This window comes from Bacillus sp. GbtcB14, from assembly GCF_019091205.1.
Taxonomy (GTDB): domain Bacteria; phylum Bacillota; class Bacilli; order Bacillales; family Bacillaceae_G; genus Bacillus_A; species Bacillus_A cereus_AG.
In genome coordinates, this window is the sequence record NZ_JAGXJT010000001.1 from 230,687 (window position 1) to 288,357 (window position 57,671).

Sequence of the window (57,671 nt, forward strand, 5' to 3'; positions counted from 1 at the left end):
ATTTTCTTATTGATAGTTTGTTTCCCACTGAGACGATATTTAATGCGTCTTTCAAAAGCGATGGAAGAAAAAGAAAAAAGGATTTTCTAATTTTATGTCGAATTGAATCGGTGGGGTGAACTTTAGTGGAAGAAAAAAAGCAACAAAATGTAACAATAAAAGGGACAAAAGACGGAATAACGCTTCATTTAGATGATTGTTGTTCATTCTCTGAATTACTGGAGGAATTGGATGAAAAGCTTTCTACACATTACTATGATGGTGATGGGCGCTCTTTAATTGAAGTGCATGTGAAAGTGGGAAATCGTTATTTAACAGAAGTCCAACAAGAAGAGATTCGTACGTTAATTCGTAATAAAAAGAATCTTGTTGTGGATTCAATTGAAAGTGATGTTATAACTAAAGCAGAAGCAATAGCTTGGAAAGAAGAAACAGAAATTGTCCCTATTTCCAAAATTGTTCGCTCTGGACAAGTTTTACATGTAAAAGGAAATTTATTGTTAATTGGAGATGTTAATCCAGGCGGAACGGTTATCGCTGGGGGGAATATTTTTGTCGTAGGATCATTAAGAGGAATTGCGCATGCTGGGTATTATGGGGATTCGGATGCTGTAATAGCTGCATCTGATATGAACCCGATGCAACTTCGAATTAGTGATGTGGCAATGCGGGCTCCGGAAGAGAAAGAAGACGGAGCGGAGGCGGCAGAATGTGCGTATATTAATGAGAACAATCACATTGTTGTCGATCGACTGCAACTTCTCACTCATCTTAGACCTAATTTAACAAAGTTAGAAAGGGGAATTGTATAGCTGTGGGAGAGGCAATAGTAATTACATCTGGAAAAGGCGGAGTAGGTAAAACTACAACGTCTGCGAACATTGGTACAGCCCTAGCGTTATCTGGAAAGAAAGTGTGCTTAATTGACACAGATATCGGTCTTCGAAACTTAGACGTAGTAATGGGGCTGGAAAATCGTATTGTATTTGATCTTGTTGATGTCGTTGAAGGGCGTTGCCGTTTACCTCAGGCGCTTATTAAAGATAAGCGTTTTGATGATCTTTATTTATTACCTGCAGCACAAACGAGTGATAAATCAGCGGTAACACCTGAACAAATGGATGAATTAATACAAGTATTACGTCAAGATTATGATTACATATTAATTGATTGTCCTGCGGGGATTGAGCAGGGGTTTAAAAACGCGGTAGCTGGTGCGGATAAAGCAATCGTTGTTACGACGCCAGAAGTATCCTCAATGCGCGATGCGGATCGTATTATCGGGCTTTTAGAAAAAGAGGATATTGAACCACCAAAACTTGTTATTAATCGTGTGCGTAGTCATATGCTTCATGAGCAGGATATGTTAGATGTTGATGAAATCGTACGTACATTGTCAATCGAGCTTCTTGGTGTTGTCGAGGATGATGATGAAGTTATTCGTGCTACAAATACAGGTGAACCTGTAGCGTTGCAACCGAGCGGAAAAGCAGCGTTAGCTTATCGTAATATTGCAAGACGCTTGTTGGGTGAGAATGTACCATTGCAAGCATTTGAACAAGAAAAGGTATCGGTATTTACAAAGATGAAAAACTTCTTTGGAATCCGTTAAAAGCACTTCGCACATATGCGAAGTGCTTTCTTTTTTCTTCACACGAATATCTTTCTTTCTTAGCTCATACATATGTACAAACTGTATACAACTGTTTCTATTTTAATTAGCTTAACGAAAGAAAGGAGACAGTATGAAGAATAGACGTGTAGAAGAAATTAAAAAGCGGATTGCGAAAAGGAAGGCAGAGCAAGAAAGGATGGAGGAAGAGCAGTATTTTGCTGGAGGGAATTTTGATAGTGAAACAGTATTTATTGAAGGAGGAGAAAAGGAAATTCATCCTTTATTTCGAAAAGAAGTATTTTTCTTCAAAGTTTTGTTATCAGCAATATTAGTTCTTTCTGTCGCTATTTTATATAAGAATGCACCCTCTTCTTTCGACGGTGCTAAAGCTGTTACAGAAAAAGTGATGAAAGAAGAATTTCAGTTTGCTACTGTAGCGAAATGGTATGAAAAGCAGTTTGGAAAACCGCTCGTATTTTTTTCACCTACTGAGAAAAAAGAAGGAACTATTCAGCAAAAAGATTATGCCATTCCTGCTTCTGGAAAGGTGATGCAAGGGTTTCAAAAAAATGGCCAAGGTGTATTTGTTCAAACAGCTACAAATGCAACTGTTGAGTCAGTGAATGAAGGGCTAGTTGTTTTTGCAGGTAAGAAAGAGGAACTTGGTAATACGGTTCAAATTCAGCATGCAGATGGAACAGAATCGTGGTATGCGAATTTAAATGACATGTCAGTAAAATTATATGATTACGTTTCAAAGAAACAAAAAATTGGAACGGTGAATAATGATGCAAATAATAAAAATGGTAAGTTTTATTTCGCGATAAAAAAGAATGAAAAGTTTATTGACCCGATTCAGGTGATTTCATTTGATTAAATATAGAGAAGTTTTAACGAAGATTTCCGTGCATCCGTTGTTTTGGGTTATTATTGTCATTGGTATTTTTACGGCACGTTTTAAAGAATTACTACTGTTATTTTGTATCGTTCTTATCCATGAACTTGGGCATGCCTTTGCGGCGGCACACTATAATTGGCGTATTAAAAAGATTCAACTTTTACCGTTTGGTGGTGTGGCTGAGCTTGAGGAACATGGGAATAAGTCATTGAAAGAGGAACTTGTTGTTGTAATTGCAGGGCCTATACAACATATTTGGATGATGGTGGTAGGTTATATAGTGTTTGAAGCTGGTTGGCTGGGTACGGATTTATATTATTTCTTTATATGGAATAATATAATTATTTTAGCATTTAATTTACTACCTATTTGGCCGCTTGATGGTGGAAAAGTATTGTTTAACGTATTATCACATCGTTTTCCTTATTTACAAGCACATGAAAAGATGATGAAATTATCATGTGTTTTTTTTAGTGTAATACTAGTGTGGCAGTTACTTTGGAATAGTAATAATATTATGATGTGGGTACTACTCATATTTTTAGCGGTGTCGTTATATCAAGAGTGGAAACAAAGACAGTATGCCTTTATGCGTTTTTTATTAGAACGTTATTATGGGAACAAAAGAGGAATTGAAAAGATTGCACCTATTGAAGTGCAATCAGAAGATCATTTATATAAGATATTCACAAAATTTCGTAGAGGGTATAAGCACTCTATTATCGTCCATGGAAAATATAAAGAACATTACACATTGGATGAAAATGAATTACTCTATGCGTATTTTACTGAAAAACGAACAACTTCATCTGTTGAAGAATTAATCGGTTAGTGTTGACGATAGCACTAACCTTTTATTATTGTAAAAGCAAAGAAGATTATAAAGTGAGGAAAGAATTTTGAAAACGTTATATATGAACTATGCAGGATCGGAAAAACGCGTTGCAATTGAAGAGAAGAAAAAAATTGTTGAATTTTTATGGAAACGAAATGAAGAACAAGAGATTGTTGGGCATATTTATGTTGGACGTATCGTAAGAACGATTGCTGGAATGAACGCAGCTTTTGTAAACATCGGTTTAGAAAAACATGCGTACCTTTCATACGATGATGTACCATCTTCTTATCGTATACATGAAGGGCAAGCAGTACTCGTACAAGTTGTGAAAGAGGCAATTGATACGAAAGGGCCGAAATTGACAGCAAACATAGAATTTACCGGGAAATATGTCGTTTATATGCCATATGATGAAATGCGTGCGGTTTCTCGAAAAATAAAAAATAATAAAAGAAGGCAACAGCTACTCCAAATTGAGGTAGAAGGGACAGGAGGGTACATTTTTCGCTCTGCTTCTGAAAAAGGAGAAATTGAAGACATACAAGCTGAAATGCAAAGGTTACAGCAGTTATATGAAGAATTAAAAAGAAAAGAGGGCCAAGGAAAAGCGCCGCTACTACTTCATCGACCTGCGACCTTTTTAGATCGTGTATTTCAAGAGAATCCGATTGAAATGATTGAAAAAGTAGTTGTAGATACAAGAAGTATAGTAAAAGAATTAGAAGAAAAAGTCGGAAAAGAAAAAGTATCTTTTTATAATGAAAAATCTTCAATGTTTAACCATTTTGGAATAGAGCGTGAGATCGAGAAAGCACTTCAAAAAATTGTGTGGCTCCCGAATGGTGCGTATTTAATTGTGGAACAAATGGAGACGATGACTGTAATTGATGTGAATACGGGCAAGTTTACTGGGAAACAGAATTTACAAGATACAGTCCTTCGTACAAATGAGGCGGCAGCTGAAGAAATTGCACGTCAATTAAGACTGCGTGATATCGGTGGTATGATATTAATTGATTTTATTAATATGAAAAGAAGAGAAGATAAAGAAAAGGTAAGAGAATGTCTCATGGCTGCTATGCAAAATGATCGCACATATACAAGAGTGCTCGGTTTTACAGAGTTAGGGATTTTGGAGATGACACGTAAACGTAAGAAACATTCTTTACGCGACGTATTACTAGAAGAGTGTGTACCTTGCAAAGCAACGGGGTATGTGATGTCATATGAAACAATTGCGTATGAGTTAGAGAGAGAGCTAATTACATATGGCAATATAGAGGATGAGGTAGTATTAATCGCTGCACCTAAAGAATTACAAAAGCAATTTTTGCAAAAAGAATTACAAAAAAATATTCCATTTGAAATTTATTTCAAAGATGATATGATCGAAAAGTATGCCATTATCCGTTTTGGAAGTAAAAAAGAAATTGTAGAACGGGAAAAATAGTTAGCAGAACATTTATTGACAACCGTCTATGATTCATGATAACATCTTTATGTTATAGTTTATAGCACCTAAACGGCTATATGCTACAACCGCACAAGACAGGTTCCCTAAAGACATTTATGTCTACCTCGTTTTTGGCGAGTCTTAGTAATTAAGAGGAGGTGCAAGTATGTACGCAATTATCGAAACAGGTGGAAAACAAATTAAAGTTGAAGCTGGTCAAGCAATCTACATTGAAAAATTAGATGTTGAAGCTGGTGAAACTGTTACTTTTGACAAAGTTCTTTTCGTTGGTGGCGAAAACGTTAAAGTTGGTAGCCCAGTTGTAGAAGGTGCAACAGTTACTGCGAAAGTTGAAAAACAAGGTCGCGCTAAGAAAATCATCGTTTTCAAATACAAAGCGAAAAAGAACAATCGTAAGAAACAAGGTCATCGTCAACCTTACACTAAGCTAGTTGTTGAAGCTATCAACGCTTAATCCAGGTTAACATGATTAAAATTACGATAAGTCGCACGAAATTAGGAAGTATCCAATCATTTAAAATGACTGGACATGCCAATTATGCGCCACATGGACAAGATCTTGTCTGTGCTGGAACTACAGCGGTTGTGTTTGGTTCTATAAATGCAGTGGAAGAACTTTGTAATGTGCAGGCAACTATTGAACTCGGGAGTGACGGCGGATTCTTAACGTATGAATTGCCTAATGATTTAGACGTTCATACAGCAGAAAAAGCACAGATACTTTTAGAAGGATTGGTTGTTTCGCTTAAGACGATCGAACTTGATTACGGAAAGTATATCCGTTTAATAGAAAAAGTGCAGGAGGTGTAACGTATGTTAAGATTAGATCTTCAGTTTTTCGCATCTAAGAAAGGTGTAGGTAGTACAAAGAACGGTCGTGACTCTCAGTCAAAACGTCTTGGTGCTAAACGCGCAGATGGTCAAACGGTTTCAGGTGGTTCAATTCTTTACCGTCAACGCGGTACAAAAATTTATCCAGGTGTTAACGTTGGTCGTGGTGGCGATGACACTTTATACGCGAAAGTTGACGGCGTAGTACGCTTTGAGCGTCTTGGCCGTGACCGCAAACAAGTGAGCGTATATCCTGTTGCTCAAGAAGCATAAGAACTCACGGAAAACTCTAACCTGAGTGCAGGTTAGAGTTTTTCTATATTAAGGGGTATCTAAATGAATGAAAAATGGACAATTATAGATGCATTGCGTCATTCAAGACATGATTGGCTCAATCGTATGCAGATGGTGAAAGGAAACCTTTCACTTGGAAAAGTGGAAGAGATTCATAGTCTCATCGATCGTTTTGTCCAAGAAGCGAGACAAGAATCCAACCTGATAGGGCTATCAATGCCTTTATTTTCAGAGTGGATTTTAACATATAATTGGAAACAGCAGCCGTGCTTATTGGAGTACGAAGTATTAGGGAATTTACATAACTTATCTCATTTAGATGAGACTGTATGTATATGGACGAATCAATTTTTCTCAATACTTCAGCATAGTTTAGACGTATATGTTGAAAATTATGTTTGTATCACAATTGAATGTGACGCGGAGAATGCTCGTTTCTTTTTTGATTTTCGTGGTAAGCTAACGAGTGTAGAAGAACTACAGAATTGGCTTGCGAACCAAAACAATAAATGGTATTCCATTTCTTATACAGTACGAGACGAAGAAGTCTCAGTTATATTACAACCAATCGAAAAAAGTGTGGTGAAATAATGTTTGTAGATCAGGTCAAGATATATGTAAAAGGCGGCGACGGTGGTAACGGAATGGTTGCGTATCGTCGCGAGAAGTATGTACCTAAAGGTGGCCCAGCAGGTGGCGACGGTGGTAAAGGTGCAGATGTTGTTTTTGTTGTTGAGGAAGGCTTACGTACATTAATGGACTTCCGCTACCAACGTCATTTCAAAGCTGATCGCGGTCAGCACGGAATGAGTAAAGGTCAGCACGGTCGTAAATCTGAGGATTTAATCGTAAAGGTTCCACCGGGAACAATAGTAAAAGATGAAAAAACAGGTGAAATTCTTGCCGATTTAGTAACGCATGAACAAACAGCTGTAATCGCAAAAGGTGGCCGCGGTGGCCGTGGTAACTCACGTTTCGCAACACCGACGAACCCAGCGCCAGAAATCGCTGAGAACGGGGAACCAGGTCAAGAACGTGATGTCACGCTAGAACTTAAAGTGCTGGCAGATGTTGGACTTGTTGGATTCCCAAGTGTAGGTAAATCTACATTATTATCTGTTGTATCATCAGCGCGTCCGAAAATTGCAGAATATCACTTTACAACAATCGTTCCAAATCTTGGTGTTGTTGAAACTGGTGATAACCGCAGCTTCGTTATGGCTGACCTTCCTGGACTAATTGAGGGGGCACATTCCGGCGTTGGACTTGGACACCAATTCTTACGTCATATCGAACGTACACGTGTAATCGTGCACGTTATTGATATGTCTGGTTTAGAAGGACGTGAGCCATATGAAGATTATGTCACAATCAATAATGAATTAAAAGAATACAATATGCGTTTAACTGAGCGTCCACAAGTTGTTGTAGCAAACAAAATGGATATGCCAGATGCAGAAGAAAACTTACAAGCATTTAAAGAGAAAGTGGGAGATGAAGTAAAAATCTTCCCAATCTCAGCTGTAACGAAACAAGGTGTTCGTGATTTACTATTTGAAGTAGCGAACTTATTAGAAACAACACCAGAATTCCCAATGTACGATGATGTAGAAGAATCTGAAGCAAGTGTAATGTACAAATTTGAATCTGAATCTAATTTTGAAATTACACGCGAAAGTGATGGCACATTTGTTATTTCTGGTTATGATATTGAGAAAACATTCAAAATGACAGACTTCTCACGTGATGAATCTGTACGCCGATTTGCTCGTCAAATGCGTGGAATGGGTATTGATGAAGCCCTTCGTGCACGTGGTGCAGAAGACGGAGATATTGTAAAAATTCTTGAATATCAATTTGAATTTATCGATTAAGACTGCCGAAAGAGGGCAGTCTTTTTTTTATTGTAAATGTCTGATTCGTATAGGAAAAAATACCCACTAATTAAATTTTCAATTTATAATAGAACAAGGAGTGGTTTTGGAAGAATTTCTTATGGGGAGAAAATGAACATGTATAAAATATTAATTGTAGAAGACGATGAAAAAATAGCGGGAATATTAGAGGAGCATTTAGAAAGGTATGGCTATCAATCATTTAGAGCGAGTGATTTACGTCATATAAAAGATGAGTTCGTGAAAATAAATCCTCATCTCGTATTACTGGATATTAATTTACCATATTTTGATGGTTTTTATTGGTGTCGTCAAATTCGTACTGTATCGAATGCGCCGATTATTTTTGTTTCTGCAAGAACAGGGGAAATGGATCAAGTAATGGCGATCGAGAATGGCGGAGATGATTACATTACAAAGCCATTCCATTTAGATATTGTAATGGCAAAGGTGAAAAGTGCACTTCGCCGTGGGTATGGCGAGTATGCATCTGTTGCTGAGAGTGATTGCTTAGGTGTAAATGGACTGTTGTTATTTCCGTCCCAGCACATTGTTGAGTGGCAGGGGCAACAAACGGAGCTGACAAAAAATGAATTTTACTTATTAGAGTGTTTAATGAAACAGGCAAATCAGTATGTAACGCGTGAAGAACTGTTAGAAGCCCTGTGGGATGAGGTAGCTTTTGTTGATGATAATACATTAACCGTAAATGTAAAACGCGTAAGGAAGAAACTAGAGGAGCTAGGCATTCAAAATGCAATTGTAACGAAACGCGGATATGGTTATGCGCTTCTTACAGAGTGGGGCGAAGGGCATGAAGGTTAGAAATTACCTCATGGACCGTTTTTCTTTACTTCTTTCTTATATTATTAGCCTTTGTTTATTTGGGCTCGTCTTGCAGTTGCAAAGTCTTTTGGAAAAAAGATCCATTGATTGGAGTACGTGGTTATATGGGCTTTTATTAGGGACAGTTGTATTTACTGTATACCTCATTTACGATTATCGAAAACGAAGTGTATTTTTAAAAAGAATCGAAAAGTATGTTGCTAGCGGAAATACATTACACGACTCTTTACTTATTGATACTTCTTATACGTCAGAGCAAGAGATGGTTGTTGAATCGTTTACGCTATTAAGACAGCAATATATGAATGAAGTTCATAAACAACATGCGAAAGAACAACAGCAAATGATATTTATGAACCAATGGATTCATCAAATGAAAACACCAGTATCGGTTATAGAATTGCTATTACAGAAGTTTGGGAAAGAGCATCGTGAAGCAAGAGCAACAGTTGAAAGTATTCGTGAAGAAAATAACCGTATACTAAATGGTTTAGATTTGGCGTTACATATGGCAAGGTTAGAGCAATTTGCGAAAGATTATAAAGTAGAAGTAGTAAATGTGATAGATATCATCAGGGGTATTATTAATGAAAATCGAAAATCTTTCATTCAATCGTCGGTATTTCCGAAAGTAATGTTTGATGAAGATACTTGTATGGTTGCATCTGATAGAAAATGGCTAAGTATTGCTATAGGGCAAATTGTTGTAAATGCAATTAAGTATACGAAAATTTCAGAAGCAGAGAAAAAGGAAATTCAATTTCAAATTGAAGAGAAAGATCAAAAGGTGTTACTACATATTAAGGACAATGGAATTGGTATTCCAGAGCAAGATATAAAGCGTATATTTGATCCATTTTTTACGGGAATAAATGGCCGTAAAACGAGAGAAGCGACTGGAATGGGTTTATATATTACGAAGGAAATTTGCGATAATTTACATCACAGTATTTATGTGCAATCGGCTGAAGGCGAAGGGACAACATTCACGTTCCAATTTGCAAAAGATGAAGAATATCATACATTAATGAGAAAAATGACAAAACTGTAAGATAACAAAACGTTTTGTAAGGGAAATCACTCGTTTCTTTTTCTTATTTTTCTTATAGTAAATGTAAGAAGAAAACACATAGGGGGATTAGAAATGAGTGTTCTTGAAGTAAAAGGATTAACGAAGGTGTACCAATCAAAAGGTTCAGTAGCGACGACTGCTTTAAACGATATAAATTTTAAAATAGAAGAAGGCGAATTTGTAGGGATTATGGGGCCTTCAGGGAGCGGGAAAACAACGCTTTTAAATTTATTAGCAACAATTGATAAACAAACTTCAGGTCACGTGCTTGTAAATGGCGAAGAAATTAATCAAATGCGTGCTGCAAAATTAGCAGAGTTTCGCCGTACACATTTAGGATTCATTTTCCAAGATTTTAACTTACTTGATACGTTATCGATTAAAGAAAATATCATTTTACCACTTGTAATGGCGAAAAAATCTGTAAATGAAATCGATGCGAAAGTGCTTGAGATTGCAAAGTTTTTAAATATCGAAGAAATTTTAAATAAAAAAGTATATGAAGTGTCAGGCGGACAACAACAACGTGCAGCAGCAGCGAGAGCGATCATTCATGAACCTACGCTAATTTTAGCGGATGAGCCAACTGGAAACTTAGATTCGAAGTCAGCAAAATCATTAATGAGTGCATTGCAAGATTTACATGAACAAAAGAAAGTGACAATTGCAATGGTAACGCACGATCCAGTAGCTGCTAGTTATTGTGAACGCATTCTCTTCATACGTGATGGAGAAATTTTCTCAGAAATACATAAAGGGAGAACGAAACAAGCCTTTTTCCAAGAAATTCTGGACGTACTTGCGATGCTAGGAGGGGAATATCATGAACTTTCGCCAGCTCGCGCTTAATAACGTAAAAGGAAATTGGCGTAATTATAAAGCGTTTCTGATTAGTAGTTGTTTATCGATTGTCGTATTTTTTATGTATGTTTCCTTCATTTATCATCCAGATGTCGTAAGCGGTAATATTAGTATGAAGACAATGATTTCAAAAGGGTTAGAATCGATGAATTATATTGTAGTCATCTTCTCAGCGCTCTTTATTTTATATGCAAATTCAACATTTTTACGAGCAAGAAAAAAAGAGTTTGGTTTATTAACATTAATAGGCGGAACAAAATCTCAACTTGGCCGAATGATTATATTAGAACAACTTATGTTAGGTAGTATTGCAATTGTAGTAGGTATCGGGCTTGGCATGCTTTGTTCGAAATTATTTTTCCAAGCATTAAGCGTAATATTGAAAATAGATAAAACACTTCCACTCGTATGGAATAGTAAAGCAATTCTTATTACAGCGGGTGTATACTTTATCCTATTTTTAATCCTATCATTATTTAGCGTTTGGACAGTAGGGCGCTTGCAAATTATTGATTTATTAAGAGAAGCAAGAAAACAGAAAGTAGAACCTTTTGCATTTACATGGTTATGTGTAGCAGGGATAGGATGTATTATTGTTGCATATGTACTTAGCTTTCAAGTGACATTTATGAATTTTATCATTCTGTTTTTACCGATTGTAGGGCTGACGATAGGCGGAACTTATTTACTGTTTACACAAGGTAGTACAGTCGTATTAAAGGCGTTACAAAAACGAAAAAAATCTTTTTATACATATCCAAATATGTTCGTACTTAGCAATCTTATTTATAAAATGAAAGATAATGCTCGTTTTCTATTTGTAATTTCTATCATTACGGCAGTTGTATCTTCGGCAGTCGGTACACTGTACGTATTTTTTGAGGATATGAGTTATAAGGCAGTAACTAGTACCCCGCATGCTATTTCGTATGAGGAAAAAGGAATTAATACGCATAATGTTATAAAAGAAGGAAAAACAAAAGAATTAATAAAAAAACACGGATTTGAAGAAGCGCGAGAAGTAACGTACGTAAAACTTCCTGGAACTCAAAAAATCACGATGTTTAATGGTGAACATGAAGTGCCAATGGCGATTGTTTCAGAAAAAGAATATAACGCTGAAGTACGTAAACAAAAGAGAGAGCAAGTTAGAGAAGTTCATAATGCACCAGGTAGTGCAACGATGGTCATAATGGATATGGCGAAAGATATGATGAAGGTAGATCTTGCGAAACCGTATGAATTTAAAATGAACGGACAAACGCAGTCTGTTCAGTTAAATGAGCCAACTTCATTTTCTGTTTTTAATGATAGTGAATATCTCATTGTAAATGATCAAGATTTTGAGAAATACGCAAAGCTCGTACCAGATGAAGAAAAGACGAAATATTACGGTTATTATATAGAAGACTGGAAAAGTACAGAAGACCTTGTGTTAGATTTGAAAAAGGAAGTTGCACCAGATAAGCAAGAGGAATTAAATAACTCGGTGTTCGCTTATAAAAATATAAGGGAATCAGGAGCAATTACAATGTTTATCGGTTTTTTTGTAGCTGTACTATTCTTCTTCTTCGCTTGTAGTATGACGTACTTTAAATGGTTTAACGATAAAGAACAAGATCGTATTCAATTTAAATCGTTAAAGAGAATCGGTATGACAGATAAAGAAATTCGTAAAATTGCAATTCGACAAATGGGTGTTATCTTCTTTATCCCAATTTTAATTGGTGCAATTCATAGTGGATTTGCTCTTCATACGTTAGGGAAAATGCTTTATCTCGATTTATGGAAATCAGGTGCGATTGTAATTGGAGCATACATTGTAGCTTCTGCGATTTACTTTATAATCGCGCAAAGAGGATATTTGAAACACGTAAAAAGCTAGGGAAACCTCTAGCTTTTTACGCATGTAGTAAGTTATAGGAGGACGATAGATGAACATTTGGCAATTAGCGCTGCAAAATATAAAAGGAAATTGGCGTAATTATAAAGTGTTTTTCTTAAGTAGTTGTTTTGCGATATTTGCTTCTTATGCATATATGTCTGTTATCGTGCATCCGTATATGCAGGAGACGCTGTGGTATCAAAACGTACGCTGGGGACTTGTTCTATGTAATGTTATAATCATTTCTTTTTTCGTCATATTTATTTTGTACTCTACTTCTATTTTCATAGAGGCACGTAAGAAAGAATTGGGATTATATATGTTAATGGGAGCAACGAAATCTAACGTAATAGGAGTGATTATGACCGAGCAAATGTTGATCGGAGTATTTGCTAATATTTTGGGTATAGGGGTTGGCATGATCTTTTTGAAACTCTTTTTTATGGTGTTTAGCATGCTAATGCGTCTTCCGAAAGAACTCCCTGTCATATTTGACGTGAAAGCGATTGGGGTAACGTTTATTACATATATGGTTGTTTTTATTCTGTTATCTTTTATAAGTGCTTTACGTATATGGAACATAAAAATTATTCGGTTATTGAAAGAATTTCGAACGGATAAAAAAGAGAAGAAAACATCAATATGGCTTTGTATATTCGGCTTTATTTGTTTAGGGACAGGATATGCGTTAGCGCTACAAGTGACAATGGAAACGATAGGATTATATTTTTTCCCTGTGTCTATACTTGTCTTTTTCGGAACGTACTTTTCTTTTACACACGGTACAATCCAATTGTTAGAAATGATTAAACGAAATAAAAAGATTATGTATACATATCCGTATTTATTTATAGTAAATCAATTGTCACATCGAATGAAGGAAAATGGTCGCTTTTTCTTTATGCTTTCTATGGCAACGACATTTGTAGTTACGGCAACAGGTACGGTGTTCTTATATTTTTCTAGCATGCAAGATTTGTGGCGGGACGGGGGCGCACACTCATTTTCATATATAGAAAAAGGTGTTTCTACTCATGAAGTCTTTGAGGAAGGTACGGTTGAACAATTACTGCATCAATATGGATATGATGATTTTCAATCTATGAGTTTTGTTGGAGTGTATGCATCTTTTCAGTCCAACAAGGGAGAAACAGAAGTAGCGCCGCTCATTAAAGAAAGTGAATACAATCAGGAGGCAAGAAAACAAAAACAGAAAACGTATCATCCTAAAAAAGGAACTGTTACACTTGTTTATTATAATAAATACAATCATCCGAATATATATAATCAAAAAGAGATTCAATTACAAGTAATGAATCAAACGTATCCATTCGTATTTAACGGTCAAAAAGAAGGGGTGCGATTTAACTATCATCTTGCGCACATTAACGGTCTGTTTTTCGTCATGAATGATGAAGATTTTGACAGTATAGCAAATAAGGTTCCGGATGCTGAAAAAATGATGTATAGAGGATACACATTACCAAATATCGAAAATACGAAAAAATTAAATGAAGCTTTACGGAAACATATGAAACAAGATGATAATAACGCATTTCGAAGTAATATGGAGTTATATGTGAATATGAAAGAGTTCGGCGATATTACTCTATTTGTAGGCTCATTCATTAGTATATTATTCTTTCTTACTTCATGTAGTATCGTATATTTTAAATGGTTTCATAATATTGCATCGGATCGAAAGCAGTACGGTGCGCTCTCTAAGCTTGGAATGACGAAGGAAGAAGTGTGGAAGATTTCTCGCTGGCAATTGTGTATGCTATTTTTTGCACCTATTATAGTCGGGAGTATGCATAGTGCGGTTGCGTTATATACGTTTCATAATACGATCTTTATGGATGGTTCATTACGAAAAGTAGGTTTGTTTATTCTATTTTATATCGCTGCATGCATTATTTATTTCTTTTTCGCTCAAAGAGAATATAGGAAACATTTAGACTAGCGAATGCTAGTCTTTTTTTAATATTCGAAATTTACATAGAAGAATATAAAAAAGTATGGTATAACAGTAAGAAAACGAAAAAGAGAGGGAAAAGACGATGATTCGAGTAGGATATTTAGGACCAGAAGCAACATTTACAAATATGGCGGTGAGTCGTTTTTTTCCGGAAGCAGAGCATGTACCGTATCGAACGATTCCGGATTGTATAGATGCAGCCGCAAATAAAAGTGTAGATTTCGCAGTCGTACCGTTAGAAAACGCAATAGAAGGTTCAGTAAATATAACGGTCGATTATCTCGTGCATGAGCAACCACTTTCTATTGTAGGCGAAATTACAGTACCAATTCAGCAACATTTACTCGTACATCCGCAGTATGCAGAAGTGTGGGGAGAAGTATATGCAGTGCATTCTCATCCGCACGCTATCGCACAATGTCATAAGTTTTTAAATGAAGAATTAAAAGGGGTAACCGTTCGAGATATGACATCAACAAGTGCTGCTGCGCAATATGTGAAAGAACATCCTGAAGAAAAAATCGCTGCCATTGCAAATGAAGCAGCTGCAGAAAAATATGGATTGACGATCGTAAGACGTAGCATTCATACGCATAAAAACAATCATACACGCTTCCTTGTGCTCCATAAGAAAAAGAAAGCAATACTCTCAAATAATGGAGAAAATCGCGGAGAGAAAACGACGCTTATGATAACGTTACCTGCTGATTATGCAGGAGCGCTATATCAAGTGTTATCAGCTTTCGCATGGAGAAAATTAAATTTATCAAAAATCGAATCGCGCCCGATGAAAACAGGACTCGGAAATTACTTTTTCTTAATCGATGTCGATAAAGCATACGATGATGTATTATTGCCAGGCGTAACGATGGAACTTGAAGCACTCGGCTTTTCTGTGACTGTGCTGGGGAGTTATTCTTCTTATTGGTTGTAAGGGGGGAGTGTTTGTCATATTTTGTAGTTCAGTCGCTAGTATACCGTCTGATAGATAAATAAAATCCCACCTATAAATGGTGGGATTCTTTATTTTAACTTCGCAAGACGATCCTCTAACTGATCGCGCCAAACTTCGGCTAGTTCTGGAACAGCAAGAACCTTCTTAATGCCATTTTTATCTTTTCTATTATGAAAATAAATTTCATTAGAGAATAAAACAGATACATTGTTTGATGGACGCTCTAGTAATGTAATTTTAGAATCTTTACGTACAGTACCTTCCTGAAGAACGCGGCATAGGTAGCCAGTAAATCCAGTTGCTACAATGCGCGGCAGTATGCCAGGAATACCAAGGCGTTTTGAAATTGTGCTACAAGGTACTCTTGCTTGTGTGATTTGAATGATTGCTGCACCTAGTTGATATGTATCTCCGATGCAAACATCGCGCTCTAACATATTTGTTACGGTAATGTTTTCACCAAATGTGGAAGCGGGAAGCGTAGTTTGAAATTCCTCTTCCCATAGTGCGTAATGCTCGTGTGGGTACACGCAAACTGCGCGATCAGGTCCCCCATGGTGTTTTAAATCTGCTACGTCATCACCGAGGAATCCGTCTTTTGAGAGGAAAGCCTCTTCTGTAGGATCTTTACATATACCTGATATCATTTCTTTATCTTCGCCATATTTCATTTGTTTCGGTTTGCCAATGCTAAAGTGAACGAGTTCAATTCCCATATTTGATCTCCTTTACGATTGATTACAATATTATAGCATTAAAAAAGCACAGAGAATGCTAAAAAACTCTGTGCTTTACATGAATTAATAAACGAGAAATCCTGCTTTATCTAGTGCCTCACAAGCAGCGTCTAACTTTTCTTTTGAATCTGCCTCAATTGTATGTAAGTGAATACCATCTGTTAGTTGTGAAAGATAGGAGGCATTCGTGTTTTCGATTTTTTGTAAATATTGCTCTACATCAAAGCGATTACTTACCATGATGGATGCTGTTAAGTCACCGTATACAGGATGCTCAACTTTTACATCTTTAATCGTAACGCCGTGGTCAACAAGCATTGTAAGTTCTTGACGTACTTCCGCTGGTTTATGTTGGCATACAATTACGCGTTCGAAAGTTTGTTGTTTCTCTTGTGGTTTTAAATATAAATATCCTTGAGCAGTTGCAATAATTGGTTCGTTTCGTGCTTTAAGCAAAGAAATATCTTGCACGATAACTTGTCGACTTACGTTCGTCTTTTTAGATAGTTCATTCCCAGATAACGGTTCATTTGCAGCAAGAAGCCACTGAAGGATAAGTTGTCGTCTTTCTTCACCTAAAATCTTTTTTTGGTCATTTTGTTTCATTATGATTTAACACCTCTATAAAATTGATTTCCAATTGTGTGTAGTGCATGAATAGTAGTATCAATTTGATCTTTCGTTGTTTGTTGTCCGAAAGAGAAGCGGACATATTGTTTTGCCTCTTCATACGTTTTTCCAATTGCAAGCATTGTTTTCGAAGGTTCTTGTTTACCGACTTGGCAAGCACTTCCGGTGGAAATAGCAATACCATGGCGATTACATTCTAGCATTGTATATTGACCTTCTATTCCTTTTATTGTAACCCCAACAATATGTGGTAAACAAGAAGTAGAATGACCTTCTACTTGAATTTCTAGAGGAAGGGCTTGTAAATGTCTTAAAAAGTAGGATCGTAACTCTTTAAAACGTAAGCTCTCTTTTTGTTGGTTTTTTAATATATTCTCAGCAGCTGTTAAAAAAGCAGCGATGCCAGGAACGTTTACTGTACCTGGGCGAAACCCTTTTTCGTGAGAAGTTCCCGGAAATATTTGTTTCCAGCGAGCTTGCGGATTTATATAGCAAGCGCCAACGCCCTTTGGTCCGTATATTTTATGTGCTGAAACAGAAAGACTATCAATCCCCATCTCAAAAACATTGATAGGAAGTTTACCAAATGTTTGTACACAATCTGAATGAAATAAAACGTTATATTTTTTTAAAAGTGCTCCGATCTCTGCGATGTTTTGAACGGTTCCAATTTCAGAGTTTCCGTGCTGTATACTTGCTAGAACAGTATTTTCTGTAATAGCTGATTCTAAATCATCTAAATGGATTACCCCGCTTTTATCAACAGGAATTTCAGTAATTGTATACCCTTCTGATTGTAAGGATTGAAAATAACTTCGAATGGATGCATGCTCCATAGGTGTTGTAATGATATGTTTCTCGCTTCTAGCCTTTAAAAGGGATTGAATCGCAAGGTAGTTGGATTCCGAGCCACCGCTTGTGAAGAATACCCCTTGTTCCTTTCCACCAATCATGTCAGCAAATGTTTTTCGGCAAACTTGTAATAAAGAAGAGGCTGTTCCTCCAATATCATGTAAACTTTGTTCATTTCCAAAGTATTGCGATGCTGCTTTCATATATGTGTGTAATGCTTCTTCACTCATAGGTGTAGTAGCTGCATAGTCAAGATATATCATCATGTAAGTTCCTCTCCCTAGTAAGAGTTACATTTCTTATATTTTTTTAATGGTAGTGAAAATAAGAATTATAAAAAAACTCTTGTCATTATTTTAAAACTATGTAAATATAGGTGTCAAGACAGTTGAAAAGTGTAAAGTAGGAGGCAACAATTATGCCAAGTGCAGATGTCTTAATTATTGGAAGTGGCGTTGCGGCACTTCGTGTTGCGAAAGAGATTTGTCACGAAAAGAATGTGATTATTATCACAAAGGGAACAAATCGTAATAATAATACATATTTAGCGCAAGGTGGAATTGCCGCAGCAGTTGCTACATATGACAATCCAAATGATCATTTGGAAGATACGTTAGTAGCAGGATGTCATTATAACAATGAAGATGTGGTCCGTTATTTAGTCGAGGAAGGACCGAAAGAAATGAATAATCTCATTGAAAATGGAATGGAATTTGATGGAGATGAAAAGGGGCCTCATCTTGGAAAAGAAGGTGCACATCGAAAGCGTCGTATTTTACATGCAGGTGGCGATGCAACAGGAAAGAATTTATTAGAGCATTTCATTCAAGAAGTAGCTCCGCACGTTACGGTAGTGGAACGGGAAATGGTGCTCGATTTTATTATAGAAAATGGTAAATGTGTTGGAGTTTTAACACGAAATAGTGAAGGGAAGCTGAAGCGTTACGTTGCAGATTATACGGTGTTAGCAACAGGGGGGATTGGCGGTTTATACGCCTTTACTTCTAACGACAAGACAATTACGGGTGATGGACTTGCAATGGTATACCGCGCAGGCGGGGAGCTCGTAGATTTAGAGTTTGTACAATTTCATCCAACAATGTTATACGCGGGCGGGCGGTGCCCCGGCCTCGTTTCTGAAGCTGTTCGTGGTGAAGGAGCTGTCCTTATAAATGGAAAAGGGCAGCGTTTTATGATGGACATACATCCTGATCACGATCTTGCGCCGCGTGATGTAGTAGCAAGAGCGATTCATGAACAGCTTTTGGCGGGTGAAAAAGTGTATTTGAATATCGAGTCTATCCAAAATTTCGAAGAACGTTTTCCGACGGTATCATCATTGTGTAAAAAAAATGGTGTCGATATAAATGAAAAACGCATTCCAGTCGTACCCGGTGCTCATTTTCATATGGGCGGCGTGAAAACGAACTGTGATGGGGAGACATCCATTCCAGATTTATATGCGGTCGGTGAAGTAGCTTGTAATGGTGTTCATGGAGCAAATAGATTAGCAAGTAATTCATTATTAGAAGGTCTTGTGTTTGGAAAAAGAATAGGACAACATATTTTAACCAAAGCGACAAAAGAAAGCTGGAACAACGTGGCTGAGAAGGAAAAGAAGTTTATTGTTCTGAATCATTTGCCGGCGAAAGAAGAAATACAAGAATGTATGATGAAATACGTTGGGATTGTGCGAACAGAGCAAAGTTTATCTTATGCAAAGAGATGGCTTAGTAAGTACGGTGTTCGAAATATGATATTACAACATGATGCTCTTACAAATGAAGAGATAACGCTTATTAATATGTTAACAGCCTGTGAACTTATAGTCGTATCAGCTTTGCAAAGACAAGAAAGTATTGGTGGCCATTATCGAAGTGATTATCCAGATAGAAATAGCGTAAAAAAAGAGATCGTTCGAGTGAAAAGAAAACTACAACTTGTGTGATGAAGGGAAGAGGGGCTCTATGAACACGATAAAAGTGAAAGAAGCATTAAATCGATTTTTTCTAGAAGATATAGGAGAAAGAGATGTAACATCTCAGCTTATTTTTCCAGACAATTTACTTTCAAAAGGAACGTTTCTTGCGAAGGATACAGGTGTCTTTGCGGGGCGTTTAGTAATTGAAGAAGGATTTAAATTAATTGATGAAAGAATTGAAGTGGAGCTTCATAAAAAAGATGGAGATCTTGTAGAAAAGGGCGAAATAATAGCAACTGCGCAAGGACCAATTGCCTCGTTATTAACGGCAGAGCGCGTTATATTAAACGTTATCCAGCGTATGAGCGGGATAGCTACGATGACACATAAAGCTGTTCTTGCGTTAGAGAGCGGCCATACACGTATTTGTGATACGCGAAAAACGATGCCAGGGCTACGTATGTTTGATAAGTATGCAGTTGTGTGCGGAGGCGGATTTAATCACCGTTTCGGTTTATATGACGGTGTCATGATTAAAGACAATCATATTGCTTTTGCTGGTTCTATTACGAAAGCTGTTACATCGGTGAAAGAAAAATTAGGACATATGGTGAAAGTAGAAGTGGAAACAGAAACGGAGGAGCAAGTGAGAGAGGCTGTAGCTGCTGGTGCAGATATTATTATGTTTGATAACCGTACGCCAGATGAGATTCGGGAGTTTTCAAAGATTGTACCAAGTGCCATCGTTACGGAAGCATCAGGAGGCATTACAATTGAAGAGTTATCGGAATATGGAAAAACAGGGGTCGATTATATTTCACTTGGAGCGTTAACACATTCAGTGAAAGCACTTGATATTAGTTTCAATATTGAGGCGTAAGGAAAGTGGCTTAGAGGGGGAGAAAGGAATATGAGTATTTTAGAAAAAGTACAACCGATTGAAACGATGTTACCAGAGCGTTATTACACGATGACAACAGAAGACATGGAAAAGCGTGTTCGTGAAATTAAAGAAAAAATGGGGAAAACACTATTTATTCCAGGACATCATTACCAAAAAGATGAAGTGGTACAATTTTCTGATGCAGCAGGAGATTCACTTCAGCTTGCGCAAGTTGCAGCGAGCAATAAAGAAGCAAAATATATTGTATTTTGTGGTGTACACTTTATGGCAGAAACAGCAGATATGTTAACGACAGATGATCAAATCGTTATTTTGCCAGATATGCGTGCAGGTTGTTCGATGGCAGATATGGCAGATATTGAACAAACAGAAAGAGCATGGAAAGAGCTCGCAAAATTATTTGGAGATACGATGATTCCGTTAACATATGTTAACTCTACAGCTGCAATTAAAGCGTTTTGTGGTCGTAATGGCGGAGCAACAGTAACTTCTTCTAATGCAAAACAAATGGTGTCTTGGGCGTTTACACAAAAAGAGCGTCTTGTCTTTTTACCGGATCAACATTTAGGAAGAAATACAGCATACGATTTAGGTATCCCGTTAGATAAAATGGCAGTATGGGACCCACATACAGATTCATTAGAGTACGATGGAGATATAGAAGGAATTCAAGTGATTTTATGGAAAGGGCATTGTTCGGTTCATCAAAACTTTACAGTGAAAAACATTGAAAATGTACGGAAAAATCACCCGGATATGAATATTATTGTACATCCAGAATGTTGTTATGAGGTTGTTGATGCTTCGGATTACGCAGGATCAACGAAATATATTATTGATATGATTGAAGCGGCGCCACCTGGAAGTAAATGGGCAATTGGTACCGAGATGAATTTAGTGAACCGAATTATTCAGCAGCATCCAGATAAAGAGATTGTTTCACTTAATCCATTTATGTGTCCGTGCTTAACGATGAACCGAATTGATCTGCCGCACTTATTATGGGTGCTTGAAACGGTAGAAAGAGGAGAAGAAATTAACGTTATTAGCGTAGATAAACAAGTGACTGAAGAAGCGGTTCTTGCATTAAATCGTATGTTAGAGCGTGTGTAAAGCAACGGTATTTCTGTTGCTTTTTTTCATGCATATAATCATAACGAGAACGAAATGGGCATACATTGTTTTGAAGAAATCATTGCGATTTTCTTATGCTTATTCCACTTCTAATGATATTGAAAATCGAAGAAGTGATACAAGTGAAAAGAAGTTAGCTTTATTTAGAAAGGGTTACTTCATGAGATTTGTTACTTATAGATAAGTTATACAGGAGGGGGAAAATTTGAAAATTCATATCGTGCAAAAAGGGGATACCCTTTGGAAAATTGCGAAAAAGTACGGAGTGGATTTTGATACGTTGAAAAATACAAATACACAACTTAGTAATCCAGATTTAATTATGCCAGGTATGAAAATTAAAGTACCATCAAACAGCGTTCACGTAAAACAGCATGCTGGAGCAGGATCAGCACCTCCAAAACAATATGTTAAAGAAGTGCAACAAAAAGAATTTGCAGCAACGCCAACGCCGCTTGGAATAGAAGATGAGGAAGAAATTACGTATCAATCGGCACCAATTACACAACAACCTGCTATGCAACAAACACAAAAAGAAGTGCAAGTAAAACCACAAAAAGAAGTACAGGTAAAACCACAGAAGGAAATGCAAGTGAAACCGCAAAAGGAAGTACAGGTAAAGCAACAAAAAGAAGTGCAAAAAGAAAAGCCAATTCAAATAGAAAAACCAGTTGAAAAACCGTCTGTTATTCAAAAACCACCTGTTATAGAAAAACAAAAACCAGCAGAGAAAGAAAACACGAAATTCTCGGTAAATGTATTACCACAGCCGCCGCAACCACCAATAAAAGCGAAAAAAGAATATAAAATTTCGGATGTCATTAAAAAAGGAAGCGAGTTAATTGCTCCTCAAATTAATAAGATGAAACCTAATAACGTCATTTCTCCGCAAACGAAAAAAAATAACGTAGTATCACCACAAGTAAAGAAAGAAAATGTAGGGAATATAGTATCACCACAAGTAAAGAAAGAAAATGTAGGAAACATAGTATCACCACAAGTAAAGAAAGAAAATGTAGGAAACATAGTATCACCACAAGTAAAGAAAGAAAATGTAGGGAATATCGTGTCACCGCAAGTAAAGAAAGAAAATGTAGGGAATATCGTGTCACCGCAAGTGAAGAAAGAAAATGTAGGGAATATCGTGTCACCGCAAGTGAAGAAAGAAAATGTAGGGAATATCGTATCACCAAATGTAACGAAAGAGAATGTAGTTATTCCACAAGTAATACCGCCAAATATTCAAATGCCAAACATCATGCCAATGTTGGATAATAATCAACCACCAAATATAATGCCAATCATGGATAATAATCAACCGCCAAATATAATGCCAATCATGGATAATAACCCAATACCAAACATCATGCCAATCATGGATAACAATCAAATGCCAAATATGATGCCGATTATGGATAATAATCAAATGCCAAATATGATGCCGATCATGGATAATAATCAAATGCCAAATATGATGCCGATCATGGATAACAATCAAATGCCAAATATGATGCCGATCATGGATAACAATCAAATGCCAAATATGATGCCGAATATGATGCCGATTATGGATAACAATCAAATGCCGAATATGATGCCGATCATGGATAATAATCAAATGCCGAATATGATGCCGATCATGGATAATAATCAAATGCCGAATATGATGCCGATCATGGATAACAACCAACCGCCGAATATGATGCCATATCAAATGCCGTATCAACAGCCTATGATGCCACCGAATCCATATAATCAACCATCAAATCCATATCAAATGCCATATCAGCAAGGAGCACCGTTTGGACCGCAATATACGTCTATGCCAAACCCAAATATGATGCCAATGGATAATAATATGCCGCCGCTCGTGCAAGGAGAGGAAGATTGTGGGTGCGGAGGAGAGAGTAGGCTATATAGTCCGCAACCTGGAGGTCCGCAATATGCGAATCCGTTATATTATCAACCAACTCAATCGGCATATGCACCACAGCCAGGAACAATGTATTATCAACCAGATCCACCAAATGTATTTGGAGAGCCAGTTTCAGAAGAAGAGGACGAAGAGGAAGTTTAAAAAAAGGTGGGATTATTCCCACCTTTTTTGTGTGTAGAGTCTTTCATAAAACGGAAGATCTACATCAAATGTTAGAAAATTCCCAGTGAAATATTAACAGTGTAAAAACCTACTCTGTTACTCATCATAAGAGGGAGCTTTTCAGAAGAGAAGTTCATTCTAACAGAGGGGGTTTTTGTATTGAATACGAAAGTAAAAGTGATTGCTGCTTCTTTGTTAGTTACCAGTGCCTTAGCTGCATGTGGTACACCAAAAGATAACAATGCAATGGATGGACGTAACTACAATTATGAGCGTACATCTTATAATGATACACACCAGTATCGTGATAATGTAACGCGTAACGATCGTTATACAGATTATGTAACATATAGAAATGGTCGTAACGATACAGGATATAACAATTATTACCGCGATGTAAATTATAACGGGCAAATTGCTAATCCGCATCCAACACGTAATATCACAATGAACAATTCATACATTAACAATGATGGTAAAACAGCAGAAAGAATAACAAATCGTGTGAAACGTATGAATAACGTAGACCGCGTGTCTACAGTTGTATATGGAAACGATGTAGCAATTGCGGTAAAACCGCGTAATCCAGTATCGAATGAAACGGCACTTGCAAATGAAGTTCGTCAAGCTGTTGTAAATGAAGTTGGGAACAGAAACGTGTACGTCTCTGTAAGAAATGACATGTTTACTCGTGTCGATGCAATGAGTACACGCCTACGTAACGGTACAGTTACAAACGATTTTAATCGTGATATAGGGAATATGTTCCGAGACATTCGTTACGGTTTAACTGGTACTACTGGTACTATGCGATAGCAAAATAAAAGAGGAAGGGGGAGCCCTTCCTCTTTATTCATCATTGTCTTGTACACGACGTTTTTTAATAAAATAACTAACGGAATAAGGCGCTAAAAAGCATATGAAGAAAATACTACCTGTTAAAACTGCTTCAAAGAGAGGTCTTTCTGGACTGAAAATGATATAAATAATAGCTATAATAATTCCAACAATAAGAGAACGTAAAATAATTTTGTAATAAGGAGTTAACTTTATATCTTTTTCGCTCTCTTCTACATCGATTGAAACGCTTAACTGTAAATAAGCAATTAAAATACTCGTAAGCATAAATAATAACCATAATGGAGATTTCGTAATTTGATCCATTCCTTCAGTGAATCCGATATAGCCTAAAATGCCAATTATACCAAGTGATTGAAAAAGAAAGGCAATGCGTATGTTTTTTAATGTTTTCAGAATGAGACGTTCATCCTTTATTTTTTTCACAATATCCATCTCCTGTTTATTATGATTTCGCTGTTACACTAATGGTAACATATATATTGCATTTATCAATTTATAATTTACATAAATTTGTTTGGTTAAAAGAGGAAATAAAATATTTTTATAAACATGTTGCACTTATACTTTATTAATGTTATATTAGCAAAGCAATGAGCTAATTTACGTAAGACGAGAGATATGCTTAAGTGCTAAACACGCGAATGTGGTCGCCTGGTCTCTCGCCGTAAACGCATCAAGACGCCTGCTTTGCAGGCGTCTTTCATTTTATATAAAAACAAATGCTAATGCAGATAAAGCTAAAACTTTATCTGCATTTTTTATTTTCGAGTGAAATGTAATACGGTCATTTATATGGATAAAACCCCCATTTTCGGAAAAACTACTAATGAAAGTTTGATCTTGCCTAAAAGAGGTGAACGGAAATGAAATGGATACTGATTGCGATGCAAGCTTTCGTTATGATGTTTTGCTTCGTTTATGAAACAAATGTGAAGGCGGAAGGGCTAGTACCAGAAGTAACAGTAAAAGAGCCTGAAGTTACAATTTTATTAGAGCGAATGTATGTTGATGGAGAAGTAAGTGAGGAAATATTTACAGAAAAAGTGGCGGACTTAGAAAAGTTTTTACAGGAATATAAAGAATGGCAGCTCGTTGATCGTGATGATGTACAAATCGTATTACAAAAGAAAGTTGATGATATTTCTCCATTATTGAAAACGAGCGGATATTTTGGTGTTTCAGAGGAAGGGATATTACAAATTTTTAAAGGTGTACCGAAAAGTGATAATGCGATTCATTCCTTCTTTCAAATTGATATGAAAAAGCTGGAGAGTTATGAGCGTGCGAAATTGAAGCGTGGTATTCGTATTAAATCAAAAGAAGGTTTTGTGAAGACGATTGAAAAAATGAAGCAATACGCAGTGCAAAATAAGTAAAAAAAGCAGCTCATGGTGAGCTGCTTTTTTTATTTATTTTTATCTAAAATTTGTTTTGCGATTTCATCGATTAGCATATCTTTTCCGATTGGGTTGAATGCTTTTGTATTGAAGACCTCATTTGATACTTCATATACGTGATTGTTTTTAACTGCTTTATTGTCTTTCCAAACGGCACTATTTTTATAGTCTTCGTAAACTTTATCAGCTTCGCCACCAAAGTTTACAATAAACATTTGATCAGGTTGGAATGCAACAAGACCTTCTAGTGATACTTGCGCCATCGTTTGTTTTAAATCTGTACCTTTTGTTGCCGGAAGTTTTAAGTCGTTAAAGATGATGTCACCGTACCCGAAGCTACCGTATACACGGAAGTTTTGTGGTGTAACTGCGACGAACATAAAGTTCTCATCTTTTGTTTTCTCTTTAATTTTTTTAGATAAAGAGTCTGCTTTTTTATCGTAGTCTGCAATCCATTTGTCTGCTTTCTTTTCTTCGTCAAATAGTTTACCTACTTCTTTAAACTTACCGCGCCAGTCTTCTAAGTTTGTTTCTAAAACAACTGTCGGTGCAACCTTTTCTAATTGATCATAGATCTTCAATTGACGATTATTTAAAATAATTAAGTCTGGTTTTAAAGCAGTAACAGCTTCTAAATCAACTTTAGGTGCCCAATACCAACCTACTGCTTTTACGCCATCTAGCTTGTCTGTTAAATGCTTTTGGATTTTATCTTTATATGTGTTTGCTGTACCAACAGGTTTGTGTCCAAGAAGTAATAATTCTTCTGTTGATCCAGATAAGTCAACAATTCTCTTTGGATTTACTGGAATTGTAGCTTCCCCTTTAGCGTGTTTTACAACTTTTGTTTTCGGTTGTTCTTTCGCTTTTGATTCTTCTTTTTGAGAAGAACAGCCAACGATAGAAAGAACAACTAGCATAATAGTAAATAAAATAAATAGCTTCTGTTTCATCCTGATGTAACCCCTTTAATTAGTATTGATAATCATTATCGACTTCTGTATATTAAGTTGCTTCATGCTTTCTGTCAATGGAAAATAACAGAAGTTTCAAATGGAGAACATTTGTTGGGGTAGTCTCGCTTTTCTATCATTAAATATGTTAAAATGGAATACATGATTTAAGAGGGAGAGATCGTATTTTGTTTGAATATGTTACAGGTTACGTGGAGTATGTAGGACCGGAATATGTCGTAATTGACCATAATGGAATTGGTTATCAAATTTTCACACCAAATCCGTATGTATTTCAAAGAAGTAAGCAAGAAATCCGTGTCTATACATATCATTATGTGAGAGAAGATATTATGGCACTTTACGGGTTTAAAACACGTGAAGAGCGTTTATTATTTACAAAGTTGTTAGGTGTGTCTGGCATTGGACCAAAAGGCGCTCTTGCAATTTTAGCTTCTGGTCAAACAGGACAGGTCGTTCAAGCAATTGAACATGAAGACGAGAAGTTTTTAGTGAAATTCCCGGGCGTCGGAAAGAAAACAGCACGCCAAATGATTTTAGATTTAAAAGGAAAACTAGCTGACGTCGTACCAGATGCATTTGTTGATTTATTCTCAGATACAGAACGTTTTGATGAGAAGAAAGGTTCATCAGCTGAGCTTGATGAGGCGCTGGAAGCTCTGCGCGCACTTGGATACGCAGAACGAGAAGTTTCTCGCGTTGTACCAGAGTTATTAAAAGAATCATTAACGACGGATCAGTATATTAAAAAGGCACTTAGTCTTTTACTAAATGGTAAGAGGTGAGTATAATGGACGAACGTCTCCTTTCAGGGGAATCTGCATATGAAGATTCGGATTTAGAATATTCATTACGGCCACAGACGCTCCGTCAGTATATTGGCCAAGATAAAGCGAAACATAATTTAGAGGTGTTTATTGAAGCAGCGAAAATGCGTGAAGAAACGTTAGATCATGTGCTTCTATATGGACCACCAGGACTTGGTAAAACGACGCTTGCCAATATTATTGCCAATGAAATGGGCGTAAATGTTAGAACAACTTCAGGTCCAGCAATTGAAAGACCAGGAGATTTAGCAGCTGTATTAACAGCGCTTCAGCCGGGGGATGTATTATTTATAGATGAAATTCATCGTTTGCATAGATCGATTGAAGAAGTGCTATATCCTGCGATGGAAGATTTTTGCCTTGATATTGTAATTGGGAAAGGACCGTCAGCACGATCTGTACGTTTAGATTTACCTCCATTTACATTAGTTGGAGCAACGACACGTGCAGGGGCATTATCAGCACCACTTCGTGACCGTTTCGGTGTACTTTCAAGATTAGAGTACTATACAGTAGATCAGTTGTCTGAGATTGTAGAACGTACAGCAGAAGTATTTGAAGTTGAAATTGATTCGTTAGCTGCACTAGAAATTGCAAGACGTGCTCGTGGTACACCTCGTATTGCGAATCGTTTATTACGACGTGTACGAGATTTCGCACAAGTTCGTGGTAACGGAACAGTTACAATGGAAATTACACAAATGGCGTTAGAACTACTGCAAGTAGATAAATTAGGTCTAGATCATATCGATCATAAATTATTGCTTGGTATTATTGAGAAATTCCGCGGTGGCCCAGTCGGATTAGAAACGGTTTCGGCAACGATTGGAGAAGAATCTCATACGATTGAAGATGTGTATGAGCCGTATTTATTACAAATTGGCTTTTTACAAAGAACGCCAAGAGGTCGAATTGTAACGCCGCTTGCATATGAGCATTTCGGAATGGAGATGCCAAAAGTATGACGGAGATGCCAAAATTGCTTATTACAGCAGGTATCTTACTCATTGTTGTCGGATTAGCTTGGAAGTTTATTGGAAGACTTCCAGGCGATATTTTTATGAAAAAAGGAAACGTTACCTTTTATTTTCCTGTCATTACATGTATTGTGTTAAGTATTGTATTATCTTTTATTATGTATATAATAAATCGATTCAAATAAGAAATAGGTGGATATAGTTATGGATATAAATCTGTTTGATTTTCATTTACCAGAAGAACTTATTGCACAAGTCCCGTTAGAAGATCGTGAAACATCAAGATTAATGGTGTTAGACCGTGAAACAGGCGATATTGAGCATAAACATTTTACGGATATTCTTTCTTACTTACATGAGGGGGATTGCTTAGTTTTAAATGAAACGAAAGTAATGCCTGCTCGTTTGCACGGTGTGAAAGAAGATACAGGCGCGCACATTGAAGTACTTCTTTTAAAACAAGAAGAAGGCGATACGTGGGAAACGCTTGTTAAGCCAGCGAAACGTGTAAAAGAAGGAACTATTATCTCTTTTGGCGAAGGGAAATTAAAAGCAACTTGCACAGGAACTGCAGATCAAGGTGGACGTCAGCTTGAATTTTCATATGACGGCATCTTCTATGAAATTTTAGATGAACTTGGGGAAATGCCACTTCCTCCGTATATTAAAGAGACGCTAGAAGATCGCGATCGCTATCAAACAGTATATGCGAAAGAGATCGGCTCAGCAGCAGCGCCAACTGCAGGACTTCACTTTACAGAAGAGTTATTGGAGAAGTTAAAACAAAAAGGCGTCGGGTTAGCTTTCATTACACTTCACGTAGGGCTTGGAACATTTAGACCAGTTTCTGCCGATACGATTGAAGAACACCATATGCACGCAGAATATTACCATATGTCTGAAGAGACAGCGGCATTATTAAATCGTGTGAAAGAGAGTGGTGGACGTATTATTACGGTAGGTACGACTTCAACTCGTACGTTAGAAACAATTGCGACAGATCATGACGGCAAGCTTTGTGCTGCTTCTGGTTGGACAGACATTTTTATGTATCCAGGTTATGAATTTAAAGCAATTGATGGTTTAATTACAAACTTCCATTTACCGAAATCAACATTAATTATGCTTGTAAGTGCATTTGCGAACAGAGATAATGTACTTCATGCTTATAATGAAGCAGTAAAAGAAAAATATCGTTTCTTTAGCTTTGGTGATGCAATGTTCGTTGCATCTCACGCTAAGATGGGAAACAAATAAAAGGAGTAAATTATGACAGCAATTCGTTATGAATTTATTAAAACTTGTAAACAAACAGGTGCCCGTTTAGGACGCGTACATACACCGCACGGTTCATTTGATACACCAACATTTATGCCAGTTGGTACACTTGCAACAGTTAAAACAATGTCACCAGAAGAATTAAAAGCAATGGATTCTGGCATTATTTTAAGTAATACGTATCACTTATGGCTACGCCCAGGTCACGAAATTATTCGTGAAGCAGGTGGTTTGCATAAATTTATGAACTGGGATCGTGCAATCTTAACGGACTCTGGTGGTTTCCAAGTATTCAGTTTAAGTGACTTCCGTCGTATTGAAGAGGAAGGTGTTCACTTCCGTAATCACTTAAATGGAGATAAATTATTCTTATCACCAGAAAAAGCGATGGAAATTCAGAATGCATTAGGATCAGATATTATGATGGCATTTGATGAGTGTCCACCATTCCCAGCTACTTTTGAATATATGAAGAAGTCTGTAGAGCGTACAAGCCGCTGGGCAGAACGTTGTTTAAAAGCGCATGAACGTCCACAAGATCAAGGTTTATTCGGTATCGTACAAGGCGGAGAGTTCGAAGAGCTTCGTCGTCAAAGTGCAAAAGACCTTGTTTCAATGGACTTCCCTGGTTACGCTGTAGGTGGTTTATCTGTTGGAGAACCAAAAGATATTATGAACCGTGTACTTGAGTTTACAACGCCACTTCTTCCAGATAATAAGCCACGTTACTTAATGGGAGTAGGTTCTCCTGACTCGTTAATCGATGGTGCAATTCGTGGTATTGATATGTTTGACTGCGTACTTCCAACTCGTATCGCTCGAAATGGTACATGTATGACAAGTGAAGGCCGTCTAGTTGTAAAAAATGCGAAATTTGCAAGAGACTTCGGTCCGCTTGATCCAAATTGTGACTGCTATACATGTAAAAATTACTCTCGTGCGTACATTCGTCACTTAATGAAGTGTGATGAAACGTTCGGAATTCGTTTAACGTCTTATCACAACCTTCATTTTCTGTTAAACTTAATGGAGCAGGTGAGACAAGCTATTCGTGAAGACCGTCTTGGCGATTTCCGCGAAGAATTCTTTGAACAGTATGGCTTTAATAAACCGAATGCTAAAAACTTCTAATACATAATTTAAAAGGAGGAACAAAAGATGAATCCAGGTATGATGAATATCGTTATGATTGTTGCGATGTTTGCGATTTTCTATTTCTTATTAATTCGCCCGCAACAAAAGCGTCAAAAAGCAGTTGCTCAAATGCAAAATGAATTAGCAAAAGGTGATGCTATCGTAACAATCGGTGGTTTACACGGTACAATCGAATCAGTAGATGATACGAAAATCGTTATTAAATCTGGTGGTTCACACTTAACTTTCGATCGCAATGCGATTCGTGAAGTTGTGAAAAACTAATGAGGAAGGCCCTGCATGAAATGTGCAGGGCCTTTTTTTAGTTGTTTTGTTTTGACATATTTACACCGAAAATACCGCCGAGTGTACTCGCACCCATTAATGCTAATTGATAAAGTAACTGGGAGTTCGATAAAGTTTGAGAGAAGCCTAAATAGTTAACTAGAAAAACAAGTATGGCGAATGTAAGTCCTGTTGTGAAGCCTACTAACCAGCCTTTCCCTTGTGCCTTTTTGCCGGCAGTAAATCCAGATATAAGCATAGATAACAGAGCTAGTATAAAAATAGTAACAGCTAATGTCCCTTCATTCATATCTGTAAATTTTAATAAAAGAGCCATAACCATGCTAATAAGTGATGCGAGAATTAATAGTGTAACGATACCAAAGCCAATTGCGGTTGATAATTTTTTCGTTCCATCCATGTATACATTCCCCCTTTTTAATACAAGCATATTTTCATTTTGATTAAGTTAGACTAGTTTCTTTTTTATAGGGGAGTCTATACGTAAAAAAGGAGATGTAGAAATGGAATGGGTATCAATCATTGGCCGGACGATGCTTTTGTATATCATCATATTAATTATTTTTCGTCTTATGGGTAAACGTGAAATTGGAGAGCTAAGTGTATTAGATTTAGTCGTATTCATTATGCTTGGTGAAATGGCTGTAGTGGCAATTGAAAATACCGATAAATCACTTTGGCACCAATTAGTTCCGATGACTTTTCTTATGTGTATACAGATCATTTTGTCAGTTGTTTCGTTAAAGTATCAACGCTTTCGGCATTTAATAGAAGGCGAGCCGGCTATTCTTGTAAATGCCGGAAAAATTGATGAAAAGAAGATGAGAAAGCAACGTTATAATATAGATGATTTAATGATGCAATTAAGAGAGCAGGGAGTTGGGGATGTACGGGATGTAGAATACGCTATTTTAGAACCATCTGGGAAGTTATCTGTCTTTCAAAAACAAAAAGGTAAACAGGGTGCATTGCAGTTTACTCTTCCTCTTATTATTGATGGAGAAATTCAATTGAATCATTTACAAATGATTGAACATACAGATGAATGGCTCATTGGCAAATTAAAAAACTTAGGTTATAACGATATTAAACAAATTTTATACTGCAGCTTTCAAAATGGACAATTTTTTGTTGATTTGAAAGAAAACTAGAGGCTTACTATAGGAAATAGTAAGCCCGTTTACTTCAAAAATGAAAGTTTTCGAATGATTGGAAGTCGACTTAACTCTTCTTTTCGAATGAGTTTGAAAGTGAAGAGGAGGATAATATAAACGATTGTTGTTAAAGTGATTTCCCATAATGTTTGTACGCCGAGTGAATGAGAGAAAATCATATATTTATGAAGGTAAAAACCGAAAGCGCCTGCAATACCGATAGCAAGTCCACCGAAAATATAGTCTTTTGCGTAAATGGTAAATGTAATTTTCTTTAAAACAGTAGCGTAATGAAGGAATGTTACCGTTACTATATTTGCAGCGATAGCGAGTGCAACCCCCATCATTTGAAAATCTGGCCTTGAAGCTAGTACAAAAATAACGATTAATTTCACGATGGCGCCAATAAATGTATTCATCATTGCAGCTCTTGCTAAGTTTAAAGCTTGTAAAACAGAGGTAAGTGGACTTTGAAAGTAATGAAATAAAAAGCAAGGTGCAAGGAGCTGGATGAATGCTGTGGCACTATCCGATCCATACATAAGAGTTAAAACAGGAGAAGCGAATACGTATAATATAACGACTGACCAGCCACCAGTAATTAATGAGATCCGAAGAGCTTGTTGTAGGCGGTGTTCTACTAATTTATGCTGTCTTTTAGCCATCGCTTCACTAATAGATGGAACAAGTGCTGTAGAAAGAGCGTATGTAATAAAGGCTGGCAGTGATAGAAGTGGGAATGCATAACCGTTTAATATACCGTATTGCTGGGCTGCGACAGAGGCAGCAACTCCTGCAATCGCTAAGCTTTGCATAACGACGATAGGCTCAAAGAAATATGAAACGGAACCGATTAAACGACTTCCTGTAGTCGGAAGAGCGATATCCATCAGAGAATAAAATGTCCCTTTGCTTTCCTTTACAGTAGTGAAAAAACCAGAGCGTATAGATAAATGCTTTTCGCGCTGGAATAAAGTAAGTAAAAATAATAACGATGCAACTTCACCGAGAACGGCTGATAACATAGCGCCAGCTGCAGCATATTCTACGCCGTAAGGTAAAAATAACTGAATGCATATAGCGATAATTGTAATGCGGACAACTTGTTCTATAACTTGGGCGTAAGCACTAGGTTTCATATTTTGTTTCCCTTGGAAATAGCCGCGTAAAACAGAAGAAACAGCAATAACAGGAACGACAGGCAAAATGGCCATTAATGGATAGTACGTCCGTTCATCAGTTAATAATGTTTTTGCTAAAATAGGTGTGAGGAGCATAATTCCAATTGTTAAAATGATACTAATAACGGATGTAACAGCTAATGATACTGTTAATATTTTTTTTACTCTTTGTTTATCGTTCACCGCTTCCGCTTCTGCTACAAATTTTGCGATTGCGACAGGAAGACCGATTTGTGTTAATGTAATTGCTAGAATGAATGTAGGAACGGCCATCATATAAAGGCCAACGCCTTCTTCCCCTAAAATACGTGCCATTACAATACGATTAATAAATCCTAGGATTTTGGTAATAAAGCCGGCTATCATTAAAATAAATGCGCCTTTTAAAAAGCTTTGTCTCGTCATGGTCTTCTCCTACCTTCTCAAAATCAGTGGAATGATTTACAATAATTTATATGCACGTATGAGACAAGAATGACAAGCATTTAAGAGAGTGAAGTATGAGAGTGCTCTTGAAAGTAGTTATTGCTGTCCATTAGAGCGGGATTAAAAGCGACTTTTCGTGCTGAAATAAGAAGGAGATGTTTATGTATGTTAGAAAAAGAGGCTTTGGTAGAATCATACCGCGGACAGTTACAAGTCGTTTTAGAAAGCAAAGTAGAAGAGTTCCACATGTTCGGTTATGACCGAGTAACAGATGATGATATTTGGAAGTTTCTTAAAGTGAAAAAGTGGAAGAAGATAGACAGTGATGTTAGATTGTATGAATTAGTTAATGACGTATTAAGAGTAAGTGCTAATGAATATATGACTTATTTAACTGTTGAAGCATATCAAGCGCCACTTTGGTCATTTGATGAATATGAAAATAAATAACCGACTGCAATTGGTTTGTTCTTCCTTTTGCAGTATAATGATAGGTATTGATAATGAGGAAATAATTATGTCTAAGATTATATATAAAGGGGGTAGTGAAGAGAGAAAATAAATAATGAAAGTGAAGGTATTGTGGAAAACTTACCGACACAGCTAGTGAGGAACTAGCAAAATTATAGAAAGGAAGTCTACTAACTAGACGTATGCACACGTGTAAAAGTGAATCGTAAGAGATTTATTTAAAGTGTTAGTAGCAGAAAGAGGGTACATATGGCAAAGCGTGGTACGAGAATTGCCGCCTTTTTCCTCATCGTTTTATTAATCGGTGGAGTAATTGGTGCGGCAGGAAAAGACATAGCAAAAGGAATTAGTCTAGGACTAGACCTTCGCGGTGGTTTTGAAATTCTGTATGAAGTAAAACCAGCCAAAAAAGGTGATAAAATCGATCGAGACGTACTTGTAAGTACAGTAGGGGCTCTTGAAAATCGTGTCAATGTTCTCGGTGTAAGTGAGCCGAACATTCAAATTGAAGGACAAGATCGAATTCGCGTACAGCTTGCTGGTGTACAAGATCAGCAAAAAGCACGTGAAATGTTATCAACACAAGCGAAATTAACATTCCGTGATGTAGATGACAACCTTCTTATGGACGGAACGGATTTAAAAGGCGGCGGAGCGAAGCAAACATTTGATGAGCAAGGCCGTGCGAGCGTAGGTCTTACACTAAAGAGCGCTGAAAAATTCCGTGAAGTAACTGAAAAAATTTCAAAAATGCCACCACCAACGAATTTAATGGTAATTTGGCTTGATTTTGAAGAAGGAAAAGATTCGTATAAAGCAGAATCTGCAAAACCGAATCCGAAGTTCTTATCAGCAGCAACAGTAAGTCAAGTGTTTAATCAAGCTGAAGTATCTATCGTAGGTGGAAACTTCACAGTTGAAAGTGCGAAACAACTTTCATCTTTATTAAATGCAGGTGCACTTCCTGTTGATTTAAAAGAAATGTATTCAACATCTGTTGGAGCGAAATTTGGTCAACAAGCGTTAGAGCAAACGATTTTCGCTAGTGCGATTGGTATCGCTCTTATTTTCTTATTTATGCTTGTATTCTACCGTTTACCAGGAATTGTAGCGGTTATTATGTTAGGTCTATACATTTTCGTTACGTTACTTGTCTTTAACTGGATGCATGCAGTTCTTACGTTGCCAGGTATTGCGGCGTTAGTGCTCGGGGTAGGTATCGCAGTTGATGCGAATATTATTACGTACGAGAGACTGAAAGAAGAGCTGAAAATTGGCAAGTCAATGATGTCAGCATTTCGTGCTGGTAACCATCGTTCATTAGCAACAATTTTAGATGCAAACGTTACGACTCTTGCAGCAGCTGGTGTGTTATTCGTTTATGGTAATAGCTCTGTAAAAGGATTCGCAACAAGTTTAATCGTAAGTATTTTAGTTGGTTTCGTTACGAACGTATTCGGTACTCGTTTCTTACTAAGTTTACTTGTAAAGAGCCGTTACTTCGATAAAAAACCAGGATACTTTGGTGTGAAACAAAAGGATATTATTCCATTAACAAAAGGTGTAGTACATCCACCGACAAGATTTGATCGTATTAACTTCGTAAATATCGGTCATAAATTCCTTGTTTTCTCGATTGTAGTTATAATTGCAGGTGCAATTATTTTACCAATTTTCAAATTGAATCTTGGTATTGACTTTGCGAGTGGTACACGTATCGACTTGCAATCAAAACAATCAGTTACTGTATCAGATGTTCATAAAGATTTTAAAGAATTGAACATTGATGTGAAGGAAGAAAATATTGTACCGACTGGAGATGACAATAAAGGTTTCGCCGTTCGTACTTTAGGTGTTCTATCAAAAGATGAAATTGCGAAAACAAAAACATTCTTCCATGATAAATACGGTACAGATCCAAACGTAAGTACAGTTTCACCGACAATCGGTAAAGAGATTGCACGAAATGCATTTATCGCAGTATTAATCGCTTCTGCGGTTATCATTTTATACGTAAGTATTCGATTCCGATTTACGTACGCATTATCTGCAGTACTTGCATTATTACATGATGCATTTGTTATGATTGTTATATTTAGTATTTTCCAGTTAGAGGTAGACTTAACGTTTATCGCTGCGGTATTAACAATCATCGGTTATTCTATTAATGACTCAATTGTTACATTTGATAGAAACCGTGAATTATACAAACAGAAAAAACGAGTTCGCGATATAAAAGACTTAGAAGAAATCGTAAATGCAAGTATTCGCCAAACGCTTGGTCGTTCGATTAACACCGTATTAACAGTGTTATTCCCAGTAATTGCGTTACTTATCTTCGGTAGTGAGTCACTACGTAACTTCTCGTTTGCGTTACTTGTTGGATTAGTTGTAGGTACGTACTCTTCTGTTTTCGTTGCTTCTCAAATTTGGTTAATGCTTGAAAACCGTCGTTTGAAAAAGGGTAAAAACAAGAAAAAGGTTGAGAAAGTAGAATCTGAACCGCAAGTATAAAAAAGATGATGTCTCTTTATGAGGCATCTCTTTTTTCGTTTGTGGATACAATAAGATAGCAACTTTTTAACAGAAGTAAGATGGAAGAAAGTGGTGATGTTATCGCTATTTTTGCTACAATAAAGTGAAACTTTAATCAGTGGGGGTTTTCTTCATCCCCCACTGATTATTAGTTGAACCAATCGGACTTTAATGGGCAGTTGATCCCCCACTTTACTTCTTTGCTTTCGCTGAATTTTGAGGTGGGGGTCTTACTGCCCATTAAAGTGGGATAAAAAGATAGGTTAAGAAAAGAAGGGATTTTAATTATGGAAAAAGATGAACGTTTTAAACAGGCCGAGTTTGGTGCTATTGTCGGGATCGTTGGTAATATTATATTAGCGATTGTAAAGGCGGTAATTGGTTATATTGGGAACAGTAAAGCACTATTAGCGGATGCCGTGCATTCTGCATCAGATGTAATTGGTTCGCTCGCTGTACTTTTTGGATTGCGAGCAGCAAAGCAACCGCCTGATGAAGATCATCCGTATGGTCATGGTAAAGCGGAATCGATTTCAGCAATTATTGTAGCGGTATTATTATTTATTGTGGGAATCGAGATAGCAATTTCGTCTATAAAAGCTTTTTCGCAAGAACTAGAACCACCTAAAGGAATTACGATTTTTGCTGTTGTTCTTTCGATTATCGTGAAAGAAGGAATGTTTCAATATAAATTCCGATTAGGGAAGAGGGTAAATAGTGATGCAATTATTGCAAATGCATATGAGCACCGTTCGGATGTGTTTTCTTCAATTGCAGCTTTAATTGGTATTTGTGCAGCGATTATTGGTGGTAAGTTCGGGGTAGACTGGCTTGTATATGCCGATCCAATTGCAGGATTATTTGTTTCACTTCTTGTTGCAAAGATGGCGTGGAGTATTGGGGCCGAAGCGATTCATGCAACGCTTGATCATGTTCTTCATGAGGAAGATGTTGTGCCGCTTAGAGAGGCTGTACTTCAAATAGACGGTGTGAAAAAAATCGGCTCTTTATATGCAAGGGAGCATGGTCATTACGTTATTGTTGATATTAAAGTTTCTGTAGATCCATACATTACTGTAGAAGAAGGGCACCGCATTGGAAAGCATGTGAAAGAAACGCTTATGGAACAAGATAACGTACAAAATGTGTTTGTACATATAAATCCGTATTCTCCAAATTAAATATCATTAACATTTTAGTATATAGATATTGCATCGTATTTTGCATTATATTGTCACCCCTTAATCTGTCTTGTATAATGAACAGGTTAAGGGGTGATTTCGTGTTACAACCGAAGACGCGTTGGAAAGAAAAAGAATATAATAATGAGCGAGTGAGTGAATTAGCAAGTAAATTACAATTATCACCACTTGTCGTTTCGTTATTCCTCGGTAGAGGACTAGATACAGAAGATAAGATTTTAGATTTTTTAAATACAGAAAATCAAGAATTTCATGATCCATTTTTATTAGAAGGAATGGATAGAACGGTAGAACGTGTAAATAAGGCGATTCAAAATGGAGAGCAAATATTAATATTTGGTGACTACGATGCGGACGGAGTAAGTAGTACGACTGTGTTATATCTTGCCTTGCAAGAATTAGGTGCAGACGTAGAATTTTATATTCCAAACCGTTTTACAGAAGGATATGGACCAAACGAAGAAGCATTTCGTTGGGCACATAGCGCAGGATTCTCACTAATTATTACTGTCGATACTGGTATCGCAGCAGTACATGAAGCGAATGTAGCGAAGGAACTTGGAATAGATCTTATTATTACAGATCACCATGAGCCACCACCAGAATTGCCAGAAGCACTTGCAATTATTCATCCGAAATTAGATGGCGGTGTATATCCGTTTCACTATTTAGCTGGTGTAGGTGTTGCGTTTAAAGTTGCACATGCACTACTAGGCCGTGTACCAGAGCATTTATTAGAAATTGCAGTAATTGGTACAGTAGCCGATTTAGTGTCACTTCATGGTGAGAATAGATTGCTAGTGAAGCGCGGTTTAAAGCATATGCGCATGACAAAAAATATCGGACTAAAGGCGCTATTTAAAGTTGCTAACGTTTCGCAAAGTGAAATTACAGAAGAGAGCATTGGTTTCTCGATCGCGCCGCGTATTAATGCAGTTGGACGTTTAGAAGATGCTACGCCGGCTGTACATCTTTTATTATCAGATGATCCAGAAGAAGCGAAAGAGCTAGCTGAAGAAATTGATGAGCTGAACAAACTGCGAAAAGATATTGTAAAGCAAATTACAGAAGAAGCTATCGCTGAAGTGGAAAATAATTTCTCGCCAGAAGACAATAAAGTACTAGTACTGGCAAAAGAAGGCTGGAATCCAGGTGTAATTGGAATTGTCGCATCTAAATTAGTTGAACGTTTTTATCGTCCAACGATTGTATTATGCATTGATCCTGTAAAAGAAACAGCAAAAGGTTCAGCACGTAGTATTGCAGGATTTGATTTGTTTGCAAATTTGTCAGATTGTAGAGAGTTATTGCCACACTTTGGAGGGCATCCGATGGCAGCGGGAATGACGCTACATATGAATGATGTAGATGAATTACGCCGCCGCTTAAATGAACAAGCAGAGGTAATTTTAACAGAAGAAGATTTTATTCCAATTACAGCTGTTGATGTCTTTTGTAAAGTGGAGGATGTAACACTGGCAGCAATTGAAGACATGCAAAAGTTAGCGCCATTTGGCGTTGGAAATCCAAAACCACGTATTGCAGTGAAGGATGCAGAGTTAGAAAGTATTCGTGCAATCGGATCAGATGGCTCTCATTTGAAAATGGCTCTTCGCGATGGACAAGCGACACTAGATACAATCGGATTTGGTTTTGGTGCCTATGCGAAAGAAATTTCTCCAGTTGCAAAGGTATCTGTAATAGGGGAAGCATCTATCAATGAATGGAATAATTTTAAGAAGCCGCAATTAATGGTGCAAGATATTGCTGTAGAGGCGTGGCAATTATTTGATTGGCGTAGTATGCGTAACGTAGAAGCGAATGTAGCAGAACTTCCGAAAGAAAAAATAACGATGGTGTATTTTTCTGAAGAGGTATTGAATAAATTTTCTTTAGAAGACTATAAAGAGCATATGATGCATGCATCAGAAGTAACTCATTTAGACGATCAATACATCGTGTTACTTGATTTACCAAAAGGAACAGATGAATTAAGAGATCTATTTAAAGTTGGGTTCCCGTCGCGAATTTATACGCTATTTTATCAAGAGAATAATCATTTATTTAGTACTGTTCCAACGAGGGAACATTTTAAATGGTACTATTCGTTCTTGAGCCAAAAAGCACCATTTTCTTTAAGACAATATGGAGAACAACTATGCCGACATAAAGGTTGGTCAAAAGATACAGTAAATTTCATGACACAGGTGTTTTTTGAGTTAGAATTTGTTACAATAAAAGATGGCGTCATTTTTATGGCAGACAAAAAACAAAAGCGTGATTTAATTGAATCGAACACATATCGTGAGAAAATGAACCACTTACAATTAGAAAAAGAATTGGTTTATAGCACATATCAGCAACTATATACATGGTTTGAAACGATTCGTAATCATAAAGAAGTAGAACAGTTAGGGTAAAGGATTTGTATTTACAAAACCTTTTATATCTGAGGAGGATTCAGAAATATGGATTTCAAGCAACATATCGCAATTGTACCGGATTATCCAAAAGAAGGTATTGTATTTAAAGACATTACACCGTTAATGAACGACGGTAAAGCATACAAAGCAGCAACAGATGCAATCGTTGAGTATGCAAAAGACAGAGATATCGATGTTGTAGTAGGACCAGAAGCTCGTGGCTTTATTATCGGTTGCCCAGTTTCTTATGCATTAGAAGTAGGTTTTGCACCAGTTCGTAAATTAGGAAAATTACCACGTGAAGTAATTACAGTTGACTACGGTAAAGAATATGGTAAAGATGTTTTAACAATCCATAAAGATGCAATTAAGCCAGGTCAACGCGTATTAATTACAGATGATCTATTAGCTACAGGTGGAACAATTGAAGCGACAATTAAGCTAGTTGAAGAACTTGGCGGAGTTGTAGCAGGAATTGCATTCTTAGTAGAGCTTACTTACTTAGATGGTCGTAAAATGTTAGATGGTTACGATGTATTAGTATTAGAAAAATACTAATCACTATATAGGTAAAACTACGGTGATAAAAAGTACCCGTGAATCTCTTGGAGAGGAGCGGGTACTTTTGTATAATTGCACAAAAAAATAAGGTGAAATGTCAGTAAAATCTTTTCCTTTTCACAATTCACAATCATTAGGTTATAATGATAGAATATAATTTATTCTACTTAATTAAGATAAAGTCAATTTTCAATAAAAGGTGATTCGATGGCAAATGAGCAGGTACTAACAGCTGAACAGGTACTCGAGAAAGCAAGTCAATATTTAGCGGATGAAGATATTGAGCTAGTGGCGCGTGCCTATGAATATGCACGTGATGCGCATAGCGAACAATACAGAAAATCGGGTGAACCGTACATTATTCATCCAATTCAAGTTGCAGGTATTTTAGTTGATTTACACATGGATCCAGCTACAGTATCAGCAGGTTTCTTACATGATGTAGTGGAAGATACAGAGATTACATTAGAAGATATTGAACGGGAATTTAATAAAGAAATTGCTATGCTTGTCGATGGTGTAACAAAGCTCGGAAAGATTAAGTATAAATCTCATGAGCAACAACAAGCAGAAAACCATCGCAAAATGTTTATTGCAATGGCTCAAGATATTCGAGTTATTTTAATTAAACTAGCTGATCGTCTTCATAACATGCGTACATTGAAACATTTGCCTCAAGAGAAGCAGCGTCGCATTGCGAATGAAACGTTAGAAATCTTTGCACCTTTAGCACATAGACTCGGAATTAGTACTATTAAATGGGAGTTAGAGGATACGTCACTTCGCTATTTAAATCCACAGCAATACTATCGTATTGTAAATTTAATGAAGCGTAAACGTGCAGAGCGTGAAGAATATTTAGATGAAGTAATGACTGGTATTCGTGAGAAATTAAAAGAGGTTTCAATTCAACCTGAGATTTCTGGAAGACCAAAACATATTTACAGTATTTATCGTAAAATGGCACTGCAAAATAAACAGTTCAATGAAATTTACGATTTATTAGCTGTACGTGTCGTTGTCAATAGTATTAAAGATTGTTATGCAGTGCTTGGAATTATTCATACGTGCTGGAAGCCGATGCCAGGTCGTTTTAAAGATTATATTGCGATGCCGAAAGCAAATCTATATCAATCTCTTCATACGACTGTAATTGGGCCGAAAGGTGATCCGCTTGAAGTGCAAATTCGTACGAAAGAAATGCATGAGATTGCAGAATTCGGGATCGCGGCGCACTGGGCGTATAAAGAAGGAAAAACAGCAGAAACAACAGGTACATTAGAGAAGAAACTTACATGGTTCCGTCAAATATTAGAATGGCAAAATGAAGCTTCTAATGCAGAAGAGTTTATGGAGTCATTAAAAATTGATTTATTCTCTGACATGGTATTCGTCTTTACACCGAAAGGCGACGTAATGGAATTGCCACTTGGATCTGTTCCAATTGACTTTTCGTATCGCGTGCATTCAGAGATTGGAAATAAAACAATTGGTGCAAAAGTAAACGGCAAAATGGTGACACTTGATTATAAATTAAAAACTGGTGACATCATTGAAATTTTAACATCGAAACATTCGTATGGACCAAGTCAAGATTGGGTGAAACTTGCTCAAACATCTCATGCAAAAAACAAAATACGTCAATTCTTTAAGAAGCAACGTAGAGATGAAAATATTGAAAAAGGCCGTGAACTTGTTGAGAAAGAAGTGCGTAGCCTAGAGTATGAGATGAAAGAAGTGTTAGCTCCGGACAATTTAAAACGTGTTGCTGAAAAATTCAACTTTGCAAATGAAGAAGATATGTTTGCAGCAGTTGGATATAATGGCATCACTGCATCACAAATTGTTACACGACTAACGGACAAGTTCCGTAAGCAACGTGAAGAAGAAGAGATTGTTGAAGTTAAAGAAGTTCGTAAACCGATGAAAATTCGAAAATGGGATTCTGGCGTTAAAGTAAGTGGTGCGGATAATTTATTAATTCGCTTATCAAAATGCTGTAACCCAGTACCGGGTGATGATATCGTTGGATATATTACGAAAGGCCGAGGCGTATCGATTCACCGCCGTGATTGTGTAAATGTTCATACAGAAGAAGCTGTAGAACGTTTATTAGAAGTAGAGTGGGAAGGTAGCCCTGAAAAAGAAATTGAGTATAACGTTGATATTGAAATTTCAGGTTACGATCGCCGTGGTTTATTAAATGAAGTATTGCAAGCTGTTACAGAGACGAAAACGTACATTTCGGCAGTTTCTGGTAGAAGTGACCGTAATAAGATGGCGACAATTAATATGTCAATCTCTATTCGTAACTTACAGCACTTGAAAAAAGTAGTAGAACGCATTAAACGTGTTCCAGAAATTTATGCAGTACGACGCATGATGCATTAATAGGGAGTGTAGGAAAAATGAGAGTTGTTTTACAACGATCAAAAGAAGCATCTGTCACAGTAGACGGTGAGATCGTAGGACAAATTCCGTTCGGTTTAACATTACTAGTTGGTATTACGCATGAAGATACAGAAAAAGATGCAACGTACATTGCAGAAAAAATTGCGAACTTACGTATTTTTGAAGATGAGAGCGGAAAGATGAACCATTCTGTACTTGATGTTGAAGGACAAGTTCTATCAATTTCGCAATTCACATTATACGGAGATTGCCGCAAGGGAAGACGTCCAAACTTTATGGATGCTGCCAAACCTGACTATGCAGAGCGTTTATATGATTTCTTTAATGAGGAAGTTCGTAAGCAAGGATTGCATGTAGCAACAGGGAAGTTCGGAGCAATGATGGATGTTTCTTTAATCAATGATGGTCCGGTGACTTTAATTGTGGATAGTAAATAGTGTTGGTTAAGAAGAGGGGATTATATAATCCCCTCTTTTTTATACATTGTTGTATGTTTTGTTCATTTATCCCGCTATTTGTGGGCAGTGACCCCCACAGATGAAAGGTTCACTTTATTTGGAATCAATAGCTGTTTCAGTTATGTATAACTCTCTCATCAATATGGAACAATAAAAAGTAAAACATCCATATTGAATGTGAGGGATATACGTATGCGTATGAATGAAAAAGGGCATTCTGTTACAAATGGTGCAAATCAACTGTTTAACGTGAATTTTCATGAGTTTATTTCAAAGGAACAAAACAATACTTCAATGGAGCTTGCTTCTGAGTTTGGAATTTCTCTTCAAGATGTAAAGCGTCTAAAGAAGCAGATTGAACGCTCTTAGAGCACTTGACAATCCTACTGAACAAACGTATAGTAATTTTATATTTACATATGAATATAACCGTTGATAGAGAAGAGTAAATGAGACACACATGGAAAGAGAAGAAATGTCTTAGGCTGAAAACATTTCTGCATGATGACTGATTGAATGACACTCTAGAGGTTTCAACTTGAACGGCATATATGCTTAGTAGAGATGAACGCACATTTAAGCGTTATTAAAAAAGTGGAAGCATACGTGCTTCAATTAGGGTGGCACCACGGGTATAATACTCTCGTCCCTACTGTTCAAACAGTAGAGGCGGGAGTTTTTTTATTTTTATTAAGATTAAAACAATTTGAGGAGGAACTGAATATGTCTATTCAAATCCCACGCGGAACGCAAGATATTCTTCCAGGCACTGTTGAGTTATGGCAGTATATCGAAGGGCAAGCACGCGAAATTTGCCGTCGTTACAATTATAAAGAAATTCGTACACCAATTTTTGAACACACTGAGCTATTTTTACGTGGTGTTGGTGATACGACAGATATCGTACAAAAAGAAATGTACTCATTCCAAGATCGTGGAGAGCGTAGTTTAACATTACGTCCAGAAGGTACTGCACCTGTTGTACGTTCTTACGTTGAAAACAAAATGTTCGGTGACGCAACACAGCCAACGAAATTATACTATATCGGTCAAATGTTCCGTTATGAAAGACCACAAGCAGGTCGTTATCGTCAATTCGTACAATTCGGTATTGAAGCAATCGGTAGTAACGATCCTGCAATTGATGCCGAAGTAATTGCACTTGCTGTAGAGTTTTACCGCGGCATGGGCTTAAAAAATATTAAAGTTGTATTAAACAGCTTAGGTGATGCGGCGAGCCGTCAAGCGCACCGTGATGCGTTAATCGCACACTTCCAGCCACGTATCGGTGAGTTCTGTTCTGACTGTCAATCTCGTTTAGAAAAGAACCCTCTTCGTATTTTAGATTGTAAGAAGGACCGTAACCATGAATTAATGGGAACAGCACCATCTATTACAGAATACTTAAACGAAGATTCAGCAGTATACTACGAGAAAGTTCAAGAACTATTAACGATGATGGATGTTCCATTTGAAAAAGATCCGAACTTAGTACGTGGTTTAGACTACTATCAACACACTGTTTTTGAAATTATGAGTGAGGCAGAAGGTTTCGGTGCTATCACTACATTAAGCGGTGGTGGTCGTTATAACGGGCTTGTACAAGAAATCGGTGGACCAGAAATGCCAGGTATCGGTTTTGCGATGAGTATCGAACGTTTAATTATGGCGCTAAAAGCTGAAAACATTGAATTACCAATTGAACATAGTATTGATTGTTATGTTGTAGCGCTTGGTGAAAAAGCGAAAGACCATGCTGCGAAAGTTGCGTTTGATCTTCGTAAAGCTGGATTATCAGTTGAAAAAGATTATTTAGACCGCAAAATGAAAGCACAATTTAAATCCGCAGATCGTCTAAAGGCGAAATTTGTAGCTGTATTAGGGGAAGATGAACTAGATAAAGGCATCATTAACTTAAAAGATATGGCAACTGGTGAGCAAGAAGAAGTAGCATTAGATGTATTTGCTTCATACGTAGCAGAGAAATTAATATAGGGGGAACTTACAGTGGCTGAAAGAACACATGCATGTGGAAAAGTAACAGTAGAAGCAGTTGGACAAACAGTTCAATTAAAAGGTTGGGTACAAAAACGCCGTGATTTAGGTGGATTAATCTTTATCGACTTACGCGACCGTACAGGTATCGTGCAAGTTGTATTTAACCCAGAAACATCAAAAGAAGCGTTAGAAATAGCAGAAACGATTCGTAGCGAATACGTATTACACGTAGAAGGTACAGTTGTTGAGCGTGGTGAAGGTGCAATTAATGACAATATGGCAACTGGTCGTATTGAAGTACAAGCAACGAAAGTAAACGTATTAAATGCAGCAAAAACAACGCCAATCATTATTGCTGATGATACAGATGCATCAGAAGATGTGCGTTTAAAATATCGTTATTTAGACTTACGTCGTCCTGCAATGTTTAACACATTCAAAATGCGTCACGATGTAACGAAAACAATTCGTAACTTCTTAGACACAGAAGAGTTCTTAGAAGTGGAAACACCAATTTTAACGAAGAGCACACCAGAAGGAGCTCGTGACTATTTAGTACCAAGTCGTGTACATGATGGTGAATTCTATGCATTACCACAGTCTCCGCAATTATTTAAACAGCTTCTTATGGTCGGCGGATTTGAGCGTTACTATCAAGTAGCACGTTGTTTCCGTGACGAAGATTTACGTGCAGACCGTCAACCAGAATTCACGCAAATCGATATCGAAGCTTCATTCTTAACACAAGATGAAATTTTAGATATGATGGAGCGCATGATGACGAAAGTTATGAAGGATGCAAAAGGTGTAGAAGTGCGTGCACCATTCCCTCGTATGAAATATGCTGATGCAATGGCTCGCTACGGTTCTGATAAGCCAGATACACGCTTTGAAATGGAACTAACAGACCTATCTGAATTTGCAGTAGGGTGTGGTTTTAAAGTATTTACAAGTGCTGTAGAAAGCGGCGGACAAGTAAAAGCAATTAATGCAAAAGGTGCTGCGAGCAAATACTCTCGTAAAGATATCGATGCATTAACTGAATTCGTAAAAGTATACGGTGCAAAAGGTCTAGCTTGGCTTAAAGTGGAAGAGGACGGCTTAAAAGGACCGATTGCGAAATTCTTCGGTGAAGAAGAAGCAAACGCGTTAATGACTACATTAGAAGCTACTGCTGGCGACTTATTACTATTCGTAGCAGATAAGAAGAGCGTTGTTGCAGATAGCTTAGGTGCACTTCGTTTACGTCTAGGTAAAGAGCTTGAGTTAATCGATGAAAGTAAATTTAACTTCCTATGGGTAACAGATTGGCCACTTCTTGAGTACGATGAAGATGCAGATCGTTACTTTGCAGCTCATCACCCATTCACAATGCCATTCCGTGAAGATGTTGAGTTATTAGAAACGGCACCAGAAAAAGCACGTGCACAAGCATATGACCTTGTATTAAATGGTTATGAGCTTGGCGGTGGATCACTTCGTATTTACGAGCGTGACGTACAAGAAAAAATGTTCAAAGCACTTGGATTCTCACAAGAAGAAGCACAAGAGCAATTCGGATTCTTATTAGAAGCATTCGAATACGGTACTCCACCACACGGTGGTATCGCATTAGGTTTAGACCGTCTTGTTATGTTACTTGCAGGCCGTACGAACCTTCGTGATACAATTGCATTCCCGAAAACAGCAAGCGCAAGCTGCTTATTAACAGAAGCTCCAAGCCCAGTTGCAGAAGCTCAGCTTGAAGAGCTAAGCTTAAAATTGAGCGTGAAAGAAGAGAAGTAAGAGAAGTAAAGAAAAGGTCTAGATGGTTATACTAATACCATCTAGACTTTTTTTATGGATAATTGAGAGAAGAGGTAAAAGTGCGGTTTACACTATGCTTTCCTTCTCGAAATATGTATTTTTAGGAATTCTATAACTTTTTCTATACAAATAGTCGGAAAAACGCTAGAATACATGGTAGACCATTTTTGTAATAGGAGTGTAGAGCTGAATGTTACATCAATTTTCACGTAATGAATTAGCCTTCGGTAAAGAAGGACTTGAAATATTAAAAAATAGTACAGTCGGTATTTTAGGAATTGGCGGCGTAGGGTCATTTTCGGCAGAGGCGTTAGCACGTTCTGGCGTAGGACGTCTCGTATTAGTCGATAAAGACGTTGTAGATATTACAAACGTAAACCGTCAAATTCACGCGTTAGTATCTACTGTAGGACGTTCAAAAGTAGAATTAATGAAAGAGCGTATCGCAGACATTAATCCAGAGTGTGAAGTAATTGGACTAGAAATGTTTTATACTGATGAAACATATGAAGAGTTCTTCAAACATGGATTGGATTTCGTAGTAGATGCATCTGATACGATTACGTTCAAAATTCATTTAATTAAACAGTGCTTACGTCGCAAAATTAAAATTATCTCATGTATGGGTGCGGCAAATAAAATGGACCCAACTCGTTTCCGTATTGCGGATATCTCTAAAACACATACAGATCCAATTGCGAAAGTAATTCGTACGAAGCTTCGTAAAGATGGTATTAAAAAAGGTGTAAAAGTTGTCTTCTCTGACGAAAACCCAATCGTAATTCGTGAAGAAGTACGTAAAGAAATCGTACCAGACGAAAATGCAAAAATTCGTAAAGTGAAATTACCACCTTCATCAAATGCATTCGTACCATCTGTGGCAGGCTTAATTATGGCAAGTCACGTTGTGCGTGAACGTATTAAAAACGTAGAAGTGAAACGTGTAGGGCAAGAATAAAGTAAAAGCATATATCCATTTCGGATATATGCTTTTTTATATGTATTAAAGAAATATGGATATTTGCATCACCACTAGTTCAAATGTAAGCAAGGCTAGTAAGTAATGATCATATTTATCTGATTTATAGGCGGACGTCTTTTTTAAGCTGTTAATGGTGAAAAGAGCTAAAGTTAGGACGAGAACACCGAGTGTTATTTTGAAGACTATCAATGAAATAGTAACCATCTCCCTTCAAATGTATATGTTTATAGTAACATTTAAGTAAAAAATATCCAATTCGTTTCAGGAGTTTCCTTGTATGAAAGGGAGGGATATTTCTTCAATTTTTGTCGGTAAATCGATATTGTGTGTCGAATCATCGATATAATTTGAGTTACGATAGATATATTTGAAAAATTGTTGATATAATTTGATTTACTGGCACATACACACATATATATGCTGTTCATCAAATAAACAAAAAGGGATGTCACTTAGTCAAAAAAGTGGCATCCCTGTTTTTAATTCTCTGCAGAATATATAATATCTAAATTTCCATTTTGATCTGTTTTGAAAATGGGAGCGATCTGTTCTTCTTGTTCTTCAACTGAAACGAGTTTTCGAGCACGGTCCATAATTCTAACAAGCATGGCATAATCTTCTTCAATTGCTTGTTGTTTTTTTGAGAGTATTGCTAATTTTGCTTCGAGTTCATGATTTGTTTTTTGCAGGGACGTGAGCTGAGCCTGTAATACGTCATTTTCAGTTTGTAACTTTGCGAGTGAAGGGTCATTGTGCTCTAAGTTTTGCAAAAATGAAATAACACTGTGTATTGTAAGTTCTTGTTTATTTGACGTAATATCTTCTGAAAACTCTGCATCAATTACGAGTTGTTTCGTTTGCGTGAAATGCTCTTTTTCTATTTTAGCTTCAGAGCGTTTTAATTCTTTACGTTGTTTTTTTGCAAGTTGAACCGCATCTTCGTAATTCGGTCGTACTTCAGCATTCCATCTAAAGCCGCAAGCTGCTGAAGTGCGGTTCAATGTATCGCCGACTTCATCGAATGCTTTTATTTGTGTACTGCCGCTGCGAATATGTCGTAAAACAGTTTCTGCTAAAAGGAGATCGTCTTCTTTTGTCCATGCATCTTGACGTGTTTTCATAAGCGAAGCCTCCATAATGGTGACGTTTTCGCTTAGGTTACCCTTTATTTTTCGTTTTATTCGAACTTTGTAATCTTTCATATACAGTAGAAAGTGCTTGCTCAAATTTCCCTGTCGCTTTCGGTTTATAATATTGTTTGTTTTTTATTTTATCAGGTAAGTATTGTTGTTGTACCCAGCCATTTGGATGGTCGTGTGGATATAAGTATCCAATGCCTCTTCCAAGTGATTCTGCGCCTTTGTAATGACTATCTTTTAAATGACTTGGGATGTCACCGGTTTGACCGTTACGTAAATCGTGTAGTGCAGCATCAAGTGCTTTATAAGCTGAGTTTGATTTTGGTGATAGGCAAAGCTCGATAACAGCATTTGCAAGTGGTATACGTGCTTCTGGGAATCCAACTCGTTCAGCTGATTCTATAGCTGCTAGTGTACGTGGTCCAGCTTGCGGGCTAGCAAGTCCGATATCTTCATATGCCATAATAAGAAGGCGTCTACCAATGCTTTGTAAATCACCAGCTTCAATAAGACGTGCTAAATAATGAAGTGCTGCATTTACATCACTTCCGCGCACTGATTTTTGAAATGCCGATAATACGTCATAATGAGCATCTCCACCTTTGTCATGAACGAAGCTCTTTTTTTGCAAACATTCTTCAGCGATTTCTAGCGTAATTTCCGCAGCGTTGTCATTCGTTGTAAAGCTAGATAAAACAGCTAGTTCAAGTGCATTATAAGCGGAACGCATATCTCCGCCTGATGCATTTGCAAAATGATGTAATGCTTCAGGCGTAACAGTTACATCATATTCCCCAAGACCTTTTTCTTTATCTTCAAGTGCTCGTTTTAAGCCAATTAAAAGATCATCTTCTGTTAATGCGTGTAATTCGAAGATTTGACAACGACTTCGAATAGCAGAATTAATAGCATGGAACGGATTACTCGTCGTTGCACCAATTAAGGTAAGGAGTCCGCTTTCTAAATGAGGTAATAGAAAATCCTGTTTTGCTTTATCTAGACGGTGTACTTCATCTAAAATTAAAACGAGGTGTCGATGCATCTTTGCCTCTTGTATGACAACTTCCATATCTTTTTTATTATGAGTAACAGCGTTTAATAGGCGAAAAGGGGTTCCAGTACTTCCTGCAATTGCGCTTGCAATAGATGTTTTTCCAGTACCTGGAGGGCCGTATAAAATCATAGATTGAAAATGATTTGCTTGGACCATTCGCCATAAAATCTTTCCTTCACCAACTAAATGTTGTTGTCCGATAATTTCTTGAATATTTGTAGGGCGCATTCGATGTGCGAGTGGTTGTTTCATTTTTACCGTCTCCCTTAATGTATAATCTCTTTCTATCGTATCATTTTTTTTAGTGGAATTTGAAACAGGATGCTGTTTTGTGGGAAAAATGAATATGAATATTTCCATTTTTCTTTCAATTGTAATAATTTCCGAGTTTTTCAATGTGATTTTATGTTATCATTTTGATACACAAGTTGAAATTTCTTATAATACTATATTATGCTATAATTTCATAGGATTTTAAATTGTGTTCTTTTATAAATAAGATATAACTAATAGAAGTGAAAATTTGAAAAGAGGTGCAAAATAGATGAAGATTTCAACGAAAGGCCGCTACGGCTTAACAATTATGATCGATCTTGCAAAAAAGTTTGGTGAAGGTCCGATTTCCTTAAAATCAATTGCGCAGGCACATGACTTATCGGAACATTATTTAGAGCAATTAATTTCACCACTTCGTAACGCTCGTCTAGTAAAGAGTACGCGCGGTGCATATGGCGGATATGTATTGTCAGATCAGCCAGCTAACATTACAGCTGGAGATGTAATCCGTGTATTAGAGGGTCCAATTAGTGTTGTAGAAATGATAGAAGAAGAAGAACCAGCACAACGCCAATTATGGATGCGTGTTCGTGATGCGGTGCAAGAAGTGTTAGATAGTACAACGTTAGAAGATTTAGTACGTTATGAGGAAGAAAATCACGGGGGCTATATGTTTTACATTTAATTCCTTGTGAAACGATTTGGAAAGAAGGAGATTTAATGGAACGCATTTACTTAGATCATGCTGCGACATCTCCGACTCACCCAGAAGTGGTCGAAAAGATGATTCCATATATGACAGAAACATTCGGGAATCCGTCTAGTATTCACTTTTATGGACGTCAAACGCGCCATACAGTAGATGAGGCAAGACGCGCGTGTGCACGTAGCATTCATGCGAATCCGAATGAAATTATATTTACGAGCGGTGGTACAGAAGCTGATAATTTAGCACTTATCGGTGTAGCACGTGCGAACCGCCATAAAGGTAACCATATTATAACGACGCAAATTGAACATCATGCAATTTTGCATACGTGTGAATTGTTAGAGCGCGAAGGGTTTGAAGTGACGTATTTACCTGTTGATGAAACAGGACGCGTTCAAGTTTCTGACATACAAAATGCATTAACAGAAGAGACAATTCTCGTATCCGTTATGTTTGGGAATAATGAAGTTGGGACGATGCAACCAATCGCGGAAATAGGGAAGTTGCTAAAAGAGCATCAAGCCTATTTCCATACAGATGCGGTACAAGCTTACGGATTAGTAGAAATAGATGTGAAAGAGTTTGGCATTGATTTATTATCGATTTCAGCTCACAAAATTAACGGGCCAAAAGGTGTAGGGTTCCTATACGCTGGTGCAAATGTGAAATTTGAACCGTTATTAATAGGCGGGGAGCAAGAAAGAAAACGCCGTGCTGGTACTGAGAATGTACCGAGTATCGTTGGTTTGCAACATGCAATTTTGCTAGCTGAAAAAACTCGTGAGCAAAAAAATGCCCAATATGAAGAGTTTAAAGATATAATGGTATCTGTCTTCAAAAATGAAGACATTACTTTCGAGGTAAACGGAAACTTAGAATATCGCTTACCGCATGTGCTTAATATTAGTTTTACAGGAATGAACATTGAACCGTTCCTTGTGAATTTAGACTTAGCTGGCATTGCAGTGTCTAGTGGTTCGGCATGTACAGCTGGTTCGATTGATCCATCACATGTATTAGTAGCGATGTTCGGAAAAGACTCCGATCAAATACGTTCATCCGTACGCTTTAGTTTCGGGCTTGGAAATACGAAAGAGCAAATTGAGAAAGCGGCGTACGAAACAGTGAAAATCGTGAAGCGATTAACACAAAATTAGCATGGGAGGTGACATGATGAACAAACTACCTCACGAAACACGCGTTGTCATCGGGATGTCCGGTGGCGTTGATTCATCTGTAGCAGCTCTTTTATTAAAAGAGCAAGGTTATGATGTAATCGGAATCTTTATGAAAAACTGGGATGATACAGATGAGAATGGTGTCTGCACAGCAACAGAAGATTACAATGATGTAATTGAAGTGTGTAACCAAATTGGCATTCCGTATTATGCAGTAAACTTTGAAAAACAATATTGGGATAAAGTATTTACGTACTTCTTAGATGAGTACCGAGCTGGTCGTACACCAAACCCAGATGTAATGTGTAACAAAGAAATTAAATTTAAAGCATTTTTAGAGCATGCAATTGCGCTTGGTGCTGATTATGTAGCGACAGGTCATTATGCACGCGTTGCTTATATGGACGGCGAATATAAAATGCTTCGTGGCGTTGATGATAATAAAGACCAAACGTATTTCTTAAATCAATTAAGCCAAGAACAATTATCAAAAACATTGTTCCCGTTAGGTGAATTAAAGAAACCACAAATTCGTGAAATGGCGAAAGAAGCTGGTTTAGCGACAGCGGCGAAGAAAGATAGTACTGGTATTTGCTTCATTGGTGAGCGTAACTTTAAAGATTTCTTAAGTAACTATTTACCAGCACAACCAGGTGTGATGCAAACATTATCTGGTGAAGTGAAAGGAAAGCATGACGGTTTAATGTACTATACAATTGGACAACGTCATGGCCTTGGTATTGGTGGTAACGGTGATCCATGGTTTGCTGTTGGGAAAAACTTGAAAGAAAACATTTTATATGTTGATCAAGGGTTCCATAACGAACTTCTATATGGTGATGAAGTTATTGCTACGAATATCGGTTGGGTAAGTAATGAAGCGAAAGAAAAAGAATTTAAGTGCACAGCGAAATTCCGTTATCGTCAAGAAGACAATAAAGTAACGGTTCAAATCGTTGATGAAAATACAGTTCGTATTCTTTGTGACGAGCCAATTCGTGCAATTACACCAGGACAAGCAGTTGTTTTCTATGATGGAGATGAGTGCTTAGGCGGTGCTACAATTGATGAAGTGTACCGTAGCGGTAAGAAATTGGATTATTTAGGATAAAACGAGAAGCCTCTGCCGATTCGCGGTTAGAGGTTTCTTTTACATAAAGCGAATTTTCGTTCGCTTGGAAAATACATTCTTTGTTATAATTTGTTGTAGAGGTGAAGGATATGTCAAACAAACTTGAAACAGGTATTCAATATATGCAAGAAGGAAACTGGGAAGAAGCTGCTAAAAATTTCACAGAAGCGATCGAAGAAAATCCGAAAGATGCGCTTGGATACATTAATTTTGCGAACTTATTAGATGTACTAGGTGACAGTGAAAGAGCAGTTTTATTTTATAAACGTGCATTAGAGTTAGATGATAAATCTGCGGCTGCTTATTACGGATTAGGAAACGTGTATTACGGTCAAGAGCAATTTGCAGAGGCGAAAGCTGTATTTGAACAGGCGATGCACGCTGGATTACAATCAGCTGATGTAACATTTATGCTAGGTATTACACATGTGCAGCTTGGAAATGATCGTCTTGCGCTGCCGTTTTTACAAAGAGCGACAGAATTAGATGAAAACGATGTAGAAGCTGTGTTCCAGTGCGGACTTTGCTTTGCACGTTTAGAACATATTCAAGAGGCGAAACCTTATTTTGAAAAGGTATTAGAAATGGATGAAGAGCATGCAGATGCGTATTATAATTTAGGTGTTGCGTACGTATTTGAAGAAAATAACGAGAAGGCTCTTGCTTTATTTAAGAAAGCAACTGAAATTCAACCAGATCACTTTTTAGCTGGTAATGGTGTTCGTTTATTAGAGCAAGAAGCTGAATAAGATGAAAATATAGTTTAATGGGTAGTTATCCCTCATCTAAAAAGGTGGGGGATGTACTGCTCATTAAAGTGAAATGAAACCGGAAAGGAGAGGAAAAATGGGAAATCAACATGCAATGGATTTGTTTGAGGAAGAAAAAAAGTTTATAAAAGCGCAAGTTCTTCATACCATTTTCCACAACGAAGAAAACCTCTATTCCGTTGTCAGTATGAAAGTCATTGAAACGAATGAAACGTACGACGAAAAAAAAGTGATGATAAACGGTCATTTTCCCCGCATGCATGAAGATGAAGTGTTTACATTGACAGGGCATTTTAAAGATCATCCGAAGTATGGGAAACAATATTTAGTTGAAACGTTTAAGAAAGAATTGCCGCAAACAAAAGCTGGTATGGTGCAATATTTAGCGAGTGATTTATTTAAAGGGATAGGAAAGCGTACAGCTGAAAAAATTGTGGACCATCTCGGGGAACATGCTATTTCTAAAATTATGGATGACCCTGAGGCATTAAATGGTGTTGTCAACAAACAAAAAGCTCAGGAAATATATGAGACAATTGTTGAACATCAAGGATTAGAGAAAGTAATGAGCTTTTTAAATGGCTACGGTTTTGGAACGAAACTTTCTATTAAGATTTACCAACAATATAAAGAGATGACATTAGAAGTGATTCGTAATAACCCGTACCAACTTATCGAAGAAGTGGACGGGATTGGTTTTGGAAGAGCGGATGACATAGGGCGTGCGTTAGGGATATCGGGTAATCACGACGACCGTGTACGCGCAGGATGTTTTTACACATTAGAGAATGTCTCATTACAACTTGGTCACGTTTATATGAGGAAAGATCAACTTGTAAGAGAAACGATGTCACTTTTAAACAATCAAGAAGGAAGAGTGACTGAGGAAGATATTGTAGGTTGTATTGAAACGATGCAAAGTGAAGGGAAAGTTATCATAGAAGAAGAGCGAGTGTATTTAGCGACGTTGTTCTACTCTGAAAAAGGTGTTGTAAAGTCTATTCGCAGGCTTATGAATCAAGAAGAAACACCTTCATTTCCTGAAGCAGAAGTGTTAAAAACATTAGGTGAAATTGAAGAACAACTGAACGTACAGTATGCACCGTTTCAGCAAGAAGCGATTCAAACAGCACTTCATAAACCGATGATGTTATTAACAGGTGGACCAGGAACAGGGAAAACAACAGTTATTAAAGGAATTGTTGAAATGTATGCGTCACTTCACGGATTATCGTTAAATCCGAATGAATACAGTGATGATAATCCATTTCCAATATTATTAACGGCCCCAACAGGAAGAGCAGCGAAGCGAATGAGTGAATCCACAGGGCTTCCAGCTTGTACAATTCACCGTTTACTTGGCTGGACGCCAGAAGGGTCTTTCCAGCGTAATGAAACGGATCCGGTACAAGGGAAATTGCTCATTATTGATGAATTTTCAATGGTTGATATTTGGCTTGCAAATCAGCTATTTAAGTCATTGCCAACTAACATTCAAGTTATCGTTGTAGGTGATGAAGATCAATTGCCATCTGTAGGGCCTGGGCAAGTGTTGAAAGATTTATTGAATGCAGGTGCAGTTCCAACAGTAAAGCTTACTGAAATTTATCGTCAAGCGGAAGGCTCATCTGTTATTCAACTCGCCCATGCGATAAAAAATGGAACGCTCCCGCCAGATTTAGCGCAAAACCAAAAAGATCGTTCATTTATCGGCTGTACAGGAGCTCAAATTGTTGAGGTTGTTAAGAAGGTTTGTGACAATGCTAAGACAAAAGGGTTTAGCGCAAGAGATGTACAAGTATTGGCGCCGATGTACCGTGGGCCTGCTGGTATTAATGTACTAAACGAAGCGTTGCAAGAAGTGTTTAATCCGAAAAGGGAAAAGAGCAAAGAAATTGCTTACGGTGATGTTGTATACCGAAGAGGCGATAAAGTATTGCAGCTCGTTAATCAGCCGGAGAGCCAAGTGTTTAATGGTGATATCGGAGAAATTGTTTCGGTGTTTTATGCGAAAGAAAACGTTGAGCAACAAGATATGATTATCGTTTCATTTGATGGAATTGAAGTAACGTATACAAAGCCAGACTTAAATCAAATTACACATGCCTATTGCTGTTCGATTCATAAGTCGCAAGGTAGTGAGTTCCCGATCGTAATCATGCCGATAGTAAAAAGTTACAATCGTATGTTACGTCGTAATTTAATTTATACTGGTATTACAAGAAGTAAGAAGTTCCTTATTATTTGCGGGGAGGAAGCCGCCTTCCAGTCTGGTGTAAATCGCCTTGATGATGCAATGCGTCAAACGACTTTAGCGAGTCGCTTGCAAGAA

54 protein-coding genes, 1 pseudogene and 2 other annotated features (2 of these 57 running past the window's edge) are annotated in these 57,671 nt (G+C 37.2%); of the genes and pseudogenes, 46 read left to right on the plus strand and 9 right to left on the minus strand.

Features of this window, described 5'->3' with window-relative positions; all coding sequences use genetic code 11:
* The 17 genes from mreD to pheA all read left to right on the plus strand — a co-directional run.
* On the plus strand, nucleotides 1–90 hold the final stretch of the coding sequence (gene mreD, locus KVT31_RS01230) for a rod shape-determining protein MreD (protein WP_088097877.1). The gene continues 456 nt to the left of window position 1, outside the view; the window shows 90 of its 546 coding nt (coding positions 457–546); the start codon falls outside the window, past its left edge; the stop codon is at nucleotides 88–90.
* A 35-nt stretch (nucleotides 91–125) separates the two neighbouring features.
* A complete protein-coding gene (gene minC / locus KVT31_RS01235) occupies nucleotides 126–812 on the plus strand; it encodes a septum site-determining protein MinC (RefSeq protein ID WP_000391511.1) in 687 nt (228 codons plus the stop codon).
* A 2-nt stretch (nucleotides 813–814) separates the two neighbouring features.
* Nucleotides 815–1,612, plus strand: coding sequence for a septum site-determining protein MinD (gene minD, locus KVT31_RS01240; RefSeq protein ID WP_000503310.1), 798 nt, complete (start codon nucleotides 815–817; stop codon nucleotides 1,610–1,612).
* 133 nt (nucleotides 1,613–1,745) lie between these two features.
* Nucleotides 1,746–2,492, plus strand: coding sequence for a stage IV sporulation protein SpoIVFA (gene spoIVFA / locus KVT31_RS01245; RefSeq protein WP_088097876.1), 747 nt, complete (start codon nucleotides 1,746–1,748; stop codon nucleotides 2,490–2,492).
* Entirely contained in the window at nucleotides 2,485–3,345 is an 861-nt protein-coding gene (gene spoIVFB / locus KVT31_RS01250; protein WP_088097875.1) for a stage IV sporulation intramembrane metalloprotease SpoIVFB, read from the plus strand. The genes spoIVFA and spoIVFB overlap by 8 nt, the downstream gene beginning before the upstream one ends.
* Nucleotides 3,346–3,412: 67 nt before the next feature.
* Nucleotides 3,413–4,801, plus strand: a complete 1,389-nt coding sequence (locus tag KVT31_RS01255) for an Rne/Rng family ribonuclease (protein WP_088097874.1) — start codon at nucleotides 3,413–3,415, stop codon at nucleotides 4,799–4,801.
* A 77-nt stretch (nucleotides 4,802–4,878) separates the two neighbouring features.
* Nucleotides 4,879–4,956 (plus strand) — a sequence feature (ribosomal protein L21 leader region).
* A 14-nt stretch (nucleotides 4,957–4,970) separates the two neighbouring features.
* The gene (gene rplU, locus KVT31_RS01260) at nucleotides 4,971–5,279 is read left to right on the plus strand and encodes a 50S ribosomal protein L21 (RefSeq protein ID WP_000270907.1); all 309 of its coding nucleotides are present in this window, start codon (nucleotides 4,971–4,973) and stop codon (nucleotides 5,277–5,279) included.
* An 11-nt stretch (nucleotides 5,280–5,290) separates the two neighbouring features.
* Nucleotides 5,291–5,635 carry a ribosomal-processing cysteine protease Prp gene (locus KVT31_RS01265; RefSeq protein ID WP_002008596.1) on the plus strand — a complete coding sequence of 115 codons (345 nt, stop codon included), beginning with the start codon at nucleotides 5,291–5,293 and terminating at the stop codon, nucleotides 5,633–5,635.
* A 3-nt stretch (nucleotides 5,636–5,638) separates the two neighbouring features.
* Nucleotides 5,639–5,929: a 50S ribosomal protein L27 gene (gene rpmA, locus KVT31_RS01270; RefSeq protein WP_000944957.1), complete on the plus strand. Its 291-nt coding sequence runs from the start codon at nucleotides 5,639–5,641 to the stop codon at nucleotides 5,927–5,929.
* 63 nt (nucleotides 5,930–5,992) lie between these two features.
* A complete protein-coding gene (locus KVT31_RS01275; protein WP_088097873.1) occupies nucleotides 5,993–6,541 on the plus strand; it encodes a sporulation initiation phosphotransferase B in 549 nt (182 codons plus the stop codon).
* The gene (gene obgE, locus KVT31_RS01280) at nucleotides 6,541–7,824 is read left to right on the plus strand and encodes a GTPase ObgE (protein WP_088097872.1); all 1,284 of its coding nucleotides are present in this window, start codon (nucleotides 6,541–6,543) and stop codon (nucleotides 7,822–7,824) included. The genes KVT31_RS01275 and obgE overlap by 1 nt, the downstream gene beginning before the upstream one ends.
* Before the next feature lie 138 nt (nucleotides 7,825–7,962).
* Nucleotides 7,963–8,670, plus strand: coding sequence for a response regulator transcription factor (locus KVT31_RS01285; protein WP_000276710.1), 708 nt, complete (start codon nucleotides 7,963–7,965; stop codon nucleotides 8,668–8,670).
* Nucleotides 8,660–9,742: a HAMP domain-containing histidine kinase gene (locus tag KVT31_RS01290; protein ID WP_088097871.1), complete on the plus strand. Its 1,083-nt coding sequence runs from the start codon at nucleotides 8,660–8,662 to the stop codon at nucleotides 9,740–9,742. Before KVT31_RS01285 ends, KVT31_RS01290 begins: the two co-directional genes overlap by 11 nt.
* Before the next feature lie 93 nt (nucleotides 9,743–9,835).
* Nucleotides 9,836–10,612, plus strand: coding sequence for an ABC transporter ATP-binding protein (locus tag KVT31_RS01295; RefSeq protein ID WP_000114530.1), 777 nt, complete (start codon nucleotides 9,836–9,838; stop codon nucleotides 10,610–10,612).
* A complete protein-coding gene (locus KVT31_RS01300; RefSeq protein WP_088097870.1) occupies nucleotides 10,587–12,509 on the plus strand; it encodes an ABC transporter permease in 1,923 nt (640 codons plus the stop codon). The genes KVT31_RS01295 and KVT31_RS01300 overlap by 26 nt, the downstream gene beginning before the upstream one ends.
* 49 nt (nucleotides 12,510–12,558) lie before the next feature.
* Nucleotides 12,559–14,472, plus strand: coding sequence for an ABC transporter permease (locus tag KVT31_RS01305; RefSeq protein WP_088097869.1), 1,914 nt, complete (start codon nucleotides 12,559–12,561; stop codon nucleotides 14,470–14,472).
* A gap of 97 nt (nucleotides 14,473–14,569) precedes the next feature.
* Nucleotides 14,570–15,421, plus strand: coding sequence for a prephenate dehydratase (gene pheA / locus KVT31_RS01310; RefSeq protein WP_088097868.1), 852 nt, complete (start codon nucleotides 14,570–14,572; stop codon nucleotides 15,419–15,421).
* Nucleotides 15,422–15,510: 89 nt separating this feature from the next.
* On the opposite strand, the gene KVT31_RS01315 is transcribed toward pheA, so the two are convergent.
* From KVT31_RS01315 to KVT31_RS01325, 3 genes are all read right to left on the minus strand, one after another.
* Nucleotides 15,511–16,158 carry an MOSC domain-containing protein gene (locus KVT31_RS01315; protein WP_088097867.1) on the minus strand — a complete coding sequence of 216 codons (648 nt, stop codon included), beginning with the start codon at nucleotides 16,156–16,158 and terminating at the stop codon, nucleotides 15,511–15,513.
* 84 nt (nucleotides 16,159–16,242) lie between these two features.
* A complete protein-coding gene (locus KVT31_RS01320; RefSeq protein WP_060632390.1) occupies nucleotides 16,243–16,785 on the minus strand; it encodes a transcription repressor NadR in 543 nt (180 codons plus the stop codon).
* Nucleotides 16,785–17,927 carry an IscS subfamily cysteine desulfurase gene (locus KVT31_RS01325; protein WP_088097866.1) on the minus strand — a complete coding sequence of 381 codons (1,143 nt, stop codon included), beginning with the start codon at nucleotides 17,925–17,927 and terminating at the stop codon, nucleotides 16,785–16,787. Before KVT31_RS01325 ends, KVT31_RS01320 begins: the two co-directional genes overlap by 1 nt.
* 152 nt (nucleotides 17,928–18,079) lie before the next feature.
* Between KVT31_RS01325 and nadB the strand changes: the two genes are divergently transcribed.
* The 5 genes and pseudogenes from nadB (at nucleotide 18,080) to KVT31_RS01350 (ending at nucleotide 24,534) form a co-directional block, all read left to right on the plus strand.
* The gene (gene nadB / locus KVT31_RS01330; RefSeq protein WP_088097865.1) at nucleotides 18,080–19,609 is read left to right on the plus strand and encodes an L-aspartate oxidase; all 1,530 of its coding nucleotides are present in this window, start codon (nucleotides 18,080–18,082) and stop codon (nucleotides 19,607–19,609) included.
* A 19-nt stretch (nucleotides 19,610–19,628) separates the two neighbouring features.
* Nucleotides 19,629–20,462: a carboxylating nicotinate-nucleotide diphosphorylase gene (nadC, locus tag KVT31_RS01335; protein WP_088097864.1), complete on the plus strand. Its 834-nt coding sequence runs from the start codon at nucleotides 19,629–19,631 to the stop codon at nucleotides 20,460–20,462.
* Nucleotides 20,463–20,492: 30 nt separating this feature from the next.
* Entirely contained in the window at nucleotides 20,493–21,599 is a 1,107-nt protein-coding gene (nadA, locus tag KVT31_RS01340) for a quinolinate synthase NadA (RefSeq protein ID WP_088097863.1), read from the plus strand.
* A 226-nt stretch (nucleotides 21,600–21,825) separates the two neighbouring features.
* Nucleotides 21,826–21,982 (plus strand): annotated as a pseudogene (gene safA / locus KVT31_RS30965) (SafA/ExsA family spore coat assembly protein); the annotation flags it as partial.
* A 1,895-nt stretch (nucleotides 21,983–23,877) separates the two neighbouring features.
* The gene (locus tag KVT31_RS01350; RefSeq protein WP_088097861.1) at nucleotides 23,878–24,534 is read left to right on the plus strand and encodes a YhcN/YlaJ family sporulation lipoprotein; all 657 of its coding nucleotides are present in this window, start codon (nucleotides 23,878–23,880) and stop codon (nucleotides 24,532–24,534) included.
* A 33-nt stretch (nucleotides 24,535–24,567) separates the two neighbouring features.
* Here the strand turns inward: KVT31_RS01350 and KVT31_RS01355 are convergent, their stop codons facing one another.
* Nucleotides 24,568–25,011 carry a branched-chain amino acid ABC transporter substrate-binding protein gene (locus KVT31_RS01355; protein ID WP_088097860.1) on the minus strand — a complete coding sequence of 148 codons (444 nt, stop codon included), beginning with the start codon at nucleotides 25,009–25,011 and terminating at the stop codon, nucleotides 24,568–24,570.
* 431 nt (nucleotides 25,012–25,442) lie between these two features.
* On the opposite strand from KVT31_RS01355, the gene KVT31_RS01360 reads away from it, so the two are divergent.
* Nucleotides 25,443–25,955 (plus strand): BofC C-terminal domain-containing protein, encoded by a 513-nt coding sequence (locus tag KVT31_RS01360; protein WP_088097859.1) that lies wholly within the window; start codon nucleotides 25,443–25,445, stop codon nucleotides 25,953–25,955.
* Nucleotides 25,956–25,984: 29 nt separating this feature from the next.
* Here the strand turns inward: KVT31_RS01360 and KVT31_RS01365 are convergent, their stop codons facing one another.
* On the minus strand, nucleotides 25,985–26,929 hold the full coding sequence (locus KVT31_RS01365; RefSeq protein ID WP_088097858.1) for an iron-hydroxamate ABC transporter substrate-binding protein: 945 nt from the start codon (nucleotides 26,927–26,929) through the stop codon (nucleotides 25,985–25,987).
* Between the two features lie 188 nt (nucleotides 26,930–27,117).
* Between KVT31_RS01365 and ruvA the strand changes: the two genes are divergently transcribed.
* From ruvA to yajC, 6 genes are read left to right on the plus strand one after another with little or no spacing between them, the layout of a single operon-like run.
* Entirely contained in the window at nucleotides 27,118–27,735 is a 618-nt protein-coding gene (ruvA, locus tag KVT31_RS01370; protein ID WP_000464511.1) for a Holliday junction DNA helicase RuvA, read from the plus strand.
* Nucleotides 27,736–27,740: 5 nt separating this feature from the next.
* On the plus strand, nucleotides 27,741–28,742 hold the full coding sequence (gene ruvB / locus KVT31_RS01375; protein WP_000344467.1) for a Holliday junction branch migration DNA helicase RuvB: 1,002 nt from the start codon (nucleotides 27,741–27,743) through the stop codon (nucleotides 28,740–28,742).
* Entirely contained in the window at nucleotides 28,739–28,939 is a 201-nt protein-coding gene (locus KVT31_RS01380; RefSeq protein WP_088097857.1) for a DUF2905 domain-containing protein, read from the plus strand. Before ruvB ends, KVT31_RS01380 begins: the two co-directional genes overlap by 4 nt.
* A gap of 19 nt (nucleotides 28,940–28,958) precedes the next feature.
* A complete protein-coding gene (gene queA / locus KVT31_RS01385) occupies nucleotides 28,959–30,011 on the plus strand; it encodes a tRNA preQ1(34) S-adenosylmethionine ribosyltransferase-isomerase QueA (RefSeq protein ID WP_088097856.1) in 1,053 nt (350 codons plus the stop codon).
* Between the two features lie 12 nt (nucleotides 30,012–30,023).
* On the plus strand, nucleotides 30,024–31,163 hold the full coding sequence (tgt, locus tag KVT31_RS01390) for a tRNA guanosine(34) transglycosylase Tgt (RefSeq protein ID WP_000125362.1): 1,140 nt from the start codon (nucleotides 30,024–30,026) through the stop codon (nucleotides 31,161–31,163).
* Between the two features lie 27 nt (nucleotides 31,164–31,190).
* Nucleotides 31,191–31,451 carry a preprotein translocase subunit YajC gene (gene yajC / locus KVT31_RS01395; RefSeq protein ID WP_088097855.1) on the plus strand — a complete coding sequence of 87 codons (261 nt, stop codon included), beginning with the start codon at nucleotides 31,191–31,193 and terminating at the stop codon, nucleotides 31,449–31,451.
* A 37-nt stretch (nucleotides 31,452–31,488) separates the two neighbouring features.
* On the opposite strand, the gene KVT31_RS01400 is transcribed toward yajC, so the two are convergent.
* The gene (locus KVT31_RS01400; RefSeq protein WP_088097854.1) at nucleotides 31,489–31,872 is read right to left on the minus strand and encodes a TIGR04086 family membrane protein; all 384 of its coding nucleotides are present in this window, start codon (nucleotides 31,870–31,872) and stop codon (nucleotides 31,489–31,491) included.
* Between the two features lie 103 nt (nucleotides 31,873–31,975).
* Between KVT31_RS01400 and KVT31_RS01405 the strand changes: the two genes are divergently transcribed.
* Complete coding sequence (locus tag KVT31_RS01405; protein WP_088097853.1) at nucleotides 31,976–32,623, plus strand: DUF421 domain-containing protein; 648 nt, start codon at nucleotides 31,976–31,978, stop codon at nucleotides 32,621–32,623.
* A gap of 29 nt (nucleotides 32,624–32,652) precedes the next feature.
* Here KVT31_RS01405 and spoVB read toward each other — a convergent pair whose 3' ends face one another.
* Nucleotides 32,653–34,212, minus strand: a complete 1,560-nt coding sequence (gene spoVB / locus KVT31_RS01410; RefSeq protein ID WP_088097852.1) for a stage V sporulation protein B — start codon at nucleotides 34,210–34,212, stop codon at nucleotides 32,653–32,655.
* A gap of 186 nt (nucleotides 34,213–34,398) precedes the next feature.
* Here spoVB and KVT31_RS01415 point away from each other — a divergent pair, with 186 nt between their 5' ends.
* From KVT31_RS01415 to KVT31_RS01465, 11 genes are all read left to right on the plus strand, one after another.
* Nucleotides 34,399–34,683 carry a post-transcriptional regulator gene (locus tag KVT31_RS01415; RefSeq protein ID WP_000890213.1) on the plus strand — a complete coding sequence of 95 codons (285 nt, stop codon included), beginning with the start codon at nucleotides 34,399–34,401 and terminating at the stop codon, nucleotides 34,681–34,683.
* Nucleotides 34,684–34,953: 270 nt separating this feature from the next.
* Nucleotides 34,954–37,218, plus strand: a complete 2,265-nt coding sequence (gene secDF / locus KVT31_RS01420; protein WP_088097851.1) for a protein translocase subunit SecDF — start codon at nucleotides 34,954–34,956, stop codon at nucleotides 37,216–37,218.
* 308 nt (nucleotides 37,219–37,526) lie between these two features.
* Entirely contained in the window at nucleotides 37,527–38,420 is an 894-nt protein-coding gene (locus KVT31_RS01425; RefSeq protein WP_087982109.1) for a cation diffusion facilitator family transporter, read from the plus strand.
* Between the two features lie 101 nt (nucleotides 38,421–38,521).
* Nucleotides 38,522–40,861: a single-stranded-DNA-specific exonuclease RecJ gene (gene recJ, locus KVT31_RS01430; protein ID WP_088097850.1), complete on the plus strand. Its 2,340-nt coding sequence runs from the start codon at nucleotides 38,522–38,524 to the stop codon at nucleotides 40,859–40,861.
* 48 nt (nucleotides 40,862–40,909) lie between these two features.
* Nucleotides 40,910–41,422, plus strand: coding sequence for an adenine phosphoribosyltransferase (locus tag KVT31_RS01435; protein ID WP_000346213.1), 513 nt, complete (start codon nucleotides 40,910–40,912; stop codon nucleotides 41,420–41,422).
* A gap of 210 nt (nucleotides 41,423–41,632) precedes the next feature.
* The gene (gene relA / locus KVT31_RS01440; RefSeq protein ID WP_073516590.1) at nucleotides 41,633–43,816 is read left to right on the plus strand and encodes a GTP diphosphokinase; all 2,184 of its coding nucleotides are present in this window, start codon (nucleotides 41,633–41,635) and stop codon (nucleotides 43,814–43,816) included.
* A gap of 17 nt (nucleotides 43,817–43,833) precedes the next feature.
* Nucleotides 43,834–44,274, plus strand: a complete 441-nt coding sequence (locus KVT31_RS01445; RefSeq protein ID WP_076540394.1) for a D-tyrosyl-tRNA(Tyr) deacylase — start codon at nucleotides 43,834–43,836, stop codon at nucleotides 44,272–44,274.
* Between the two features lie 213 nt (nucleotides 44,275–44,487).
* Nucleotides 44,488–44,664, plus strand: a complete 177-nt coding sequence (locus KVT31_RS01450; protein WP_016086173.1) for a hypothetical protein — start codon at nucleotides 44,488–44,490, stop codon at nucleotides 44,662–44,664.
* A 54-nt stretch (nucleotides 44,665–44,718) separates the two neighbouring features.
* Nucleotides 44,719–44,949 (plus strand) — a binding site (T-box leader).
* Between the two features lie 69 nt (nucleotides 44,950–45,018).
* Nucleotides 45,019–46,290 carry a histidine--tRNA ligase gene (gene hisS, locus KVT31_RS01455; RefSeq protein ID WP_088098193.1) on the plus strand — a complete coding sequence of 424 codons (1,272 nt, stop codon included), beginning with the start codon at nucleotides 45,019–45,021 and terminating at the stop codon, nucleotides 46,288–46,290.
* Between the two features lie 12 nt (nucleotides 46,291–46,302).
* Nucleotides 46,303–48,078, plus strand: a complete 1,776-nt coding sequence (gene aspS, locus KVT31_RS01460; RefSeq protein ID WP_088097849.1) for an aspartate--tRNA ligase — start codon at nucleotides 46,303–46,305, stop codon at nucleotides 48,076–48,078.
* 211 nt (nucleotides 48,079–48,289) lie between these two features.
* A complete protein-coding gene (locus KVT31_RS01465) occupies nucleotides 48,290–49,057 on the plus strand; it encodes a tRNA threonylcarbamoyladenosine dehydratase (protein WP_217613510.1) in 768 nt (255 codons plus the stop codon).
* 503 nt (nucleotides 49,058–49,560) lie between these two features.
* Here the strand turns inward: KVT31_RS01465 and KVT31_RS01470 are convergent.
* Nucleotides 49,561–50,202: an RsfA family transcriptional regulator gene (locus tag KVT31_RS01470; protein WP_088097846.1), complete on the minus strand. Its 642-nt coding sequence runs from the start codon at nucleotides 50,200–50,202 to the stop codon at nucleotides 49,561–49,563.
* A 37-nt stretch (nucleotides 50,203–50,239) separates the two neighbouring features.
* Nucleotides 50,240–51,526: a replication-associated recombination protein A gene (locus KVT31_RS01475; protein ID WP_088097845.1), complete on the minus strand. Its 1,287-nt coding sequence runs from the start codon at nucleotides 51,524–51,526 to the stop codon at nucleotides 50,240–50,242.
* A gap of 292 nt (nucleotides 51,527–51,818) precedes the next feature.
* On the opposite strand from KVT31_RS01475, the gene cymR reads away from it, so the two are divergent.
* The 5 genes from cymR to recD2 all read left to right on the plus strand — a co-directional run.
* Nucleotides 51,819–52,235 carry a cysteine metabolism transcriptional regulator CymR gene (cymR, locus tag KVT31_RS01480; protein ID WP_000704116.1) on the plus strand — a complete coding sequence of 139 codons (417 nt, stop codon included), beginning with the start codon at nucleotides 51,819–51,821 and terminating at the stop codon, nucleotides 52,233–52,235.
* Between the two features lie 35 nt (nucleotides 52,236–52,270).
* On the plus strand, nucleotides 52,271–53,416 hold the full coding sequence (locus KVT31_RS01485; RefSeq protein WP_088097844.1) for a cysteine desulfurase family protein: 1,146 nt from the start codon (nucleotides 52,271–52,273) through the stop codon (nucleotides 53,414–53,416).
* 16 nt (nucleotides 53,417–53,432) lie between these two features.
* Nucleotides 53,433–54,548, plus strand: a complete 1,116-nt coding sequence (gene mnmA, locus KVT31_RS01490) for a tRNA 2-thiouridine(34) synthase MnmA (protein ID WP_088097843.1) — start codon at nucleotides 53,433–53,435, stop codon at nucleotides 54,546–54,548.
* Nucleotides 54,549–54,658: 110 nt separating this feature from the next.
* Nucleotides 54,659–55,318, plus strand: coding sequence for a tetratricopeptide repeat protein (locus tag KVT31_RS01495; protein ID WP_088097842.1), 660 nt, complete (start codon nucleotides 54,659–54,661; stop codon nucleotides 55,316–55,318).
* Between the two features lie 97 nt (nucleotides 55,319–55,415).
* A protein-coding gene (recD2, locus tag KVT31_RS01500) for an SF1B family DNA helicase RecD2 (protein WP_088097841.1) crosses the window boundary here: on the plus strand, nucleotides 55,416–57,671 show its 5' portion. Its footprint extends 81 nt past the window's final position; 2,256 of the gene's 2,337 nt are visible here — the first part of the coding sequence; the start codon lies at nucleotides 55,416–55,418; the stop codon falls past the right edge of the window.

What these genes read in the sequence shown, in the direction of transcription:
- spoIVFA (WP_088097876.1), top strand. Translation starts at nt 1,746, where the DNA reads ATGAAGAATAGACGTGTAGAAGAAATTAAAAAGCGGATTGCGAAAAGG.
- rplU (WP_000270907.1), top strand. Translation starts at nt 4,971, where the DNA reads ATGTACGCAATTATCGAAACAGGTGGAAAACAAATTAAAGTTGAAGCT.
- KVT31_RS01265 (WP_002008596.1), top strand. Translation starts at nt 5,291, where the DNA reads ATGATTAAAATTACGATAAGTCGCACGAAATTAGGAAGTATCCAATCA.
- rpmA (WP_000944957.1), top strand. Translation starts at nt 5,639, where the DNA reads ATGTTAAGATTAGATCTTCAGTTTTTCGCATCTAAGAAAGGTGTAGGT.
- KVT31_RS01275 (WP_088097873.1), top strand. Translation starts at nt 5,993, where the DNA reads ATGAATGAAAAATGGACAATTATAGATGCATTGCGTCATTCAAGACAT.
- obgE (WP_088097872.1), top strand. Translation starts at nt 6,541, where the DNA reads ATGTTTGTAGATCAGGTCAAGATATATGTAAAAGGCGGCGACGGTGGT.
- KVT31_RS01285 (WP_000276710.1), top strand. Translation starts at nt 7,963, where the DNA reads ATGTATAAAATATTAATTGTAGAAGACGATGAAAAAATAGCGGGAATA.
- KVT31_RS01290 (WP_088097871.1), top strand. Translation starts at nt 8,660, where the DNA reads ATGAAGGTTAGAAATTACCTCATGGACCGTTTTTCTTTACTTCTTTCT.
- KVT31_RS01295 (WP_000114530.1), top strand. Translation starts at nt 9,836, where the DNA reads ATGAGTGTTCTTGAAGTAAAAGGATTAACGAAGGTGTACCAATCAAAA.
- KVT31_RS01300 (WP_088097870.1), top strand. Translation starts at nt 10,587, where the DNA reads ATGAACTTTCGCCAGCTCGCGCTTAATAACGTAAAAGGAAATTGGCGT.
- KVT31_RS01305 (WP_088097869.1), top strand. Translation starts at nt 12,559, where the DNA reads ATGAACATTTGGCAATTAGCGCTGCAAAATATAAAAGGAAATTGGCGT.
- pheA (WP_088097868.1), top strand. Translation starts at nt 14,570, where the DNA reads ATGATTCGAGTAGGATATTTAGGACCAGAAGCAACATTTACAAATATG.
- KVT31_RS01315 (WP_088097867.1), bottom strand. Translation starts at nt 16,158, where the DNA reads ATGGGAATTGAACTCGTTCACTTTAGCATTGGCAAACCGAAACAAATG.
- KVT31_RS01320 (WP_060632390.1), bottom strand. Translation starts at nt 16,785, where the DNA reads ATGAAACAAAATGACCAAAAAAAGATTTTAGGTGAAGAAAGACGACAA.
- KVT31_RS01325 (WP_088097866.1), bottom strand. Translation starts at nt 17,927, where the DNA reads ATGATGATATATCTTGACTATGCAGCTACTACACCTATGAGTGAAGAA.
- nadB (WP_088097865.1), top strand. Translation starts at nt 18,080, where the DNA reads ATGCCAAGTGCAGATGTCTTAATTATTGGAAGTGGCGTTGCGGCACTT.
- nadC (WP_088097864.1), top strand. Translation starts at nt 19,629, where the DNA reads ATGAACACGATAAAAGTGAAAGAAGCATTAAATCGATTTTTTCTAGAA.
- nadA (WP_088097863.1), top strand. Translation starts at nt 20,493, where the DNA reads ATGAGTATTTTAGAAAAAGTACAACCGATTGAAACGATGTTACCAGAG.
- KVT31_RS01355 (WP_088097860.1), bottom strand. Translation starts at nt 25,011, where the DNA reads ATGGATATTGTGAAAAAAATAAAGGATGAACGTCTCATTCTGAAAACA.
- KVT31_RS01360 (WP_088097859.1), top strand. Translation starts at nt 25,443, where the DNA reads ATGAAATGGATACTGATTGCGATGCAAGCTTTCGTTATGATGTTTTGC.
- KVT31_RS01365 (WP_088097858.1), bottom strand. Translation starts at nt 26,929, where the DNA reads ATGAAACAGAAGCTATTTATTTTATTTACTATTATGCTAGTTGTTCTT.
- ruvB (WP_000344467.1), top strand. Translation starts at nt 27,741, where the DNA reads ATGGACGAACGTCTCCTTTCAGGGGAATCTGCATATGAAGATTCGGAT.
- KVT31_RS01380 (WP_088097857.1), top strand. Translation starts at nt 28,739, where the DNA reads ATGACGGAGATGCCAAAATTGCTTATTACAGCAGGTATCTTACTCATT.
- queA (WP_088097856.1), top strand. Translation starts at nt 28,959, where the DNA reads ATGGATATAAATCTGTTTGATTTTCATTTACCAGAAGAACTTATTGCA.
- tgt (WP_000125362.1), top strand. Translation starts at nt 30,024, where the DNA reads ATGACAGCAATTCGTTATGAATTTATTAAAACTTGTAAACAAACAGGT.
- yajC (WP_088097855.1), top strand. Translation starts at nt 31,191, where the DNA reads ATGAATCCAGGTATGATGAATATCGTTATGATTGTTGCGATGTTTGCG.
- KVT31_RS01400 (WP_088097854.1), bottom strand. Translation starts at nt 31,872, where the DNA reads ATGGATGGAACGAAAAAATTATCAACCGCAATTGGCTTTGGTATCGTT.
- KVT31_RS01405 (WP_088097853.1), top strand. Translation starts at nt 31,976, where the DNA reads ATGGAATGGGTATCAATCATTGGCCGGACGATGCTTTTGTATATCATC.
- spoVB (WP_088097852.1), bottom strand. Translation starts at nt 34,212, where the DNA reads ATGACGAGACAAAGCTTTTTAAAAGGCGCATTTATTTTAATGATAGCC.
- KVT31_RS01415 (WP_000890213.1), top strand. Translation starts at nt 34,399, where the DNA reads ATGTTAGAAAAAGAGGCTTTGGTAGAATCATACCGCGGACAGTTACAA.
- secDF (WP_088097851.1), top strand. Translation starts at nt 34,954, where the DNA reads ATGGCAAAGCGTGGTACGAGAATTGCCGCCTTTTTCCTCATCGTTTTA.
- KVT31_RS01425 (WP_087982109.1), top strand. Translation starts at nt 37,527, where the DNA reads ATGGAAAAAGATGAACGTTTTAAACAGGCCGAGTTTGGTGCTATTGTC.
- KVT31_RS01435 (WP_000346213.1), top strand. Translation starts at nt 40,910, where the DNA reads ATGGATTTCAAGCAACATATCGCAATTGTACCGGATTATCCAAAAGAA.
- relA (WP_073516590.1), top strand. Translation starts at nt 41,633, where the DNA reads ATGGCAAATGAGCAGGTACTAACAGCTGAACAGGTACTCGAGAAAGCA.
- KVT31_RS01445 (WP_076540394.1), top strand. Translation starts at nt 43,834, where the DNA reads ATGAGAGTTGTTTTACAACGATCAAAAGAAGCATCTGTCACAGTAGAC.
- KVT31_RS01450 (WP_016086173.1), top strand. Translation starts at nt 44,488, where the DNA reads ATGCGTATGAATGAAAAAGGGCATTCTGTTACAAATGGTGCAAATCAA.
- hisS (WP_088098193.1), top strand. Translation starts at nt 45,019, where the DNA reads ATGTCTATTCAAATCCCACGCGGAACGCAAGATATTCTTCCAGGCACT.
- KVT31_RS01465 (WP_217613510.1), top strand. Translation starts at nt 48,290, where the DNA reads ATGTTACATCAATTTTCACGTAATGAATTAGCCTTCGGTAAAGAAGGA.
- KVT31_RS01470 (WP_088097846.1), bottom strand. Translation starts at nt 50,202, where the DNA reads ATGAAAACACGTCAAGATGCATGGACAAAAGAAGACGATCTCCTTTTA.
- KVT31_RS01475 (WP_088097845.1), bottom strand. Translation starts at nt 51,526, where the DNA reads ATGAAACAACCACTCGCACATCGAATGCGCCCTACAAATATTCAAGAA.
- cymR (WP_000704116.1), top strand. Translation starts at nt 51,819, where the DNA reads ATGAAGATTTCAACGAAAGGCCGCTACGGCTTAACAATTATGATCGAT.
- KVT31_RS01485 (WP_088097844.1), top strand. Translation starts at nt 52,271, where the DNA reads ATGGAACGCATTTACTTAGATCATGCTGCGACATCTCCGACTCACCCA.
- mnmA (WP_088097843.1), top strand. Translation starts at nt 53,433, where the DNA reads ATGAACAAACTACCTCACGAAACACGCGTTGTCATCGGGATGTCCGGT.
- KVT31_RS01495 (WP_088097842.1), top strand. Translation starts at nt 54,659, where the DNA reads ATGTCAAACAAACTTGAAACAGGTATTCAATATATGCAAGAAGGAAAC.